This is a genomic window from Amycolatopsis saalfeldensis (assembly GCF_900110575.1).
GTDB lineage: Bacteria > Actinomycetota > Actinomycetes > Mycobacteriales > Pseudonocardiaceae > Amycolatopsis > Amycolatopsis saalfeldensis.
On the sequence record NZ_FOEF01000005.1, the window covers coordinates 393,063 to 439,704 of the forward strand.

49 protein-coding genes and 2 tRNA genes (1 of these 51 running past the window's edge) are annotated in these 46,642 nt (G+C 71.1%); 30 read left to right on the forward strand and 21 right to left on the reverse strand.

Annotated features, from left to right (window positions below):
• Together BMY97_RS15210 and BMY97_RS15215 are read right to left on the reverse strand one after the other, a co-directional pair.
• Positions 1–1,449, reverse strand: the 5' portion of a protein-coding gene (locus tag BMY97_RS15210) for an AfsR/SARP family transcriptional regulator (RefSeq protein ID WP_091617447.1). It extends 1,284 nt beyond the left edge of the window; the window shows 1,449 of its 2,733 coding nt (coding positions 1–1,449); it begins with the start codon at positions 1,447–1,449; its stop codon lies beyond the left edge, outside the window.
• A gap of 122 nt (positions 1,450–1,571) precedes the next feature.
• Positions 1,572–2,183: a TetR/AcrR family transcriptional regulator gene (locus tag BMY97_RS15215; RefSeq protein ID WP_091617448.1), complete on the reverse strand. Its 612-nt coding sequence runs from the start codon at positions 2,181–2,183 to the stop codon at positions 1,572–1,574.
• Between the two features lie 408 nt (positions 2,184–2,591).
• On the opposite strand from BMY97_RS15215, the gene BMY97_RS15220 reads away from it, so the two are divergent.
• The 8 genes from BMY97_RS15220 to BMY97_RS15255 all read left to right on the forward strand — a co-directional run bounded on the left by BMY97_RS15220 (position 2,592) and on the right by BMY97_RS15255 (position 12,065).
• Positions 2,592–4,226 (forward strand): fatty acyl-AMP ligase, encoded by a 1,635-nt coding sequence (locus BMY97_RS15220; protein ID WP_177231360.1) that lies wholly within the window; start codon positions 2,592–2,594, stop codon positions 4,224–4,226.
• Positions 4,219–4,479 carry an acyl carrier protein gene (locus BMY97_RS15225; protein ID WP_091617538.1) on the forward strand — a complete coding sequence of 87 codons (261 nt, stop codon included), beginning with the start codon at positions 4,219–4,221 and terminating at the stop codon, positions 4,477–4,479. Before BMY97_RS15220 ends, BMY97_RS15225 begins: the two co-directional genes overlap by 8 nt.
• Before the next feature lie 14 nt (positions 4,480–4,493).
• Positions 4,494–4,814, forward strand: a complete 321-nt coding sequence (locus BMY97_RS15230; RefSeq protein WP_091617450.1) for a hypothetical protein — start codon at positions 4,494–4,496, stop codon at positions 4,812–4,814.
• Complete coding sequence (locus tag BMY97_RS49120; protein WP_177231349.1) at positions 4,814–8,053, forward strand: chromosomal replication initiator protein DnaA; 3,240 nt, start codon at positions 4,814–4,816, stop codon at positions 8,051–8,053. The genes BMY97_RS15230 and BMY97_RS49120 overlap by 1 nt, the downstream gene beginning before the upstream one ends.
• 7 nt (positions 8,054–8,060) lie before the next feature.
• Complete coding sequence (locus BMY97_RS47035) at positions 8,061–8,543, forward strand: hypothetical protein (RefSeq protein ID WP_091617451.1); 483 nt, start codon at positions 8,061–8,063, stop codon at positions 8,541–8,543.
• A gap of 289 nt (positions 8,544–8,832) precedes the next feature.
• Positions 8,833–10,485 (forward strand): arabinofuranosyltransferase AftB family protein, encoded by a 1,653-nt coding sequence (locus BMY97_RS15245; RefSeq protein ID WP_218156778.1) that lies wholly within the window; start codon positions 8,833–8,835, stop codon positions 10,483–10,485.
• A 181-nt stretch (positions 10,486–10,666) separates the two neighbouring features.
• Entirely contained in the window at positions 10,667–11,626 is a 960-nt protein-coding gene (locus tag BMY97_RS15250) for a helix-turn-helix domain-containing protein (RefSeq protein ID WP_091617452.1), read from the forward strand.
• 4 nt (positions 11,627–11,630) lie between these two features.
• Positions 11,631–12,065 (forward strand): SgcJ/EcaC family oxidoreductase, encoded by a 435-nt coding sequence (locus BMY97_RS15255; protein ID WP_091617453.1) that lies wholly within the window; start codon positions 11,631–11,633, stop codon positions 12,063–12,065.
• 57 nt (positions 12,066–12,122) lie between these two features.
• Here BMY97_RS15255 and BMY97_RS15260 read toward each other — a convergent pair whose 3' ends face one another.
• Positions 12,123–12,374, reverse strand: a complete 252-nt coding sequence (locus BMY97_RS15260; RefSeq protein WP_091617454.1) for a hypothetical protein — start codon at positions 12,372–12,374, stop codon at positions 12,123–12,125.
• A 124-nt stretch (positions 12,375–12,498) separates the two neighbouring features.
• A complete protein-coding gene (locus BMY97_RS15265) occupies positions 12,499–13,887 on the reverse strand; it encodes a hypothetical protein (RefSeq protein WP_143086200.1) in 1,389 nt (462 codons plus the stop codon).
• A 278-nt stretch (positions 13,888–14,165) separates the two neighbouring features.
• Between BMY97_RS15265 and BMY97_RS15270 the strand changes: the two genes are divergently transcribed.
• Positions 14,166–14,771: a GNAT family N-acetyltransferase gene (locus tag BMY97_RS15270; protein ID WP_177231350.1), complete on the forward strand. Its 606-nt coding sequence runs from the start codon at positions 14,166–14,168 to the stop codon at positions 14,769–14,771.
• A 77-nt stretch (positions 14,772–14,848) separates the two neighbouring features.
• On the opposite strand, the gene BMY97_RS49125 is transcribed toward BMY97_RS15270, so the two are convergent.
• Together BMY97_RS49125 and BMY97_RS49130 are read right to left on the reverse strand one after the other, a co-directional pair.
• Positions 14,849–14,971: a hypothetical protein gene (locus BMY97_RS49125; protein WP_281246899.1), complete on the reverse strand. Its 123-nt coding sequence runs from the start codon at positions 14,969–14,971 to the stop codon at positions 14,849–14,851.
• Between the two features lie 53 nt (positions 14,972–15,024).
• Positions 15,025–15,147: a hypothetical protein gene (locus BMY97_RS49130; protein WP_281246900.1), complete on the reverse strand. Its 123-nt coding sequence runs from the start codon at positions 15,145–15,147 to the stop codon at positions 15,025–15,027.
• Positions 15,148–15,367: 220 nt separating this feature from the next.
• On the opposite strand from BMY97_RS49130, the gene BMY97_RS15275 reads away from it, so the two are divergent.
• Complete coding sequence (locus BMY97_RS15275) at positions 15,368–15,931, forward strand: CGNR zinc finger domain-containing protein (protein ID WP_091617457.1); 564 nt, start codon at positions 15,368–15,370, stop codon at positions 15,929–15,931.
• A gap of 36 nt (positions 15,932–15,967) precedes the next feature.
• On the opposite strand, the gene BMY97_RS15280 is transcribed toward BMY97_RS15275, so the two are convergent.
• Positions 15,968–17,563 carry an amidohydrolase gene (locus tag BMY97_RS15280; protein ID WP_177231351.1) on the reverse strand — a complete coding sequence of 532 codons (1,596 nt, stop codon included), beginning with the start codon at positions 17,561–17,563 and terminating at the stop codon, positions 15,968–15,970.
• 11 nt (positions 17,564–17,574) lie between these two features.
• Positions 17,575–18,834, reverse strand: a complete 1,260-nt coding sequence (locus tag BMY97_RS15285) for an amidohydrolase family protein (protein WP_091617459.1) — start codon at positions 18,832–18,834, stop codon at positions 17,575–17,577.
• A 163-nt stretch (positions 18,835–18,997) separates the two neighbouring features.
• Here BMY97_RS15285 and BMY97_RS15290 point away from each other — a divergent pair, with 163 nt between their 5' ends.
• Entirely contained in the window at positions 18,998–19,528 is a 531-nt protein-coding gene (locus tag BMY97_RS15290) for a TetR/AcrR family transcriptional regulator (RefSeq protein WP_177231352.1), read from the forward strand.
• A gap of 365 nt (positions 19,529–19,893) precedes the next feature.
• Here the strand turns inward: BMY97_RS15290 and BMY97_RS15295 are convergent.
• A tRNA-Arg gene (locus tag BMY97_RS15295) sits at positions 19,894–19,969 on the reverse strand.
• A gap of 238 nt (positions 19,970–20,207) precedes the next feature.
• Between BMY97_RS15295 and BMY97_RS15300 the strand changes: the two genes are divergently transcribed.
• The 7 genes from BMY97_RS15300 (at position 20,208) to BMY97_RS15330 (ending at position 27,318) form a co-directional block, all read left to right on the forward strand.
• The gene (locus BMY97_RS15300; protein ID WP_091617461.1) at positions 20,208–20,861 is read left to right on the forward strand and encodes a response regulator; all 654 of its coding nucleotides are present in this window, start codon (positions 20,208–20,210) and stop codon (positions 20,859–20,861) included.
• Positions 20,862–21,485 (forward strand): trimeric intracellular cation channel family protein, encoded by a 624-nt coding sequence (locus BMY97_RS15305; protein ID WP_091617462.1) that lies wholly within the window; start codon positions 20,862–20,864, stop codon positions 21,483–21,485.
• Positions 21,486–21,551: 66 nt separating this feature from the next.
• Positions 21,552–22,244, forward strand: a complete 693-nt coding sequence (locus tag BMY97_RS15310; RefSeq protein WP_091617463.1) for a response regulator transcription factor — start codon at positions 21,552–21,554, stop codon at positions 22,242–22,244.
• Positions 22,241–23,656 carry a HAMP domain-containing sensor histidine kinase gene (locus BMY97_RS15315; protein ID WP_177231353.1) on the forward strand — a complete coding sequence of 472 codons (1,416 nt, stop codon included), beginning with the start codon at positions 22,241–22,243 and terminating at the stop codon, positions 23,654–23,656. The genes BMY97_RS15310 and BMY97_RS15315 overlap by 4 nt, the downstream gene beginning before the upstream one ends.
• Positions 23,657–23,840: 184 nt before the next feature.
• A complete protein-coding gene (locus BMY97_RS15320) occupies positions 23,841–24,641 on the forward strand; it encodes a DeoR/GlpR family DNA-binding transcription regulator (RefSeq protein ID WP_091617464.1) in 801 nt (266 codons plus the stop codon).
• Positions 24,638–25,720, forward strand: a complete 1,083-nt coding sequence (galT, locus tag BMY97_RS15325) for a galactose-1-phosphate uridylyltransferase (RefSeq protein ID WP_091617465.1) — start codon at positions 24,638–24,640, stop codon at positions 25,718–25,720. The genes BMY97_RS15320 and galT overlap by 4 nt, the downstream gene beginning before the upstream one ends.
• A gap of 83 nt (positions 25,721–25,803) precedes the next feature.
• Positions 25,804–27,318: a S1C family serine protease gene (locus BMY97_RS15330; RefSeq protein WP_091617466.1), complete on the forward strand. Its 1,515-nt coding sequence runs from the start codon at positions 25,804–25,806 to the stop codon at positions 27,316–27,318.
• Between the two features lie 209 nt (positions 27,319–27,527).
• Here the strand turns inward: BMY97_RS15330 and BMY97_RS15335 are convergent, their stop codons facing one another.
• The 5 genes from BMY97_RS15335 to BMY97_RS15355 form a co-directional block, all read right to left on the reverse strand.
• A complete protein-coding gene (locus BMY97_RS15335; protein ID WP_245787322.1) occupies positions 27,528–28,007 on the reverse strand; it encodes a hypothetical protein in 480 nt (159 codons plus the stop codon).
• The gene (locus BMY97_RS15340) at positions 28,004–29,134 is read right to left on the reverse strand and encodes a molybdopterin-dependent oxidoreductase (RefSeq protein ID WP_245787329.1); all 1,131 of its coding nucleotides are present in this window, start codon (positions 29,132–29,134) and stop codon (positions 28,004–28,006) included. The genes BMY97_RS15335 and BMY97_RS15340 overlap by 4 nt, the downstream gene beginning before the upstream one ends.
• 545 nt (positions 29,135–29,679) lie before the next feature.
• A complete protein-coding gene (locus tag BMY97_RS15345) occupies positions 29,680–30,315 on the reverse strand; it encodes a methyltransferase domain-containing protein (RefSeq protein ID WP_091617467.1) in 636 nt (211 codons plus the stop codon).
• Positions 30,312–30,998, reverse strand: coding sequence for a TIGR04282 family arsenosugar biosynthesis glycosyltransferase (locus BMY97_RS15350; RefSeq protein ID WP_091617468.1), 687 nt, complete (start codon positions 30,996–30,998; stop codon positions 30,312–30,314). The genes BMY97_RS15345 and BMY97_RS15350 overlap by 4 nt, the downstream gene beginning before the upstream one ends.
• A complete protein-coding gene (locus tag BMY97_RS15355; RefSeq protein WP_091617469.1) occupies positions 30,995–31,654 on the reverse strand; it encodes a glycosyltransferase family 2 protein in 660 nt (219 codons plus the stop codon). The genes BMY97_RS15350 and BMY97_RS15355 overlap by 4 nt, the downstream gene beginning before the upstream one ends.
• Before the next feature lie 154 nt (positions 31,655–31,808).
• On the opposite strand from BMY97_RS15355, the gene BMY97_RS15360 reads away from it, so the two are divergent.
• The 3 genes from BMY97_RS15360 to BMY97_RS15370 are packed head-to-tail and all read left to right on the forward strand — an operon-like array spanning position 31,809 to position 34,977.
• Positions 31,809–33,221, forward strand: coding sequence for a hypothetical protein (locus BMY97_RS15360; protein ID WP_091617470.1), 1,413 nt, complete (start codon positions 31,809–31,811; stop codon positions 33,219–33,221).
• Positions 33,222–33,229: 8 nt separating this feature from the next.
• Positions 33,230–33,928, forward strand: a complete 699-nt coding sequence (locus BMY97_RS15365; protein WP_091617471.1) for a response regulator transcription factor — start codon at positions 33,230–33,232, stop codon at positions 33,926–33,928.
• Positions 33,928–34,977, forward strand: a complete 1,050-nt coding sequence (locus BMY97_RS15370; RefSeq protein WP_091617472.1) for a sensor histidine kinase — start codon at positions 33,928–33,930, stop codon at positions 34,975–34,977. The genes BMY97_RS15365 and BMY97_RS15370 overlap by 1 nt, the downstream gene beginning before the upstream one ends.
• Before the next feature lie 58 nt (positions 34,978–35,035).
• Here the strand turns inward: BMY97_RS15370 and BMY97_RS15375 are convergent, their stop codons facing one another.
• Positions 35,036–35,872 carry an MBL fold metallo-hydrolase gene (locus BMY97_RS15375; RefSeq protein ID WP_091617473.1) on the reverse strand — a complete coding sequence of 279 codons (837 nt, stop codon included), beginning with the start codon at positions 35,870–35,872 and terminating at the stop codon, positions 35,036–35,038.
• Positions 35,873–35,925: 53 nt separating this feature from the next.
• The gene (locus BMY97_RS15380; RefSeq protein ID WP_091617474.1) at positions 35,926–36,987 is read right to left on the reverse strand and encodes an NAD-dependent epimerase/dehydratase family protein; all 1,062 of its coding nucleotides are present in this window, start codon (positions 36,985–36,987) and stop codon (positions 35,926–35,928) included.
• Positions 36,988–37,110: 123 nt separating this feature from the next.
• Here BMY97_RS15380 and BMY97_RS15385 point away from each other — a divergent pair, with 123 nt between their 5' ends.
• The gene (locus tag BMY97_RS15385) at positions 37,111–37,611 is read left to right on the forward strand and encodes a MogA/MoaB family molybdenum cofactor biosynthesis protein (RefSeq protein ID WP_091617475.1); all 501 of its coding nucleotides are present in this window, start codon (positions 37,111–37,113) and stop codon (positions 37,609–37,611) included.
• Between the two features lie 48 nt (positions 37,612–37,659).
• Complete coding sequence (locus BMY97_RS47040) at positions 37,660–37,830, forward strand: hypothetical protein (RefSeq protein ID WP_091617476.1); 171 nt, start codon at positions 37,660–37,662, stop codon at positions 37,828–37,830.
• A 3-nt stretch (positions 37,831–37,833) separates the two neighbouring features.
• Here BMY97_RS47040 and mscL read toward each other — a convergent pair whose 3' ends face one another.
• The 4 genes from mscL to BMY97_RS15410 all read right to left on the reverse strand — a co-directional run bounded on the left by mscL (position 37,834) and on the right by BMY97_RS15410 (position 40,300).
• Entirely contained in the window at positions 37,834–38,244 is a 411-nt protein-coding gene (mscL, locus tag BMY97_RS15395) for a large-conductance mechanosensitive channel protein MscL (RefSeq protein WP_091617477.1), read from the reverse strand.
• A 78-nt stretch (positions 38,245–38,322) separates the two neighbouring features.
• Positions 38,323–38,976 (reverse strand): SAF domain-containing protein, encoded by a 654-nt coding sequence (locus tag BMY97_RS15400; protein ID WP_218156786.1) that lies wholly within the window; start codon positions 38,974–38,976, stop codon positions 38,323–38,325.
• 131 nt (positions 38,977–39,107) lie between these two features.
• Positions 39,108–39,455 carry an FmdB family zinc ribbon protein gene (locus BMY97_RS15405; protein WP_091617478.1) on the reverse strand — a complete coding sequence of 116 codons (348 nt, stop codon included), beginning with the start codon at positions 39,453–39,455 and terminating at the stop codon, positions 39,108–39,110.
• Positions 39,456–39,673: 218 nt separating this feature from the next.
• Positions 39,674–40,300 (reverse strand): 5-formyltetrahydrofolate cyclo-ligase, encoded by a 627-nt coding sequence (locus BMY97_RS15410; RefSeq protein ID WP_091617479.1) that lies wholly within the window; start codon positions 40,298–40,300, stop codon positions 39,674–39,676.
• A 24-nt stretch (positions 40,301–40,324) separates the two neighbouring features.
• On the opposite strand from BMY97_RS15410, the gene BMY97_RS15415 reads away from it, so the two are divergent.
• The 5 genes from BMY97_RS15415 to BMY97_RS15435 all read left to right on the forward strand — a co-directional run bounded on the left by BMY97_RS15415 (position 40,325) and on the right by BMY97_RS15435 (position 44,381).
• Complete coding sequence (locus BMY97_RS15415) at positions 40,325–41,230, forward strand: UTP--glucose-1-phosphate uridylyltransferase (protein ID WP_091617480.1); 906 nt, start codon at positions 40,325–40,327, stop codon at positions 41,228–41,230.
• Positions 41,227–42,516, forward strand: a complete 1,290-nt coding sequence (glp, locus tag BMY97_RS15420) for a molybdotransferase-like divisome protein Glp (RefSeq protein ID WP_091617481.1) — start codon at positions 41,227–41,229, stop codon at positions 42,514–42,516. Before BMY97_RS15415 ends, glp begins: the two co-directional genes overlap by 4 nt.
• A gap of 11 nt (positions 42,517–42,527) precedes the next feature.
• On the forward strand, positions 42,528–43,187 hold the full coding sequence (locus tag BMY97_RS15425) for a GNAT family N-acetyltransferase (protein ID WP_091617482.1): 660 nt from the start codon (positions 42,528–42,530) through the stop codon (positions 43,185–43,187).
• A gap of 174 nt (positions 43,188–43,361) precedes the next feature.
• Entirely contained in the window at positions 43,362–44,237 is an 876-nt protein-coding gene (sepX, locus tag BMY97_RS15430) for a divisome protein SepX/GlpR (protein WP_091617483.1), read from the forward strand.
• Positions 44,238–44,308: 71 nt separating this feature from the next.
• Positions 44,309–44,381 (forward strand) — tRNA-Ala (locus BMY97_RS15435).
• A 134-nt stretch (positions 44,382–44,515) separates the two neighbouring features.
• On the opposite strand, the gene BMY97_RS15440 is transcribed toward BMY97_RS15435, so the two are convergent.
• Positions 44,516–44,827: an EthD family reductase gene (locus BMY97_RS15440; protein ID WP_091617484.1), complete on the reverse strand. Its 312-nt coding sequence runs from the start codon at positions 44,825–44,827 to the stop codon at positions 44,516–44,518.
• A gap of 576 nt (positions 44,828–45,403) precedes the next feature.
• On the opposite strand from BMY97_RS15440, the gene BMY97_RS15445 reads away from it, so the two are divergent.
• Both BMY97_RS15445 and BMY97_RS15450 read left to right on the forward strand, forming a co-directional pair.
• Positions 45,404–45,847, forward strand: coding sequence for a MarR family winged helix-turn-helix transcriptional regulator (locus BMY97_RS15445; protein WP_091617485.1), 444 nt, complete (start codon positions 45,404–45,406; stop codon positions 45,845–45,847).
• A gap of 118 nt (positions 45,848–45,965) precedes the next feature.
• On the forward strand, positions 45,966–46,642 hold a 677-nt coding region (locus BMY97_RS15450), incomplete at its 3' end, for an NAD(P)H-binding protein (RefSeq protein WP_091617486.1).

Sequence of the window (46,642 nt, forward strand, 5' to 3'; positions counted from 1 at the left end):
CTCTTGGCGCAGCTCCTTCGCCAGCACCTCCAGCCGGAAGCGCGGGTTCGCCCCCGCACGGCTCGCGACGATGCTGATGGCCAGCGGAAGCCCGCCGCACCAGCGGATCAGGTGGTCCACCGCCGTCGGCTCGTCCGCCACGCGCGCCGCCCCGAGGTGGCGCACCAGCAGCTCCCGCGCCTCCGTCGACCCGAGCACGTCCAGGTCGAGCAGCCGCGCGCCGCGGACACCGAGGCCGGCGAGCCGGTGCCGGCTGGTGACCAGCACCGTGCACGTTTCGCTGCCCGGCAGCAGCGGCTCGACCTGGGCCAGATCCCGCGCGTTGTCCAGCACGACCAGCAGGCGCCGTCCCGCGGCGAGGCTGCGGTAGAGCGAAAACTGGCCGGTCGTGTCCGCCGGGACCGCCGCGGGGGCCACGCCCAGCGCGTCGAGGAACTGCCGGACCACGGCCTCGGGCGGCAGCGGGCCGTCGGACGGGTCGAAGCCACGCAGGTTCACGTACAGCTGGCCGTCCGGGAAACGCGCGAGATTCCGGTGCGCCCAGCGAAGCGCGAGCGAGGTCTTGCCGATGCCGCCGGGGCCGCCGATCGCGGACAGGGCGAGGGTGCCGCCGCGGCTTTCCATCACGTCGTCGAGCGCGGCCAGCTCGGGGTCGCGGCCGACGAACCAGCGCGGCGGCGCGGGCAGCTGCCGCGGCACGGCCGTCTCCGTCGGCGGCGCCAGCGCCGGGTCCGTGGTGAGGATGCGCTGGTGCAGCTGACGCAGCGCGGGCCCGGGATCGGCGCCGAACTCGTCGGCCAGCCGCCGCCGGATCCGGTCGAACTCCTCGAGCGCGCCCGCCTGCCGCCCGGCGCGATACCGCGCGAGCATCAGCTGGCCCGCCACCCGTTCGTCCAGCGGGTGTGCCGCGGCCCGTTCCGCCGCCTCGGCCAGCACGGCGTTGTGGCCGCCGTCCTCCAACGCGAGGTCCGTGCGGTCGAGCTGGGCCGACAGCAGCTCGGCGGCGAGCGTCTGGCGGGCGGTGTCGGCCCACGGCGTGTCGAGCCCGGTGAACGGGTCGCCGCGCCACAGCGTCAGCGCTTCGTCGTACAGCGCGGTGCTGCGCCGCGCCCGGGCTTCGGCGACGAGCGCGCGGAACCGGTGCACGTCCACCGCCTCGGGCGGGACGCTGAGCACATAGCCGGCCGGCCCGTGGCGGATCGCGACGTCGCAGGCCGCCGCGAGGACGCGACGCAGGCGGGAGAGGTAACTGGCCAGCAGCCGGTGCGCGCGGTAGGGCGGCCGGTCCGCCCACACCCGCTCGGTGAGCCGCTCGGTCGACACGGGCCGGTTGGCGTCGGCGAGCAACGCCGCGAGCACCCAGCGTTGCCGCGCGTGGCCCAGATCGACGGCCTCGGCGCCGACGTGCGCCTCGACGGTCCCGAGCAGTCCGAACCGGACACTGGTCATGCCCCTTGCATACCGCACCCGGTCCCCGCGGTCGATCCGGTAAGCCGGGGCGAACCCGTCCTGGCGGGAAAGTCCTTTGCCCGCCCGCGAAATCGAGCCCGCGCCCGGCCGGACCCCCCGCGTCAGCGCCCGGCCGCGGCGCCGGGCCCGCTGCCGGGGTGGGCCATCCCGTCGGTCAGGACCTTCGCCCACCGCGGTTCCGTGCCGTCGCCGCCGGTGAGGTCGGCGAGGCCGGCGGCGACGATGAGGTGGCAGAGCTGGCCGTACGCGATGAACTGCTGGATCGCGGGGTCGGGCGCGCCGGTGCGTTCCTTGAGGAGGGTGACGGTTCGCTCGAGCCCGCGTCGGGTGGCCGCGGCGATCTCGGGGACGTCCACCGAGCTGAGCGCGTGGACCTGCAGCATCAGCAGGTCGCGGTCGGAGATCAGCTGGGCGTACGCGTCACCCATCGCCGACAGCACCGCGCCGGGTTCCCCGCCGGGCATTTCGTCCGCGACCTTGGTCAGCGTCTCGATCACGCGCTCGTGGCAGTGCTCCAGCGCGGCCAGGAACAGGCCGAGCTTGCCGTCGTAGAGCCGGAACACGTACGCCGGGGAGATGCCGGCCTCCTTGGCCACGTCCGCGACCGGCGTGGCCCGGTAGCCGCTGCGGGCGAACACCTCGACCGCCCGCCGGGTGATGATCGAGCGGCGGGCGTCCGCGGTGGATCGGAACGGTCCGGGCTCGGTCGTCATGAACGGCTCCTCTGCGAGTGCTCGGGCCAGAGTAACTGACCAGTCACAAACTAGGTAACCGCGGGAGTGCGGCTTTGTCAACAGCGCGCTCGGCGGAGACCTTTTCTTCACATTAGCGAATTAACGTTAGCGAATTCGCCGGAAATGGCCGCGGAAATTCACTTATGGAAATGTCGTGAACTGCGGGAAGGCCTTTTATGACGCGTTATGGGGAACCTTCGGGCACATCCGGCTCGAATATCACCGGGGGGACTGAGGCCGCCGGTCCGCGTGTGGTGGAGTGTCTGCTGTGAGCGGTAAGGTGGTTTGCAGGTCGCGGCCGGTCGGGTGCGGGAGCGCCGGCCGGATTCCCTTCGCCGGTGCTCCCGGTGTGTGGTGAAGCCGTTGTCCTCCCCTTCTCCGGTGCCTGTGCGGCAGGCACCGGTTTCCGTGCCCGAGGACGTCTTGGGCGTTTCCCTCGTGGAGCTGTTGTTCTCCCGGGCCGATGATCACCGGCCCGCGTTCACCCACCAGGACCACGCCGCCGGCGTGGACGAGACGCTGACCTGGGCCGAACTGGTCGCGCGCGTCGGCGTGGTGGCGGGGCGGCTGCGGGAGAAAGCGGCGCCGGGGGACCGGGTCGCGGTCATCGCCGCGCAGGAACTCGCCTACCCGGTCGCGTTCTTCGGCGTGCTCGCCGCGGGGATGACGGCCGTGCCGCTGATGGACCCGGCGAGCCCGGGGCTCGGCAAGCGGCTGGCCGGGATCCTCGCCGACTGCTCCGCGTCACTGGTGCTGACTTCGCGGCGAGCCGTGAAACGGGTGCGCGAGTTCGTGCCGGCCGGGCAGCTCGTGATCGTGGAGGACTTGGACGGGCCGCCCGCCGAGCCGGTCCGGCCCGAGCCGGAGGCTCCCGCGTACCTGCAATACACCTCCGGCTCGACCCGCGATCCGGCCGGCGTGGTGATCCCGCACCGGGCGCTGGCCGCCGCCTGCTGGCAGGCCTGCCTCGCGTACTCCGTCGGCCCCGGCACCACCTGCGCGGGCTGGATCCCGTTCTTCCACGACATGGGGCTCGTGCAGTTGCTGTGCGTCCCGGTGCACGCGGGCTGCCGGTCGGTGTTCATGTCGCCGGTCGAGTTCGTGCACCGGCCGGAGCGCTGGCTGCGGCAACTGGCCGAGCATCCGGACGTGTTCACCGCGGCGCCGAACTTCGCGTTCGACCTGGCCGCCGCGGCGCCCGTGCCGGAAGGCCTCGACCTCTCGAGCGTGTCGATCGCGCTGAACGGCAGCGAGCCCGTCCGCCCCGCGACGGTCGCCCGGTTCCAGGAGGTGTTCGGCCCGCTCGGTTTCCGGCGTGAGGCGCACCGTCCTTCGTACGGTTTGGCCGAGGCCACGGTGTACGTGACGAGCGCCGGCCCGGAAGGACCGACGAGCGCCGTCTTCGACCGCGAGGCGCTGGCCGCCGGCGAGGCTGTGGAGGTCGAAGGGGGCCAGGAGCTGGTGTCCGTCGGTCACCCGGTCGGGCAGCAGGTGCGGGTGGTGCGCGACGGCGAAGTGGCCCCGGACGGCAGCGTCGGCGAGGTCTGGGTGCACGGCCCGCACGTCGGCACCGGCTACTGGGGCCGCGAGGACAGCACGTTCGACGCGTGGCTGGAGGGCCACGGCGGCTGGCTGCGCACCGGCGACCTCGGGGTCTGGCACCGGGGCGTGCTGTACCTGACCGGGCGGCTGAAGGACCTGATCGTGGTCGACGGCCGCAATTATCATCCGCAGGATCTGGAAGTGACCGCGGAGCAGGCACATCCGGCCGTCCGGCGCGGCCGGGTCGCGGCCTTCGGGGTCGACGGGGACGAGGGGGAGGGCGCGATGGTCGCGGCCGAGTGGAACGGGGAGGCCGACGAGACCGAAGTCCGCCGGGCCGTGCTCCGCGCGGTGTCCGGCGAATACGGCCTGACGCTGCGGAGGGTCACTTTGGTCGCGCCCGGAGGCCTTCCGCGCACATCAAGCGGCAAAGTCGCACGATCGGCGGCGAGGGGGCGGTACGGTGACGGTCGTGGATGATCTCTGCGCCGAGGTCGCGAAGGTCGTGATCGACACCTTCCGGCTCGACCCGGGACTCGTGTCGCAAGACAGCCCGCTGGAAGAGCTGGGCATCGACTCCAAGGGCCGGGTCCGGCTGCTCGCAGCGCTGGAAGTCCACCACGATGTCACGATCGACCTCGATCAGCTTGACCGGTTCACGGACATCACCGCCGTGGCCGAGGTACTCGCCGAAGCCTTGAACGAACGCACCGGCACCGGCCGGGCCAGCTAGGGAGAGAAGCGCACATGAGCGGCAGCGGGGGCTACACCGCGTCCACCGAGGCGATAGCGACAGCGTCGAAGAAGGTCACCCAACTGGGCAAGGACCTGCTCGACGCCAACCCGGACCTGGCGACCACCGAGGTCACCAAGGAGGGCTTCGGCAGGGCGCACCAGGACCACGCGCAGAAGTACCTGGACGGGGCCAAGGCGTTGTCGGACTCGGTCAACGGCTACAACGGCGCACTCACCACGTTCGGCTCGAGCCTCGAGCAGGCCGGGTCGCAGTACGCCGGCAACGAAGACAATCAGTACGGCCAGATCTATGGTGCTGGGGGGACCCTCTGATGGCCAAGACGTGGGAAGAAATCAAGAAGGTCCTCGACGATCCCGCCGTTCCGAGTGACGACAAGAAAACGTTGCTCGCCAGCGCCATCATGGACGGCGTCTCGATTCCGGACGACGAGTCGGACAAATACCAGAAGGCCTATCTGCCGAACGGCGCCTTCTCCGCCGATTACAAAAAGACCGACGACGCCTACAACGATGCCAAGGGCGCCGGCGATCAGGCTGCATACAACGAAGATATGCAGAAGAAGGCGGTCGACGACGGCAAGAAGGACCTCGACGGCAAGAAGCCGCCCACGTCCGACGGCGGCGGCACGAAGACGTCGGACGAGGTGTTCGACACGGCCGCGCCCGCGCTCAAGCTGTACGAGACCTTCGGCTCGCTGATCGCGAAATTCCCGGACGACTGCCGCGGCAACACCCACGCGATCGACCTGGACAAGGACATCCGCGGCCCGTTCGACGAGCAGCGTGGGATCTCGTTCAAGAACTTCATGGACGACGCCGCGCATTTCCAGACCGGCGCGGACAGCGTCGACAAAACCGCCAAGGACACCACCACGGCCCTGACCACCCTGCAGCAGGACTGGAAGGGCAAGGGCGCCGACGCGGCGTGGGACCACTACAACGACGACATCGGGCCCAAGGCGACCAAGCTCCACACGACGCTCGACGGCGCGGCCAAGGCCACCATCGCCGCGGCGACCACGGTGTTCACGCTCTGCAAGGGCAAGGCCGACAAGGTCAACCAGGATTACACCGAGTACGTGGCCAAGGCCGACTTCACCATGGCCCAGCGGATCGTGAACGTGGCGAACGGCTCGGCCGCCAGCGACGACGACCTCACCGCGATCGCCGGCTTCCTGGACATGAACTTCGGCACGAACCTCGTGGCGACGCTCAACGACCAGGGCTGCTGCGACAAGGGCGACATGAAGGCCGAGGGCGAGAAGCTCGCCAAGCAGTGGATCACCAACTACTTCATCCCGGACATGTGGGACCGGCTGTTCCAGGGATTCGTCAAGAATTGCAAGGACACCAAGGACCTGGTCGACCAGGCCTATGACGAGCTCGACAAGGTCATGGGCAAGGTCAAGAACGAGTTCGGCACGGGGACCGACGGCTCGGGCTCCGGTTCCGGCGGCTCCGGTTCCGGCTCGGGCGGCTCCGGTTCCGGTGGCTCGGGCGGCGGCTCCGGTTCTGGTGGTGGCTCGGGTTCCGGTGGTGGCTCGGGTTCGGGTGGTGGTTCCGGTTCCGGTGGCGGTTCCGGTTCGGGTGGTGGCTCTGGTTCCGGTGGCGGTTCCGGTTCCGGCGGGGGCTCTGGCACGGGCGGTGGTTCCGGTGGCGGTTCGGGCTCGGGCGGTGGCGGCGGGAACGTGCCGCCGGTCCCGAACACGGATGTGCCCCAGGGCGCACCCGGCGGCGGTTCCGGTTCTGGCGGCGGCTCCGGCAGCGGCGGCGGCACGCCGAAGGTCCCGGACGTGAACCTGCCCCCGGGCGGCGGCTCGGGCGGTGGCTCGGGCTCCGGTGGCGGTCCGGGCTCCGGTGGTGGCGGGAGCATTCCGCCGATTCCGGACCCGACCATGCCGCAGGGCGACACCGGCGGCGGTTCCGGTGGTGGCTCGGGCAGTGGCGGTGGCACCCCGAAGGTGCCGGACCTGAACCTGCCTCCCGGCGGCACCGGTGGCGGCTCGGGCTCAGGCGGCGGTTCCGGCTCCGGTCCGGGTTCCGGTGGTGGCGGAAGCATTCCGCCGATTCCGGACCCGACCATGCCGCAGGGCGACACCGGCGGCGGTTCCGGTGGTGGCTCGGGCAGCGGTGGCGGCACCCCGAAGGTGCCGGACCTGAACCTGCCTCCCGGCGACACCGGCGGCGGCTCGGGCGGCGGCTCCGGTTCGGGTGGCGGTCCGGGCGGCAGCGTGCCGAAGATGCCGGACCTGAACCTGCCCCCGGGCGACACCGGCGGCGGCTCCGGCCACGGTGACACCGGCGGCTCGAACGACCCGAATTCGCCCGACGGCAAGGGTGACCACGGCGGCGGTGGCTCGGGTTCGGGCGGCAGCGGCGGCTCGGACCCGAACGCGCCCGGCGGCGACGGGAAGGACGGCCACCAGGAGACGCTGAAGGTCGAGCAGAACGGCAAGACCTTCGAGATGACCGAGCCGGGCAAAGACGGCCAGATGGACATCAAGGTCGGCGAAGGCCACGGCGACCCGAAGGACTTCAAGCTCGACTGGTCCGACGACGGCAAGGGCGGCGCCGGGCACCACACCGGCACCGGCCCGGACGGCGGCGGCGACGGCGGTGGCTCGGGTTCCGGGCACGCCTACCACCCGGGTCCGGACGGCAAGATCCACATCCAGGACGGTGACGTCAAGATCACCGCGGAGCGCCCGGACGGTCCGGACGGCCCGACCAAGGTGACCGTCGACGACGGCACGGGCCACCCGTCCACCTACACCCTCGGTGAAAAGGACACGCCCGGCAGCAGCGGGCACCCGTCGATCAGCGATCACGGCCCGCAGATGCCCAACGGCATCCCGGGCAAGCCCGATGGGCCGGGTTTCGTCGATCACGGCCCGCAGATGCCCAACGGCACCCCGGACAAGCCCGACCTGTCGCCGATCAGCGACCACGGGCCGCAGATGCCGAACGGCACCACCGGCCAGCCCCTGCAGCCGTTCGACGGCACGCAGATGCCGGCCGGGGACCACCCCGATTCGGCCCCGCTGCACGCGGTCGACGGCACGCAGATGCCGGTCGACGGCACCTCGGTTCCCGCGCAGCACGTGGGCGACTCCGGCTCGGCCGTCCCGGCGGGCATGCCGGACGGCGGCACACCGCCCATCCACGCCGGCGGGGCGGGTGCTCCGGGCGTTCCGGCGCACCTGACCGACGCGGCTTCCGGGCAGTCGCTGGGCTCGGCCCCGATGACCGGGGTGAGCCACGAAGGGGTGCCGCAGCACAGCGGCGCGGACACCTACCCGGCGCAGCAGGGCCAGCCCGCGACGCCGGCCGGGGCCCCTGGCCAGTCCGGTGGCGGCATGATGGGCGGCGGCATGATGGGTGGCGGTGGCGCCGGCGGCGGTGGTGGCGGTGGCGACCACGAACGCGGTTCCCGGGCCTACAATGTGGACGGCGGCGTCCTGTTCGACGCGGGTCCCGAGCCGTCCCAGCGGATCACCGGCTCGCTCGACGACGACGAGGATCTGTCGCCGACGTTCCGGACGAGGAGGTAGGCCAGCGATGGACGACTTGAACGCGATGCAGGCCCGGATGGACGCCCTCGTCCGGGAGCAGAGCGATCGCCGGACGCTGACCGAGCAACGCGGCGAGGAGATCAAGGCCAGCGCGCACGAGTTCATGACCAAGCAGGCGAAAGCCGCCGAACGCTACGTCATGCACCGTCGCGAGCTGGGCAAGCGGCAGGACGAGAAGGGCCGCCCCAAGCCGCAGGGGGTGTCGGAATTCGACTTCGAGCCCGAGGGGCACCAGGCGGAGAACGGCTCTCAGGGCATCGAGGACATCGTCCCCACCGGCCCGAGGACGGGCGGTCGTCACGCGGAGCCGGTTCCGCCGACGCCACCGGCCCCGACCCCGGCTCCGCCCCCGCCGCCGCTTCCCCCGGTCCCGTCGGCGCGGCCCGCGCCGGGCAACCGGCGCCGGATGAGCACGGAGGAAATCGACGACGAGGACGATGCTTTCCTGAACAACCGCTGGCGCGGTTGAGCTGAAGGCGCGAAAAGCGGGTACGGCCGGTGGCCGTGCCCGCTTTTTGTTTGCGCGGAACCGTTTTCGCCGCTGAGCCGGGCACCCGCGTTTTGTCACAGAACCCGGACACGATCATGACGGGACCTGGAACCCCGCTTGCCACGATGGAACTCATTCGCCACACAATTGCGCGAGGACGAGTTTTCTCATGGCTCTTTACCTACCCCCGGCGCCGGTCGTCGAAGTTCCGTCTCCCTGGACGGATTCGGCGAGACCGCACTGGAATCGGGCGATCACCGTGACCGCGGTGGTGCTCATCGCGATCCTCGGCTACCTGACGCGCTGGATCTGTGACGACGGCCTGATCTTCACCCGCGCCGTCGAACAGATCCTCGCGGGCAACGGCCCGGTCTACAACCTCGGCGAGCGCGCGGAGACCTCGACCAGCGCGCTCTGGCAATGGCTGCTCGCGCTGGCCGGATTCGTCTTCCGGCAGCCGGACACCTCGACGATCTCCTGGATCCTCGGGCTGGCGCTCACCGCGGGCGGGTTCGGCCTCGCGGTCGACGGCGCGCGGCGGTTGCACAGCGGGCGTTCCGGCGCGCTGCTGCTGCCGTTCGGCATCCTGGTGCTGCTGGGCCTGCGCCCGGTCTGGGAGTACGCGACGTCGGGCCTGGAGACCGGGCTCAACACGTTCTGGATGGCCGTCTGCTGGTGGCTTCTGGTGCGGCTGCGCGAAAACGGGTCGTCGAGGGCGGTGGTCTGCACGGCGTTCACGATCGGCCTCGGCCCGCTGGTCCGGCCGGATCAGGCGCTGGTCGCCGCGGTGTTCCTCGTCGCGTTGTGGCTGACCGTCCGGCCGGCGTGGCGCCTGACCCTGGCGGCGGCCGGCGCCGCGGCCGCGCTGCCGGTCGGGTACGAGATCTTCCGCATGGGCTTCTACGGCATTCTGGTGCCGATGCCCGCGCTCACGAAAAACGCAGGAGAATCGTTGTGGGGCCGTGGTTTCGCTTATCTCGCGGACTTCGCCGATCCCTATTTCCTGTGGCTGCCGCTGGCGCTGGCCACAGTTCTGCCGGTCGTCCTGTTCCGGCGCCTGCCCGCTCGGCGCGACCTGGTGGTGGCCTTCGCCCCGGTGGCGGCCGGGCTCCTGCACCTGGTTTACGTGGTCAAGGTCGGCGGGGACTACATGCACGCGCGCATGCTGCTACCCGCCCTGTTCCTGCTTCTCCTGCCGATTCTCGTGATCCCGCGGTCGAGGCGCCTGGGTGCGGTCACGATGGTGATCGCGCTGTGGGCCGCACTTTCCGCGGGCTTCCTCCGGTATCCGGCCCCGGACGGCTCTGTCCGCCCCATCGACGACGAGCGCGCCTACTACGCCGCGTGGACCGGCCGGCCGAATCCCACGGACTCCGGCGATTACGTACCGAAACTCCAGGGGCTGGGTAATGCCGTCCGGGCCGCGTCCGGGCAGCGATCCCTGATCTACCAGGGGGTGGACAACAGGATCCTCACCACGCCGTTGCGCGCGGGCTTGCCGGAGCAAGTGATGGTGGTCGGCGTTTACCTCGGTACGGCCGGGATGCTGGCGCCCGAGCAGGTGGGGATCGTCGACTTCTGGGGCCTGGCCAACCCCATCGGCGCGCGGCTCGACTTCCCCACCCGCAAACCGGGGCACTCGAAACCACTGAGCAACGCCTGGCTGCTCGCCGACTACGCGGATCCGGCGGCGCCGGTCCTGCCCCCGGGCAATTTCGCGATCAAGAGCGACGTGACGCCGGCCGAGGTGGCCGCGGCGCGGCACGCACTGTCCTGCGGGGACCTCGCCGAGATCCAGCGGTCGGCCCGGGAGCCCATGTCGTTCGGGCGGTTCTGGCGGAACCTGACCGGCGCGTGGCACCGGACCCAGGTCACCGTGCCGCCGGATCCCTTCGAGGCGGAGCGGAAGTTCTGCGGCTAGCCGGCGACCACGGTGTTGTCCGCGCCGGCAGGGCGTCGGGGGCGAGCAGCTTCTCCAACGTGGTGGGCACCGTCCGGTGCGAGCGGGGGTAACGCCTCGTCGAGGCTGGGACCACCATCGCGCGACCAGGGGAGTCGCCGCGTCCGTGAGAATTACGCAGACCTGCGGGTAACGTCGGGTCATGACCGGTGCCGAAGCATTCCTGGAGGCGTTCGCGGCGAGTGGCCTGCCGCCCCTGCGCGGCCGCCGGCAGGTCGGCGACGGCTTCCGCGCCGGCGTGGTGGCCGGTGATCTGGGGCCGTTACGGCTGGCCGAGCTGGTCTCCCCGGAGGGCGAGTGCTTCCGGGACGCGCGGTCCGCGCGCGAGGCCGACAGCGGGTCGTGGCAGATCGAGCTGGTGACGCGGGGACGGGTGCGCGCCGAGCAGGGCGGCCACATCGCCGTGCTCGAACCCGGCGACCTGGTCCTGATCGACCCGGTGCGGCCGGTGCGGTTCGCCAGCTCCGAGACCACCAGCGTGACCATGCTGGTGCCCCGGCAGGCGTTGCGGCTCGGGCCGGACGACGCGGCGAGGCTCGCCGGGGTGCGCATTCGCGGCGACCGCGGGCCCGGTGCGCTGGTGTCCTCGCTCGCGCGGGAGCTGGCGCGGTCGCTGGCCGGGTTCCGCGCCGACGAGGCGGACCGGTCGGCGGCCGCGGTGATCGAGCTGATCGCGGTGGCGCTGTCGGCTCAGCTGGGCGAGGTGCCCCCGGCCCCCGACGAGGCGCTGCGCCACCGGATCGTCGGCTTCATCGAAGCGAGACTGTCCGATCGGGACCTGACGCCGGCGAAAGTCGCCGCGGCGCACCACCTTTCCGTGCGCCGCCTGCACAAGCTCTTCGAGGACGAGCCGCTGACGGTGGCGGCGCTGATCCGCCGTCGCCGCCTGGAGCGGTGCCGGGCGGACCTGGCCGGGAGCGGGCGCACCGTCGCGGCCGTCGCCGCCCGATGGGGGTTCGCCGATCCGGCGCACTTCAGCCGGCTGTTCAAGGCGACCTACGGGTACAACGCCGCGGCGCTGACGTCCAGCAACCGTGCGCGGATGATCAAGGCGATCGGCGCGATGCCCGGCGAGAATGGCGGTCACAGCACAGAAAGGTGATCGCATGCAGCAGTCGGTCGAGGCGATGAGCGCCATTCCGGGCCGGATGAACGAGGGCTGGAACGCCGGTGACGCCGCCGCGTTCCTGGCCGATTTCGCGGACGACGCCGAGCTGGTGGACTTCGAGGGAACCATCCACAAAGGACGCGACGAGATGATCGCGTTCCACCGGCCCCTGTTCGACACGGTGCTGAAGGGCACTCGGCTGGTGCGCGGCGACGTGAAGTTCGCGCGGATCGTCCGGCCGGGCTGGGGCGTGGTGCACCACCGCATGGCGATGGTGCTGCCGGGTGAGCAGGAGCCGCCCGCGCACCGGTTCTTCCTGCAGCTGTTCGCCGTGGTGTGGCAGGACGGCCGCTGGGAGGTCGCGGCGCTGCAGAACTCGCGCCTGGTCTCGCTGGAGACCGCGACGACCCTGGAATCCTTGGCGGCCGGATAAAACACTGCTCCGTCCGGAACTCGCGGCACGTTCCGGACGGAGCAGCCGGTCCGTCGATCAGAAGTCGATGATCAGCTTCCACTGCGTGGACGGGACGCCGACCGGGGCCGCGCCGACGTCCACACAGTGGAAGCCGTGCGCCTCGCCCTGCTGCGCCAGCGCGTTGCCCGCCGCCATGCACTCGCCGTACGAGCCGTAGATCCGCGGCGGGCTGGCGCCGGCACTGGCGGTGCCGGCCGCCGCGATCGCGACCGCCGTGGACACGGCGACGAGCAGACCGGCCGCCCCCGCCTTGCGCAAGATACTCATTCGTGGACGCTCCTTGGGTGAATTCCGTGCCGTCCGGTGCGGACGGCCGCTGGGGCTGATCCGACGCTGCCATCGCCGGTCACGGGAGTTCAACAGCTGCGGCGATCTCTGCCCGAACGTCTTCTCAGCGGCCCTGGGTGAGGATGGCCAGCGGGTCGCCCTGGCAGGACAGGAGCGCCTGACGCAGGGCGCTGAGCCGCCGTTGTTGTTCGGCGGCCGGGAGCGCGTGCAGCACGGGCCAGAGCGGGGCCGTCTCGGCGTCGAAGGTCACCGCCGGCTTCCCGAGCAGCATCGAGGCCGACAGTTCGCGCGCCGAGAACTCGCGGTCCAGCCGCTCCATGGCCTCCCGGTTCCGCTGTTCCTCTGGGGGCAGGACGGTGCACCAGGTCGTCCCGGCGCCCTCCAGCATCCGGGTCTCCAGCTGGTCCGCGGACACCGTCGGCTGGGACTTTTCGTTCAGGTCGGCGGAATACAGGTCGAACGTGACCACTCCGGACGGCTGGGGCTTCGCGCCGTTGTCGTCGGGGCTCAGCGTGCTTTCCGCGACCGAGGCCGGCGCGGAGGCCAGCGGTGCCAGCCGGCGCAGGGCGTCGCGGGCGGGGCCGGTGACGTCGTCGAGCGCCTCGGCGTGGGCCTTGGTGACGCAGACGCGGGGCGCGTCCGTGGTGCAGACCGGTTCGGCCGCGCCGGCGTCGATGGCGTAGGCCGCGTTCCGGGTGGCCGGGAACAGCGGCAAGGCCACCGCGAGCCCGACGCCGATCGCCAGCAGCGCCAGGTAACGGCGCCGTCCGGTGGCCATGACCAGCACCAGGCCGCCCACGGCCAGCCCGGTGAACCAGCACGCCTGGCCGAGGGTGACCTCCGGGGTGAAGGTCAGCAGCTGGCTGCGCAAGTGCAGGCCAGGGCCGAGCAGCGACGTCGTCCCGGTGACCGCGAACGCCAGTACCCGCAGGAGGGCCAAGCTGACCACGATCAGGATCGGCGTGGTGTACACCGAGGGCAGCACAGTGCCGATGCCCAGGCCGAGCCACACCGCCGCGAGCAGCGCAAGCTCGCCGACGAGCAGCAGCGGGAGCCAGCCGAGGTCCTGGTAGGAGGTGTTGCCCGCGACCTGGACCGCGCCGAAGGCGAACACCAGCAGGTACGCCACCGTCAGCGTGATCGCGAGCGCCCCGGCGACGGGCAGCGCGCGCCGCCAAGCGGGCCGCGCGGTGGTCGTGATCAGCTCGGCCACCTCGGGTCGGCCCTCCCGCCGCCCCTGCCAGGCCCCGGCGCCGAGGGCCACCGGGCAGAGGAACTCGAGGGCGTCTCGCAACAGGCCGGTGAAGGTGGTCCACTGGCCGAACGCCGGCTCCATCCCGACCAGCAGGTACAACACCGAGACGAGCCCCAGCACCAGCGCCAAGGCCCCGGCCGCCAGCGCGGTCGACCGGCGCAACTCGATGCCGAGCACCCGCGCGTTCCCCTGTGGCTGATGTTCCACGCGTTCCGTGCCGAGTACCCGTGTCGTCACCGGTCTCCCCTGCCTGTCGCTCGACTGCCTGATTGCCCGAGCCCCCGCTCGGTCATCCGGGAAGACGCCGGCACCGGCCGACCGGTTCTCTGATTACTGTGTCCTGCGTCACTCGGAGGCGATGGTTGGATGTGACCATGTCCCGGTGCGGCGAAATTCGACTGAACGCCGAAGGCACTCCAGCGCTTTCCTACGATCGGCGGGAATTCGCGGGCAAGCCGTGGGCGGATCGGGTGGCAGTCCTCGGTCCCGATGCCGCCGCTGTCATGCTCCGCGAAATGCCGGGCTGGACGGCGACCACTCCCGCAACCCTCGCCGGGCAGCTGATCGAAGGCGGTGCCCGGCTGGTGCGGGCCTCCCATCGCATGACCCGCGACCTGTCGGCGAACCGCCCGCCGAGCGAGTGGGCGGACCTGCAGCCGTCACCTCCGCTGCGGCCCGAACCGCTGGACCACCCGATCGAGGACCTGCTGCCCGCCTGGCGCGCCGCGTACCCACCCGAACATCCCGACTACCGGCCGGAATACGACGAGACCGACGGGCTGTACAACCGATTCCGCTCGATCCTGGCCACCCCGACGTTCGGCTCGCCCTCCCCGCTCAGCGCCGTGATCAGCGACAACGGCCAAGTGGTGGCCGGTCTGCTGGTCAACCTGGTCGAAGGCCCACCACCCTGGGGCGGCCCACTGATCACCGACCTGTTCCGGCACCCGTCCCACCCGGGAACCGGCGCCGTCCTGCTCCGCCGGACACTGGCGCGCGCCGCCGCCGATGGCTACCCCGCGATCGGACTCGTGGTCACAGACGCCAACCCGGCACGCCGCCTCTACGAACGGCACGGCTTCGAGATCTTCGACAGCCCGGTGACCGTCCGCATCCCCTGAAGCGAGGTCGACGCCTTCCCGCCCGGATACCACCGGCGCGGTTCCGGTACGGATCGAGCCTAGCCAGTCCTCGACCATCAAGCGGTGCTGTCGTAGTAGCTCTCGTTGCCCGTCCGCTTGATCTCCGCCGGGGTCCAGACGCGGCAGCCGCCCTCACCGGTGTCGTAGTCGACGAAGCCCTCTGCCGGGTGGCGATGCACGGCGACACCGGACGTACCGCAGCGGCCTGATTCACCGAAGCCGCAAGGGTTCGCTACCAGCCGGCTTCACCGGGATCATCCGCAAGCAACCGCTCGGTCGCCAGGGAGCCACGGTCGATGATGATCCCGTCCTTGATCACGTCGCGGATCTTGCGGTAGTTCTCCGGGGCGGCCAACGGGTCCCCATCGAGTATCACCAGGTCGGCGGCTTTGCCGGGGTCACGGTGCCGTAGCGGTCGCTCGTGCCGTACGCCTCCGCGGTGTAGGAGCTCGCGGAGCGCAAGACCTCCATCGGTTCCATACCTCGCTCCCAAGCGGCCTGGATCCACCGGAAGTGGGCCGACCCGAGGTGAGTCGCATGTCCGGCACGGAGTCGTGCCCTGGAGCAGGAGTCAAATGTCTTTTGAACCTTACGGCGAGCGCGCCGTTAACACCGCCGTGGCGCTGGTCAACAGCCTCGTCCTCAGCGACGGGATCGACGGCCTGCCGGATCTCGACGCCTGCGCTGAGCTCCTTGGCGAGCACGGTTGGATCGTCGACGATCTGACTTCAGCCGACTTGAAGTTTCTTCGGGCGCTGCGGCCCCGGCTGCGCTTTGCGTTCGAGGCTCAGGACGAGCGGAAGGTGGTGGCGCACCTCAATCGGCTGTTGTCCGAATGCGAGGTGCTTCCCCAGCTCACCGATCATGACGGCGCTTGGCACTTCCATTACGCCCGTCCCGGCGCGACGCTGGCGCAGCGAGTCTTTGTGACGAGCCTGATGGCGCTCTTGCTCGTGGTTCGGGACCGCGGATCGGACCGGCTCAGAATCTGTGCCACCGACGGCTGCGCAAACGCGCTCTTCGACACGACCAAGAACCACTCTCGTCGTTTCTGTGATGCACGAACGTGCGCGAACCGTGCCCATACAGCGGCGTATCGCCGTCGGCAACGTGTGAAAGCCATCGCGTCGGATGGCTGACCGTGACCTCACCGGCGCGGCGTCAGCCCCCTTGCGCTATTTCTCGAAAACGACGCGGCCGTCGACAACGGTGCGGATCACCTCGATGTCCTTGATGTGCTCCTCGGCGGTCCTCAGGTAGTCGGCGGAGAGCACGGCGAAATCCGCGAGCTTGCCCGGCGTGATCGTGCCTTTGACTGTTTCGTCGCGCGTCGCGAACGCCCCCGACGCTGTGTATGACCGCAGTGCTTCCTCTCTTGTAACGGCTTCGCCGGGTCCGTATGCGACACCGCGCAGGTCCTTGCGGGTGACCGCGAGCTGTAAGCCGAGGAACGGGTTCAGGTCGTTGACGGGGAAATCGGTGCCCATCGAGACGCTGTCGATGCCGAGCACGTCGAGCGCGGAGCGCATCGGGATCGCGCGGCTCGCGGTCGCGGTACCGAGGGCCTTCTCGATCGTCGCCGCCTTGCCCCACAGGAACGCGGGCTGCAGTTCGAGACGCACACCAAGCGCACGGGCGCGTTCGAGCTGCTCGCGCCGGGCGAGGCTGCCGTGGATCAGGGCGAAGCGCCGATCTGCGATCGGCCCGACGCGGTTGGCCGCTTCGAACGCGTCGAGGACATGGTCCACGGCCCGGTCGCCGACGCAGTGCACGCCAAGGCGCCAGCCGAGTTCATGCGCGATGACCACCAGGCCCGTCAGATGTTCGGGCGACATCGTGGCCATGCCGTGGTCGTGCCCGTCGCCGGGGTATTCGTCGTGCATCAGCGCCGTGCGCAGGGTCATGCCGCCGTCGAGGAAGATCTTGATGCCGACGAGCTTGAGCCATTCGTTGCCGAACCAGGACGACACGCCACTGGCCTCGACCGTGCGGCGCCACTCGTCCAGTGACACCGACGGGTCCGGTTTCCACATGGCCCCGACGCGGGCAGTCAGCCTGCGGTCGAGCCACAATCGTTGCAGGGCCTGGATTCCGCGCGGGTCCAGCCAGGGCTGCAGCACGCTCGTGATGCCGAAGCTGTTGGCGCGCGCCAGTCCGGCGGCGAACTGGACCTCCAGTTCCTCGATCGTCCAGCCCGGTTTCACGGCTGTGACGAGGTCGATGGCGTTCTCATAGAGCACGCCCGTGGCCCGGCCCGCGGCGTCGCGGTCAATGGTTCCGCCGGACGGGTCGGGGGTGCTGTCATCGATGCCGGCCCGCTCCAGGCCACTCGAGTTCGTCATCGCCACGTGCCCGACCGTCGGGAGGAAAACCGGGTTGTGCGGCGCTGCGTCGTCGAGGTCGGCCCTGGTGAGGTAGCGCGCTTCGACCAGCTGCGCCGGCGGGTGCCAGCCGCTGCCCGTCACCCACTCGCCCCCGGCGCGACCGGCGACGAACTCGCGGATCGCGGCGAGCGCTTCCGCGACCGTGCGCACACCGGAGAGGTCGATGACGAGCTCATCCTGTCCGGCGAACTCGATGTGGCAGTGGCTGTCGTTGAAGCCGGGCACCACAGTCGCTCCCGCGAGATCGACGACCTCGGTGTCCGGTCCGGCGAGGGCGCGCACGTCCGCGTCGGCACCAACGGCGACGAAGCGGCCGGCTCGGATCGCCACGGCCGACGCGGCGGGCACGTCGGGATCCAGGGTGATGAGGTTCCCGTTCAGGTACACGGTGTCGACAGTCATGATCGTTCCTCGGGGATTGTCGAGTCGATGCCGGCCAGGCTCTTGCCGGCGAGCCACACCTGCTTGATGTCCTGGGTCGCGGAAATGTCGTCGTACGGGTTTCCCCGGACGACGAAGAACGACGCCGGCGCACCCGGCACGATGTCGGTGAGCGCCGTGGCGAAGATCCTCTGAGCGACGTCGAGACCGGCCCTGAGGCAGAACTCCGTGCTCAGGCCGGCCTGACCCAGCAGTTCGAGCTCGCGATGCTCGGCGAAGCCCAGGAGCTTGGCGCGGAATCCGGCGTCCGTTCCGAGTCCCACGGCGATTCCGCGCCCTTGGGCGCGAGCGACGTTCTCCAGAGCGATCTCCAGGCGGTGCCCGGGGTCGGCCGGATCGAACTCCAGACGCAGGGAGCCGAGGCGCGCCAGGCGTGCCGGGCCGGCGACGGTTCGGAAGAGGGGAACTTTTGGATACGGGTTCTCGGGCAAGGAGAATGACAGCTCGGCGTCCTCGCGCGACAGAGTCGGCACAAGCGTCGTTCCGCTCCGCGCCATCGCGTCGAGCAGGTCCTCGCTCAGGAGCCGATCCCGAACCGAGTGAGCCAGGACGTCGATGCCGAGTTCGACCAGTGCCTCCGCGTCGACGTGGTTCTTCACGTGCGCGAACGTGGTGATGCCCGACTCTCGGGCCTCCTCGACGATCGGCTCCGCGATGGCGACAGGAGTTTTCGGCACCGACCCGCCAAGATCGTCGATCCAGATCTTGAGCGTCCGGACGCCCAGGCCCGCCATGTCTCGCACCAGCCGGCGAGCATCGCCGGCCTCCACCGGGCGGAACCGCGGTTCGGGAGACGTCAGCTCAGGCGGCCATCCGCCGACAGCTCCGAAGCCGATGCCGGCGCTGTAGCCGTAGGCCCTTCCTCCTGGTTCGCCGGCGCGGAGACGCCGGATCAGCCGGGTCGTCAGCCAGCGCTGGTCGGTGCCGAGCGAGTGCACGTGTCCGATCCCGAACCGCGCGGCTTCGCCAAGTTGGCGGTCGATGTGGTCGAGCGTGTGGAAGTCGCCGCTCTCTTCGACACCGTCCGAGAGCCCGAGGTGGGCGTGGGCGTCGGCCAAGAGCGGAATCGCCGTCCGTACCTCGCCGCCCGGCGAGGCCGCTGCCCGGTCCGAGACCGACGCGATCTCGCCCGAGGAATCGATCCGGATGACCGCAGGACCGCGATCCCGCCCGTCGAGGCCGACCCGATGGTCGACGGTGATGTCCGTGAGGGTCATGCCTGGCACCTCTCGATGTAAGTACCGATCGGTACCTAGTTGAGAAAGTACCGATCGGTACTATGATTGTCAATCACACGACCCGACGGATGGGGACAATGCGATGCCGGTCAAAATCGGAGAGCCGATCGACCCCGCGGCGACGAAGCGCCGCATTCTCACGGTGTCCGAGCGGATCTTCTACAACCGCGGCATCTCCTTGGTCGGCGTGGCCGAGATCGCCGACGCGGCCGGCGCGTCGAAGGCGACCCTGTACAAGAACTTCGGCTCGAAGGAAGGTCTCGTCGAGGCCGCTCTCCTCGATCGCAGTGAACGCATTCACCGGTGGTTGCGCAACGGAGTGGCGGATCTGGCGCCGGGCAGGGCGCGCGTCCTGGGCGTGTTCGACCTGCTGCTCGACTGGTTCTCCGGCGACGACTTCCACGGGTGCGGCCTCGTGAGCGCCGCGGCCGAGCAACGCGCTTCCGATCCTGTCGTCACCGGCCTTGCTCGTCGACACCTGCAGGCGTACCGCGACCTGCTCACGGAACTGCTTGCGGAAATGCCCGAGACGAGCGCGGCCAGGCAGGATCCCGACCTCTTCGCCGGCCGGCTCCTCCTGCTGATCGAAGGCGCGACCGTGATCAGCTCCGTCGACGGAAACCCCGAAGCCGGTCTCACCGCACGCGCCTGGGCCGAGTCACTACTCGACTGACCGCAGGCCTCTCGAATGCCGCGACGCACCGGTTAGCCGTTCGCCGCCATGCGGTTCAGCAGAAAGACGGTCGTCGTCACCGGCGGTGGCGCGTTCAACCTGGCCGGGGACTCGCTGTCGAGCCCCAGGTGTGTCGCCACCTGATCTGGACACGACGCGCCTTGCAACCCTGACCGGGCGGCCCCGGTCGCCGGGGCCGAGCCGGTGGCCTCTGCACCACGATCCACTCGGCGGTGCCGGGCGGCTCTTCTGATGTCGTTCGCTGTTCAGCGCGGTCGGTAGCGCAGAGGCATTCGGCAGTGCCTTCGACGGCGGAATACGTGCAAGGCAGTCCAGGAGCGGACCTCCGAGAAGGACCGTCTGCGTGGTGCCCCCGGCAGGATTCGAACCTGCGACACCGGCTTTAGGAGAGCCGTGCTCTATCCCCTGAGCTACGAGGGCAGATGTAGCCACCCGAAGGTTACCGGGTGCGGCCCCCGTGTAGGGCAGGTGGGCACACGACCCAAGTAGTCGCCCATGTGGGGGACATCCGGAGGGCTGGACCTGGCTACGGAGGCGCCCATGCGGACCAGTCCCATCACCTGGTCGTGTCTGGTTTCGAAACCCTGAACAACAGTAGGTAATCTTCCTTAACGGGATGCGGGGAGCCGCCTCCACCACCGGCTGCCGGAGGGCTTCGTTGATCAAGCTCATGTTCGCCGACGACGAGGAACTGGTTCGTTCGGGGCTGCGCGCCATGATGTCCGGAGCTGCGGACATCGAGATCGTGGGCGAGGCGAGCGACGGCAGATCCGCGGTGGAGGTCGCGCGCCGGTATCACCCGGACGTGGCCCTGCTGGACATCAAGATGCGGGCGCCCGACGACGGCATCCGGGCGCTGCGGGCCATCCTCGCGCTGCCCGACCCGCCGACCGTCGCGATGCTGACCACGTTCGACATCGACGAGTACGTCAGCCTCGCGCTGCGGCTCGGCGCCAACGGGTTCCTGCTCAAGGACATCGACCCCGCCGCGTTGCTGCGCGCCGTGCGTGACCTGGCCAAAGGCGGCGCCGTCCTCGATCCGGGGGTGGCCGCGCGGATGGTGCAGACCCACCGCGACGAGCAGCGCGCCGCCCAGCCCGCGCGGAAGCTGCTCGCCTCGCTTTCGGAACGCGAGCGGGAGGTCGTCGCGCTGATCGGGCAGGGGCTGTCCAACGCGGAGATCGGCGGGCGGCTGCACCTGTCCGAGGCCACGGTCAAGGGGTACGTCTCTGCGGTGCTCTCCAAGATCGGCGCCGCCAACCGCGTGCAGGCCGCGCTCCTGGCCTACCGCGGCGGGCTGCTCGACCAGTAGATGGCGCTCACCGCGCTCGAGTTCCTCGGGCTCGTGGCCTTCGCGGCCTCGGGCGCGCTCGCGGCGGTGCGGGCCCGGCTCGACGTGTTCGGCGTGGTCGTCGTCGGGCTCACCACGGCGCTGGGCGGCGGCGTCATCCGCGACGTGCTGCTGGGCATCCACCCGCCGACCACGCTGCGCAACTGGCCGTACCTCGCGGTGTGCGCGGCCACGGCGCTGGTCGTGTTCGCGTTCCACCCGCAGGTCGCCCGGCTGCGGCGCGCCGTGCTGCTCGCCGACGCGCTGGGGCTGGGCGTCTTCGCCACCAGCGGGACGACGATCGCGCTCAACTCCGGCGCCACCGTGTACGCCGCGTGCCTGATCGGCATGACGACCGGCATCGGCGGCGGCGCCGTGCGCGACCTGCTGCTGCGCGAGATCCCGCTGGTCCTGCGCAAGGAGATCTACGCGGTCGCCGCGCTGGCCGGGGCGGTGCTCGTCGCCATCGGCCACGAGCTGCGCTGGCCGGCCGGACCGGTCACGATCGTCGCGGCCGCCGCCGTGGTCGCCGTCCGCATGCTCGCGCTTTGGCGCCACTGGAACGCGCCGGTGGCCAGGCCGCCCGGTCCGGAACTCCGAACGTGACTAATCCTTTGTGTGTTCTGAGTGTGTTCTTAGGCGAGTCTCAGCACGCTGCGTAAGACTGACGCCATGCGCATCCTTGTGGTGGACGACGACCGCGCCGTCCGTGAATCGCTCAGGCGATCCCTGGAGTTCAACGGCTACCAGGTGGAACTCGCCGGCGACGGTGCGCAGGCCCTGGAAGCGATCATCGCGAACCGGCCGGACGCGATGGTGCTCGACGTGATGATGCCGCGCCTCGACGGGCTCGAGGTGGCGCGCCGCCTGCGCAGCACCGGCGACGACCTGCCGATCCTCGTGCTGACCGCCCGCGACACCGTCTCCGACCGGGTCTCCGGCCTCGACGCCGGCGCCGACGACTACCTGCCCAAGCCGTTCGCGCTCGAAGAACTGCTGGCCCGGCTACGGGCGCTGCTGCGCCGCGCCGTGCCGGACACGGAGCCGGGCGAGACGTCGGAAGTGCTGTCGTTCGCCGACCTGACGCTGGACCCGGGCACCCGTGAGGTCCGCCGCGGCGGCCGCGAGATCAGCCTCACCCGGACCGAGTTCGCGCTGCTCGAACTGTTTCTCTCGTACCCCAAGCACGTGCTGACGCGGGGAAGGATTCTGGAGGAAGTATGGGGTTACGACTTCCCGACGTCGGGCAACGCGCTGGAGGTCTACGTCGGTTACTTGCGCCGCAAGACGGAGGCGGACGGGGAGCCGAGGCTGATCCACACGGTGCGGGGCGTGGGGTACGTCCTGCGCGAAACCCCGCCGTGACCGGCGCCGTGCCGGTGGTCGACGTCACCGACCCGCGCGGCGACCGCTGGAGCACCCGCCGGTTCTCGCTGCGCGGCCGGGTGACGCTGCTGGCCGCGGCCTGCGTGGCCGGCGCCGTCGCGCTCGTCTCGCTCGGCGCGTACATGATCGTCTCCAGCAACCTCTACCAGCAGCTCGACGACAACCTGCTGGCCCGCGCGCAGGCGGCGGTCGACTCGCCGCCGGTGCAGGCGCAGCTGAAGCAGGTCCCCGGCGCTTTCCTGGCGAGCGCGGACCTGCAGATCGGCCAGCTCAACGCGTTGACGAACGAGCTGACGTACCCGCAGGCCGGCTCGCCGCCGCCGTACGGGTCGCCCGAGCTGGCCGTGGCCGCGGGGCAGTCGCCGCAGTCGCTGCGCACGGACGTCGCGACGGACACGCGGGTGGTCGCGCTCCCGTCCGGGCACGGCGAGGCCATGGTGCTCGCGCAGTCCATGGAGCCGACCAAGCGGACGCTGAACGAGCTCGCCGTGGTGCTGTTCCTCGTCGGCGGCGCCGGGATCGTGGTGGCCGCTGGCGCGGGCACGGCCGTCGCGCGCGCCGGTCTGCGGCCGGTGGACCGCCTGACCTCGGCCGCCGAGCGCGTCGCCGCCACCGGCGACCTGCGCCCCATCCCGGTCAGCGGCGACGACGAGCTGGCGCGGCTCACGCAGAGCTTCAACACGATGCTCGGCACGGTCGCCGACTCGCAGGAACGGCAGCGCCAGCTCGTCGCCGACGCCGGCCACGAGCTGCGCACCCCGCTGACTTCCTTGCGCACCAACCTGGAGCTGCTGCTCTCGGCCGGACGGCCGGGCGCGCGCACGCTGCCGGCGGAGGACCGCGCCGACATCGAGGCCGACATCCGCGGCCAGATCGACGAGCTCACCCAGCTCATCGGCGACCTCGTGGAGCTGGCCCGGCAGGACGAGCCGCGCGAGCACACCGAACGCGTCGAGCTGGTCGAGGTCGTCGAGCGCGCGCTGGACCGCGCCCGCCGCCGCGCCGGGGAGATCGAGTTCGACGTGGCGCTGGAGCCGTGGGTGCTCACCGGCGACAACAGCGGGCTGGAACGCGCGGTGCTCAACCTCCTGGACAACGCGGTCAAATTCTCGCCGCCGGGCTCACACGTGCGGGTCTCGCTGCGCGCGCTGGGCGACGGCACGGCGGTGGTCGAGGTCGCCGACGCCGGCCCCGGCATCGCCGACGAGGACCTGCCCAAGGTGTTCGACCGCTTCTACCGCTCGTCGGAGGCCCGCACGCTGCCCGGCTCCGGGCTGGGGCTGGCGATCGTCAAGCACGCCGCCGAACGCCACGGCGGCAATGTCTACGCGATGCGCGCTCCCGAGGGCGGGGCTCTGCTCACCATCCGGCTGCCTGGCGCGCCGGGCTGAGCCATCGCGTTGAACGGCCGTCGACGCCGCCCGGAACCTTCGGCTCCGGGCGGCGTCCCAGGTAGTGGGGCCCCGAGCATGGGCTCGCCCGCGCGGGTGGCGCGTCCCGCGCGGGACATGTTGAATCGTGTAGGATTTTGTGTAGTTGATGGTTTCGGTTGACGCCTTGTATTGAGGAGTGGCGGTGCTCGCGCGGCAGCGACAGGCGGTGATCCTCGAAGAGGCACGCCGGACCGGTGCGGTCCGGGTCAGTGACCTCGTGACGAGGCTGGGCGTGTCCGACATGACGGTGCGCCGCGACCTCGATGTGCTCGCCGGCCGCGGCCTCGTCGAGAAGGTCTACGGCGGCGCGACCTCCGTGGTCGGCAAGAGCACCGACGAGCCCGGCTTCGAAGCGAAGTCCGTGCGCCAGCGCGCGCAGAAGGAGGCCATCGCCACGGTCGCCGCCGGCCTGGTCAAGCCCGGCACCGCGATCGGCCTCTCCGCCGGCACCACCACGTGGACGCTCGCCCGCGCGCTCGACGCCATCCCGGGCCTCACCATCGTCACGAACTCGATCCAGGTCGCCGACGTGCTGCGCGCGTCGACCCAGCCCGAGCGCACGGTGGTGCTCACCGGCGGCGTGCGGACGCCGTCGGACGCGCTCGTCGGCCCCGTCGCCGTGCACAGCCTGCGCTCGCTGCACCTCGACCTGGTCTTCCTCGGGGTGCACGGCATGGCCGAGGGCGCGGGCTTCACCACGCCGAACCTCACCGAGAGCGAGACCGACCGCGCGCTGGTCGAAGCCGGCCGCAAGCTCGTGGTGCTCGCCGACCACACCAAGTGGGGCACCGTCGGCATCTCGACCATCGCCGACCTCGACGAGGCGCACGTGGTGGTCACCGACGACGGCCTTTCCGATTCCGCGAGGGAGACCCTCGCCGAACGCGCAGGAGAAGTCATGATCGCCGAGACGGCGGAGAGTTTCGAGGCTGAAGAAGCGTGAAGCGCACTTTGCGACACCTGGCCGACGGCCGGGAGATCATCTACTTCGACCAGCCCGGCGCGCCCGAGCGCGTCGCCGAGGACACCCGGGACCTCCCGCCGGTGGCCGCCGCGTCGGAGATCCGCCTCGACCCGCTGACCCGCGAGTGGGTCGCGATGGCGGCGCACCGCCAGACCCGCACGTACAAGCCGCCCGCCGACCTCTGCCCGCTGTGCCCGACGCGGCCCGGCAAGCCGAGCGAGGTCCCCGAGGCCGACTACGACGTGGTCGTCTTCGAGAACCGCTTCCCGTCGTTCTCCCAGAACGTCTCCGGCGAGCCGTCCAGTGTGGACGGTCTGGGCCTGGTGCCGACGGCGCCCGGCCGCGGCCGCTGCGAGGTCGTCTGCTTCACCAGCAACCACGACGGCGCGTTCTCGAGGCTGAGCCCCGAACAGGTGCGCCTGGTCGTCGACGCGTGGGCCGACCGCACCACGGCGCTGGGCGAGACCCCGGGCGTCGAGCAGGTCTTCCCGTTCGAGAACCGCGGCGAGGAGATCGGCGTGACGCTCTCCCACCCGCACGGCCAGATCTACGGCTACCCGTTCGTCACGCCGAAGACCGAGCGGATGCTGGACGTCGCGCGCGCGTACGCCCAGGAGCACGGCCGCCCGGTGATGGGCGACGTGCTGGCGGCGGAGCAGAAGTCCGGCGCCCGGGTGATCGCCTCCGGTGAGCACTGGACCGCGTTCGTGCCGCCCGCCGCGCGCTGGCCGGTGCACATCCAGATCGTGGCGCACCGGCAGGTGCCCGACATCCCTTCGCTGACCGCCGAGGAGCGTGACGACTTCTCGCGCGTGTACCTCGACGTGCTCCGCCGCTGCGAAGCCCTTTACGGCCGCCCGTTGCCCTACATCGCGGGCTGGCACCAGGCGCCGGTGCACCGCGACCGCGACCTGGGCTGGCTGCACCTCGAGCTGTTCTCCGTGCTGCGCTCGAAGGACAAGCTGAAGTACCTGGCCGGCTCGGAGTCGGGCATGGCCGTGTGGATCAACGACGCGACGCCGGAGCAGATCGCGGAACGGCTGCGCGCGGCGGGCTGAGCGGGCACCGGGGTGGCAGACTCATCTCCGAAACACAGGTTCGGCTCAGGAACCTCTCAGGCCCACCCGCTTAGGTGAAGGACATGACCGAGAACGACCCCCACGCGCCGGACTCCGCGGCGGGTCGCCAGAACCCGGGTGCCCAGCCGGGCACCGAGGGCCAGGCGGCCTGGAGCCAGTCACCCGGTACCCCGCCCGCTTCGGGCGAACCCAACCCGTACCAGGCTCCGGCCGAGCCGACCTACCCCGCGCCCACTGGTGGCGACGCGGTGTACGGCGCGCCGAGCCCGTGGTCACCCCAAGGCGCGCAGGCCGGTCCCCAGGTCCAGCCGGGGCAGCCGGCCCAGCCCCAGGTTCCGCCGGGCCAGCCCCAGACCGGTCAGACGCAGGCCCAGTACAACCCGTACCCGCCGACCGGTGGCACGGCGCAGCCCACGAACCCGTACGCGGCTTCGGGCGCCCAGCCGCCGAACACCTCGATCTACGCCGCGGCCCCGGCGCAGCCCAAGAAGTCCGGCCCCGGCCGGCTGCTGGCCGGTGTCGCCGCGATCGCGCTGGTGATCGGCGGCGTGGCGGGCGGCACCGTCGGATACCTGACGGGCGGCTCTTCCGGCCCCACGGTGAACGCGCTCGACCAGCCGAAACCGGCCCAGCAGACCGGAAACGCGCCGGCCGGGTCAATCGAGTCGGTGGCGCAGAAGCTCTCGCCGAGCGTGGTCGAGCTGCAGGTCTCCGGCCGCACCGCCGCGGGTGAGGGCTCCGGCTTCATCCTCAGCACCGACGGCTACATCCTGACCAACAACCACGTGGTCGAGGTCGCCGCGAACGGCGGCCAGATCCAGGCCGTGTTCCAGGACGGCAAGAAGGCGACCGCCCAGGTGGTGGGCCGCGACCCGACCACGGACATCGCCGTGGTGAAGGTCGGCGGGGTCAACGGGCTCACCCCGGTCGAGCTCGGCCGCTCGGACGACCTCAAGGTCGGCCAGCCGGTGGTGGCCATCGGCTCGCCGTTCGAGCTGGCCGGCACCGTCACGTCCGGCATCGTGAGCTCGCTGCACCGGCCGGTGCAGGCGGGCGGCGACCAGACCGACCAGACCACGGTGATGGACGCCGTCCAGACCGACGCGGCGATCAACCCGGGCAACTCCGGCGGCCCGCTGGCGAACATGAACGGCCAGGTCATCGGGATCAACTCGGCGATCTACAGCCCGCAGTCCGGCCAGGGCGGCCAGGGCGGCAGCCAGCAGGGCGGCAACGTCGGCATCGGCTTCGCCATCCCGATCGACCAGGCCCGCCGCACCGCCGACGACATCATCAAGACCGGCCACGCCACCCAGACCTACATCGGCGCCAAGGTGCAGGACGCCCAGAACGGCGGCGCCCAGCTGGGCGACATCACCCCGGGCAGCCCCGCCGAGAAGGCCGGCCTCAAGTCCGGTGACGTGGTCACCAAGATCGAGGACCGCACCATCGACAGCGCCAACACGCTGATCGCGGCCATCCGCACCCGCGCCCCGGACGAGAAGGTGACCTTCACCCTCTCCGACGGCCGCACGGTGCCGGTGACCCTGGGCGGCCAGCCCGTGCCGTCCAACTAGATCGCTCGGCCGCCGAGCCGCGGCCGAGACCAGCCAGGCTCGACCCCCTGGACAGGGGCCGAACCTTTGCAGGCCACGCGCGACCGAGCTTTCGACGCCGGTCGCGCGTGGCCGTTTTTCCGCCCTGGTGAAGTCGCTGACCAGCGGTTTCTTTCGCCCCGGAAGATTTGTGGGCATTTCACGTTTGGGGCTGGTGGGGCGTGGGCACCTCACGCCCCACGGAGGTCTTTCCGTACCGAGTCGGAGGCGGTACGGGAAGGCCTCCGGTTTTTGCCCCCGCCCCCGGCGATGGTGCGGACGACACCGGTCAGCACCACCAGGGCCCAGACCACCGCGAGCGTGACGAGCAGGCCCCGCCAGGTGTTCCCGTCGTGCAGACCCGGTTCCGGCGCCGTGCCGTAGGTCCGCCAGAGCAGCGGGAACGCGAGGATGCCGAGCACGGCGGTCAGGACGGTCCCGGCCATCACGGGGGCCTTCCACACGACGGGCACCACCCGGCTGAGCAACAGCCCGCCGACGCCGACCACGGGCGCGATCACGGCGTCGTGGAACACCGGCGCCCCGACGAGCCAGACGAGCGTCTTGAAGACGTCCGGCCGCAACGGCAGCGCGTAGTCCAGGAACAGCGACACCCCGAAGCCCAGCGCGGCGAGCCCGCCCAGCGCGAGCAGGATCCGGATCGCTTTCACAGCACCTCCAGCTTCGAGACCCACTTGGTCTGCAGCACCCCGGGCCGGCTGGGCGCGATGATCCGGCAGGGGAACCCGTGGTCGATGTCGAGCACCTCGCCGTTCAGCTCCAGGGCCAGCAGCGTGTCGTTGTCACTGGTGTGCTCGCCGGGAAGCATGCTGACGTTGTAGAGCCCGTTCTTCTCGAGCGAGGACACCCGCAGGTCCACCCCCGGCCGGCTGCCCACGGCCTGCAGCAGCGAGGGCACGGTGATGCCCCGCCAGACCGCGGACTGGCTCCACCCTTCGACACAGGCGATCGGCAGCATGACGGTCGTTTGCGGCAGCGCGCGAAGCTCCTCGAGGGAGAACTTCTTCGTGCCCGCGGCCGTGACGACAGACAGCCGCCACGCCGCGTCCCGAGCCGTCCGCGTCACGCCGGCCGCGACGGCGGTGCGGTTCACCGGGAGGCCCTGCGTGCCTTTGCCCGTCTTCCAGGACAGGCCGGAGACGTTGCGCAGCAACGGAACGGTGGCCCCCGCCGTCGCGACCACAGCCACCCCGGTCGCGATCCAGGTGGTGCGCAGGAAACCACGGCGGGACAGGCCATCCGGCCGGCCGGCGGTCTCCAGGCGGTCGGCGGTCTCCGGCCGGTCGGTGGTCTCGGAGTGGTCGGCGGTTTCGGGGTGGCTGGTCGTTCCCGCTCCGGCCGGCAGCTCCCGGGTCAGCGCCCGCCGCACGACCGGCAGCTTCACCGCGATGTGCACCAGGATCGACCCGATCGCCAGCCACGCCACCGCGTAGTGCACCTGGGGAAAGTAGAAGCCCCACGGGTAGTTCTGCGCGACGTTCAGCAGCCCCGTGCTCAGCTCGAAGAACGCGGACCCGGACAGCACCAGGATCGAGAGCCGCTCCAGCGCGTGCGGCAACGACCGCACGACGGGCCGCCCGAACAGCTTCGGGAACACACTCCACAACTTCGCCAGCAGCAACGGAATCGACGCGACGCCCGAGATCACGTGCGCGCCCTGCGTCACCCGGTACAGCCAGATCGGCCGGCTGGGCCAGAAGAACCACTCCGGCGGATGCTGGATGAGATGGCTGAGCAGGCCGGTGATGAAGCAGACGGTGAACGTGACGGCCAGCATCAGCCCGATCCGCGCCGTCACCCGCTCGTTGTGCGCCGCGGCCTTGAACTGCTTCTCCTCGGGAATCGGCAGCTTCTCGATCCGCTCGTCCAGCCGCGCCCGAACCTCGGCGATCCGATCGCGCGCCCGCGGCTTGGCCAGCACGGCGACCGACCCGGGCGCACTGCTCGATTCCGGTGCCGCACCTGATTCCGCGGCCGGCCCCGATGTGGCACTCGGCGCCGTCGAGGCAGCCGATTCCACCGTTGCGGCTGGCAGTGGCACAGCGGCGGTTTCGGCTGTGGTCGGGGGCTCCGCTGTGGGGACCGGCTCTGGCCTGGCTGTTTCGGCTGCTGTAGCCGGATTCTCCGGTGCAACAGTCGATTCGGCGGTGGCCTCGGTTTCCGAGGTGGCGGTCGATTCAGCCGGCTCCAGTTCGCTGCCCGGCGTTGGTGCGCCGCCCTTCGACGTGTCCTCGGAGACTGGGGCGGTGTCGGCCGCGGTTGGCTCGGCATCCACCGTCGAGTCCGGTGCCTGCGGTTGAGAGTCGGGGGTGTCTTCGTTGTTCACGACCGCTCCAGCCGCGCGAACCAGCGGTGACCTCGGCTCGTCGTCCAGGCCACCCGGAAGCCGGCCCGGGCGGCGACCTCCGCGATCGCGTCCGCGCCGACCCAGGCCCAGGTGAACCAGGTTCCGGCGGGGTTCGGGTGGAGCCGGACGCGGTCGTGTCGCAGGCCCTGTCCGGGCGGGTCCAGTTCGACCATCGCGTCGCCGCCGGGGGCGAGCAGGTCGCCGATCCGGCGCAGCAGCGCGACGGGGTCACCGCCGATGCCGATGTTGCCGTCCGCCAGCAGCGCGTGGTGCCAACGGCCCTCGCCCGGAAGCCGGTCGAAGACGTTGCGCAGCAACGCTATGCCGCCGCGCTGGTGCGTCAACCGGACGGCCGTCGGCGAGCTGTCCACGCCCAGCGCCGCGACGCCGCGCTCGGCCAGAGCCGTGGTGAGCCGTCCCGGGCCGCAGCCGATGTCGAGTGTCGGGCCGGCACACCCGTCGAGCAGCACGGTGTCGCCCTGCACGCAGCCGTCCGTCCAGCGCTCGACCGGCAGCTCGATGCGGTCGCCGTTCTTCAGCTCCAGCCAGCACTGCCTGCCGAGCAGCCCCTGGTCGAACTCCTGGCCGAGAGGCGCCAACTGCGCGGTCATCGGACGGTCACCGCCTCCGCCACGGCCCCGACCGCCCGGGCGAACCGGCTGCCCGGCCGCACCGCCGCGACTCGCCCGGCATCGGCCATTGTGTCCACATCGGACAGTACGGCCACCGTTCCCGGCTTCAGCCCCGCGGAGGTCAGGGCGCGGCGCGTCAGCTCGCCGGTGTCGTCCTGCGACATCGGCACCTGCGCCAGCACCTCCGCGTGGCGCGGATCCCGGAGCCCGAGCGCCCACCAGCCCCCGTCCTCGGCCCCGCCCAGCACGGCGTCGTGCGTGCCGGCCAGGACGGGTTCGATGGCCGACGCCAGCAGGTCCGGCGTGACCTGCGGGGTGTCCATGCCGATCTGCAGCACGGGCAGGCCGGCGTGCACCGCGGCCGTGTCCGCGTGCGCGTTCGCGAGCCGGGCGCCGAAATCCCAGCCGCGCTGGGCGATCACGGTCGCCCCGCGCAACGCCTGGCCGATCTCCGCGCCGCGGGTGGCCGCGCCGAGGTCGCCGGTCATCGCGACCACCGGAACCGCGCCGGGAGTGGCGGACACGGCATCAAGCGTGTCGAGCAACGCCGCCGCCGCGATCTCCGCCGCCTGCTCCGGCGTAGCGGGCGGGCACAGTCGGGTCTTCGCGAATCCCGGGACCGGCGCCTTCGCCACCACCAGCAGGCAGAACCGCGCGCTCATCGGGCCAGCACCTTCCCGAAGTCGCGGATCGCGCGCAGCGTGCCCCGCAGCGAACCCGACACCTTCGACTTGGTGCCCTTCGCCCGTTCGCCGTAACTGACATCGGACTCCCACACCTGCCAGTCCGCCCGCTGTGCCTTGATCAGCAGTTCGAGCGGATAGCCGAAGGCGCGATCGGTGACGTCGAGGTCGAGCAGCGCCCGGCGTCGCACCGCACGCAGCGGCGCGATGTCGCGCACCGGCAGCCCACGGCTGCGCAGCAACAGCGACAGCACCGCGTTCCCCGCCCTCGCATGCCACGGCCAGACGCCGCGGTGCGTCGGCACCCGGCGGCCGACGGCCAGATCGGCGCCTTCGCGGACCGCGGCCACCAGCCGTGGCAGGTCGGCCAGGTCGAGCGAGCCGTCCGCGTCGGCGAAGCAGACGATGTCGGTGGTGGCGGCTTCGAGACCGGTGTGCACCGCGGCGCCGTAGCCACGCCTCGGCTCGTTGACGACCTTCGCGCCGAGACCGGCGGCCACCTCGGGGGAGCCGTCGCTCGAGCCGTTGTCGACCACGATCGCGCGGTATCCGGGCGGCAAGGCGGCCAGCACACCCGGCAGGGCCCCCGCCTCGTCGAGGCAGGGGAGTACGACGTCTACCTGAAGATCGATCACAAGGTGTACCGTAAGTCCGCAGTGGATGGTCCAGAAGCCTTACGCTGCTTACGGATTCCTGACACTAACCCAACAGGTGACGAGTTCTTACCGAGTTCTCACGGCTGGCCGCCAGACTGCGCGCGCCGGGCCCCGCGGCGTTACCCTTCCGGCGATGAGCGAGTCGACTCCAGCCGCTCGGCTCGCTGAGCCGCGCGCGCCCGAACCCCCCGCCCGCACCAGTCGCGGCCTGCGCCCCGACCTGGTCGCGGTCGGGGCGGCCGTGGTGCTCGTCGCCGCGGCCGCGGCAGTCGGCTTGTACTACAACCGCCCGAACTCCGGGGTGGTGATCTACGCGTCGACCCCGCCCCTGTTCGCCCTCTGGCTGCCGCACGTCGGCCCGGGCTCGGTGTTCGCCGTGCTGATCGCCGCCGCGACCGTGCTCTGGGGCCCGACCGTGGTGACGCGCCTGTCCTGGCGGCGCGCCCTGGTCGCCGGGTACGCGACGGCACTCGCCTGGATCTTCGCCCTAGCGATGGTCGACGGCTGGTCCCGCGGCTTCACCGAACGGCTCACCACGCCGCAGGAGTACCTGCACGAGGTCCCCGGCATCACCGACATCCCGCGGTTCCTGCACGAGTTCTCCTCCCGGATCCTCGACTTCCAGCCGAACTCCTGGACCACCCACGTGTCCGGGCACCCGCCGGGCGCCACCCTCGTGTTCGTCTGGCTCGACCGCCTCGGGCTGCCCGGCGGGGCGTGGGCGGCGACGGCCGTCGTGCTGATCGGTGCGCTGACCGCGGTCGCGGTGCCGGCCACGGTCGCGCTGCTGGGCCGGCCGGACGCCGCGCGTGTGGTGCTGCCGTTCGCCATCCTCTTTCCCGGCGCGGTGTGGATCGGCGTCTCCGGAGACGGGATGTTCGCGGGCGTCACGGCCTCCGGCATCGCTCTGCTCGCCTTGTCCGCCAAGGCTTTCGAGCACCGCCGCGGCTACGCGGTGGCCGTCGGGCTCGGCGCCGGGGTGCTGCTCGGCTTCGGCATCTTCCTGTCCTACGGCCTGGTGCTGCTGGGCCTGGTCGCGCTCGCCGTCGCGTTCGTCGGCCGGCAGTGGCGGGCCGCCGCACTGGCCATCGTCGGAGCCCTCGCGGTGGTCGCCGTCTTCGCGCTGGCCGGCTTCTGGTGGCTGGACGGCTACCACCTCGTGGTCGAGCGCTACTACCAGGGCGTCGCGCTGGTCCGCCCGTACTCGTACTGGGTCTGGGCCGACCTCGCCGCGGTCGCCGTCGCGGCCGGGCCCGCCGTGATCGCCGCCGCCCGCCGCGGCGTGGCCGGCGCGTTCCTGACCAAGCCCCGCCGCGAGCTGCTGCGTGATCCGCTGCTGCTGATCGGCGTCGCGGCGCTGGTCACCATCCTGTTCGCGGATCTCTCCGGCCTGTCCAAGGCCGAGACCGAGCGGATCTGGCTACCGTTCGCTGTGTGGTTGCTGCCGATGACCGCGCTGCTGCCGGTCCGGGGCCGCCGCTGGTGGCTCGCCGCGCAGGCCGTGACCGCGCTCGCGGTGAACCACATCCTGCTGACGAACTGGTGAGGTGAGGGATGGAGGACCAGGCCGGCCGCGTTCTGGTGGTCGACGACGACGAGACGGTGCGCGACGTCGTGCGCCGTTATCTCGAGGTCGCCGGCTTCACCGTCGACGTGGCGGGTGACGGTGCCGCGGGCTTGGCGCTGTTCGCCCGGCGCGAGCCCGACCTCGTGGTGCTCGACGTGATGATGCCGGGCATCAACGGCCTCGAGGTGTGCCGCCGGCTGCGGCAGGTCAGCCAGGTGCCGATCGTGATGCTGACCGCGTTGGGCGAGGAGGAGAACCGGATCGCCGGACTCCAGCTCGGCGCCGACGACTACGTCACGAAACCCTTCAGCCCCAAGGAACTCGCGCTGCGCGTCGCCTCCGTGCTGCGCCGCGCCCGGATGCCGCGGCCCGTGCCGCCCGCGGCGGAACTGGTGGACGGCGACCTGCGCCTGCAGATGACCGCCCGCCAGGCGACGCTGGCCGGCGCCGAGCTCCCGCTCACCACCCGGGAGTTCGACCTGCTCGCGTTTTTCCTCGCTCACCCCGGCGTCGCGTTCTCCCGTGCCGACCTGCTGGAGAAGGTGTGGGGCTGGGACTTCGGCGACCAGTCCACGGTGACCGTCCACGTGCGACGGTTGCGCGAGAAGATCGAACGCGATCCGGCCAAGCCGGCCAGGGTCGCCACCGTCTGGGGCGTCGGCTACCGCTATGACCGAGGTCAGTGATGATCGAATCCAGTGAGTCGTTCCGGGAAATGCTCGACCATGTCCTGCACATCCTCCCGTTCGCGCTGTTGTTCGCGCTTCCCGTCGCGGCGCTCGGCGGGCTGGCGCTGTATCTGCTGCGCCGGCGCTCGCTCGCCAGCACCATGACGGTGCTCGTGCTGACCCCGGTGGTCACCACGCTCGCCGGGGTGCTCGGCATCAGCGGGTTCATGTTCACCCCGGCCCTGACGACGATGCTGCTCGTCTGCCTGCTGGTCGCCCTGGTCACCGTGCCCGCGGCGATCGTCCTCGGCCGCGCGATCGCGCGCCGCAGCGTCTGGGAGCGTGAGGCCCGGGAACGCGAGCGCGCGGCCGAGCAGTCGCGGCGCGAGCTGGTCGCCTGGATCAGCCACGACCTGCGCAGCCCGCTGGCCGGGATCCAGGCCATGGCCGAAGCCCTCGCGGACGGCGTGGTCTGCGAACGCAGCGAGGTCGCGGACTACGCGCAGCGCATCAGCGGCGAGAGCACCCGGCTCTCGGGCATGGTCGGCGACCTCTTCGAGCTGTCCCGCATCACCGCCGGCGCGTTGCGGCTGACCATGTCGGCCGTGCCGCTGCGAGACGTGGTGAGCGACGCCGTCGCCGCGCAGTCGCCGGTGGCCGAGCGCAAGCGCGTGCGGGTGCTGGAGAACGGCGAGGCCTGGCCCGTGGTCTCCGGCAGCGACCCGGAACTCGCGCGGATCGTGCGCAACCTCGTCTCCAACGCCATCCGCCACACCCCGCCCGACGGCACGGTCGCCGTCCAGATCGACATCGACGGGGACCAGGCCCTGCTCGCCGTGGACGACTCCTGCGGCGGCATCCCGGACGACGAGATCGGCCGGGTCTTCGACGTCGCCTTCCGCGGCACCCAGGCCCGCACCCCCGAACGCAGCGGCACCACCTCCGGCGGCGGGCTCGGACTGGCGATCGCGAAGGGCCTCGTGGAGGCTCACCGCGGCCACATCGGCGTGCACAACCACGGTCCCGGCTGCCGGTTCGAGGTCCGGCTGCCGCTGGCCGTCTCCTGAATCCGTCCACTGAGGACGGTTGTTCGGCGGCCCCCGACCGGCCGCCGGCGAACCGTCCTCAGCCGGCGGAGACCGCGGACACCGGCTGGGCCACCCGATCGGCGCTCACCCGGAAGAACTGCATGCCGGGGAAGTGCGCCGGCGCGATGACCGTTTCGGTGCCCTCGACCTCGCGAAGCCACCGCTGGCGCGTGAAGTGCGCGAGCGAAGGGTCGGTGTCGGCGCTGGAGCGGATGCCGGAATCGGCCAGCTGGGCCGGCGTGTGCAGGACGTCGCCCAGCAGCACCGCGCGACGCCCCTCGGAGACGATGTCCAGCACGTAGTGGCCCGGCGTGTGCCCGGGAGCGTGGCGGGCGGTGATGCCCGGCGCGAGCTCCACGTCGCCGCGCAACGGGCGCAGCTTTCCGTTGGCGCGCACGGCTTCCAGGCCGATTCGCGCCCAGTCGTGCCGCCCGGCCGGCTCGACCACCTCCGCCCAGTCGGCCTCGCCGTAGCGCACCTCGGCGTTCGGGAAGTACGGCACCCCGTGCGGGGCTACCCAGCCGACGTGGTCGGAGTGCAGGTGCGTCAGCAGGAGGGTGTCGACGTCCGCGGGGCTGACCCCGGCCTCGTTCAGGGCCAGCGGCAGCCCGCCGCCCGCGCCCATGTCGCCGTCGTCGGGCTGAACGCCTTCGGCGAAGCCGATTTCCCGCGGGCCGAGCCCGGCGTCGACCAGGATCGTCCGCCCGCCGCCGCGGACCAGGTACGCGCCCGTGGGCACGTGGACCGTGCCGTCCGGCGCGACGACGTCGGGGTGCCGCCCGACGTCGAGTCCCGGGAAGAAGGTCGTCGGCAGCCGGATCCGGCCGTCGGCCAGCGCATGGATCTCGATGTTCCCCATCTCGATGGACCGCATGCCCTGCACCAAGACCCGCGCGCCCGATTTGATTCCGGGAAGTGACCTTCGTCTCAACCGCCGACGGGCGCGCGCAGCTCCGCGGTCGCGAAGGCGGTTATGCCTTCCTCGAACGAGGTTTCGGCCGTGAAGCCCAGCAGTTCGCGCGCCAGGGCCGGGTCGGCGACCACGTGCCGGACGTCCGCCGGCCGCGCTCCGCCGGCGATCCGCGGCGCCGGTCCGGCACAGGCGCGGGCCAGTTCCGCCGCCAGTTCACCGACGGTGTGCGGCTGTCCGGAACAGACATTCAGCGGCGTGATTTCGCCTTCCGCGCCTTCGGTGCGCAACGCGAGGACATTCGCCCGGGCCACGTCGTGGACGTGCACGAAGTCCCGCTGCTGCCTTCCGTCCTCGAGCACGGTCGGCGCCTCACCTCGGACCAGCGACGAGCGGAACAGCGAAGCCACCCCGGCGTACGGCGTGTTCTGCGGCATCCGCGGGCCGTAGACGTTGTGGTAGCGCATCGCCCAGACCGTGCCGCCGGTCTGGCGCGCCCACGCGCCCGCGAGGTGCTCCTGCGCCAGTTTCGTTGCCGCGTAAGTACTCCTGGGCATCAGCGGCGCGTCTTCCGGCACCAGCCGCCAGCCGAGTTCCGCGCCGCATTCCCCGCAGGCCGGCTCGAACCGGCCTGCGTCCACATCGGACTGACGACGGGGCGACGGCGGCACGATCCCGTGCTCCGGGCACTCGTACCGGCCCTCGCCGTAGACCACCATCGACGACGCGAGCACGAGCTTGCGCACCCCGGCCGCGTGCATGCCGGCCAGCAGCACCGCCGTGCCGTAGTCGTTGTTCAACGCGTACGACGGCGCGTCGGACGGGTCGATGCCGTGCCCGACCACCGCGGCCTGGTGACAGACCGCGTCGACGCCGTCGAGGAGCTCGGCCACCAGCTCCGGGTCGGTGACGTCACCGCGCAGGAACCGGTGCCGCCCGGTGTAGCCCGGTGGCACGGTGGAGCCGTGGGCGGTGGGCAGCAGGCTGTCCAGCACCACGACCTCGTCGCCCGAATCGGCCAGCTGGTCGGCGATGTGGGAGCCGATGAACCCGGCCCCGCCGGTGATCAGTACGCGCACCCGCCTGACGTTAGGGCGAACCACCGGCCTCGCGCGCGGCCGAACCGGACCACGTCACCGAATCGTCAGAAATGACCGGCCCCGCGGCGGCGGAGAGGTGCCTTCACCGGATACGGTGTCGGCATGGAACGGAGCGCACAGCGGCTGGGCCGAGCCCTCGTGGTGATCGTGGACGACCGGGTCGCCCACGGGGAGCACGAGGACAACACCGGACCGCTCGTCACGGAGCTGCTCGAAGAGGCCGGCTTCATCGTCGACGGCGTGGTGGTGGTCGAAGCCGAGACCGCCGGCATCCGCAACGCGCTCAACACGGCCGTGATCGGTGGCGCCGACCTGGTGATCACCGTCGGCGGCACCGGCGTTTCGCCGCGCGACCGCACCCCCGACGCCACCTCCGGCGTGCTCGACCGGCCGATCCCCGGCATCGGCGAGGCGCTGCGCGCGTCCGGCCTCGCTGCGGGCGCGGTCGACGCCGGGATCTCCCGCGGCCTCGCCGGCGTGTCCGGCAGCACGCTCGTGGTCAACCTGGCCGGCTCGCGCGCCGCGGTGCGCGACGGCATGGCCACGCTCTCCTCGCTCGTGCCGCACGTGATCGACGAGCTCTCCGGCCTCGAAGAGGTCTAGAGCCGTATCTCTCTGCAGTTGTCAAACAGCGGGTGGGACGATGGACCCATGCCGCGTGACGATCGACGGGACGCCGAGGCCGCCCGCCGCCGGATCGACGAGATCTTCGGCGACGTGCTGCCCGAGACGACCTCCGACGAGCGGGACGAGGGAGGCCAGGCCCGGGAAACCCCGGACTCCTGGTACCTCGAGAACCGGCCGCCGCATCACGACCGGTGACCCTCAGCTGCCGTTCTTGCCGGTCGCCTGTGCCCGCAGCAGGTCGCGGATCTCGATCAGCAGCTCCACGTCGGTCGGCTCGGCCGGGCCGGGCTCCTGGCCGCGCTTGCGCCGCTCCTGCAGGTGCTTGACCGGCAGCACGATCAGGAAGTAGACGACCGCCGCCACGATCACGAAGTTGATCGCCGCGTTGATCACGCCGCCGAAGTCCATGAACGTGGACGGGTTCGCGCCCAGGATCTTGAAGCCGAGGCCCTGCGCCGCGTCACTGCCGCCGATGGCGTTGATCAGCGGTTTGATCAGGCCGGTCGTGAACGCCGTGACGATCGAGGTGAACGCGGCGCCGATGACCACCGCGACCGCGAGGTCCACGACGTTGCCGCGCATCAGGAAGTCCTTGAAGCCTTTCAGCACTGTCACTCCTCAAGCTGGGGGCGGGATCCGGCCGCTCACTTCGGTGGGGACGGCGTCGCCCGCTGGAACCGAAACGGGTTAGCGGAGAGTAACCGTAACGGGTCGCTCCAGCGAAGTAGCAGCCACCTGTGTCGCCACGCTCACGGGGAGTGAGAGCAGGACCAGCGGGCCCTTGTCGGACGGCCCCAGCACTCGCCCGCCGCCGGCCTCCGGGCGGCTGACGGTGACCACGCTTACGTCCTCGGCCAGCACAGATGCCGGATGCAGAGCGTCTGGCGCCGCGACGACGTCGACGTGCTGGCCGGGCCGGAGCAGGTCCGCGACGCCCGCGTCGGCGAGCCGGACGGGCACGGCCGCCCGGCCGGACTCACCCGTGCCGGGGATGCCGAGGACTCGGGCGTCGGTGAGGGGTTCCCCGGCTCGCGCGGCGCCGGACAGCAGCCGGCCGGCGGCCTCGTCGATGCGGCCGAGCGCTCCGGTGGGCCGGATCCGGTCCGGCAGGTCGGCGAGCCGGAGGTCGGCGGCGCGCAGGGTGGCGCCCGCGGGCAGATCGCGGGCGGAGACGACCGTGGCGGTGCCGGGTGCGCCACGGGCGGAGGCGGGGTGGATCAAGAGGAGCGAGCCGGCCAGCAGCAGGGCCGCGGCGAGCCAGCGGCGCACGAGCCGGGCCCGGCGGCCGCGCAGCCGGCTCAGATCGGGCAGCGCGGGAAGGCGGCTGAGCAAGGTGTCCACGGTCGTCCCCTCGTCGGTTCCTCGTGCGGCGTGGTGCTGCACGAAACCGACGTTAGGGACGCTGGACGGCCTGCCGAAAGGGGCGGATCCGCGATCTGTGGACAACTACCCCCGTGTGGACAAACCGGGGATCAGGAAGCGGCGGCAGCCGTTTTCGTCGTACCCGAGGAGGACGATGGGGAGGAGCTGCCGCTGTCCGAAGACGACTTGGCCGACGGCTTCGACTCGGACTTCGATTCGGACTTGGTCTCCGACTTGCCCTCGCTCTTCGTCGGCGTGGCCGAGGTGCTCGACTTGGCGGCCTCGCGGGAGTCGGTGCGGTAGAAGCCGCTGCCCTTGAAGACGACGCCCACCGAGCTGAAGACCTTGCGCAGCGGGCCGGAGCACTGGGGGCAGACCGTCAGGCTCGCATCGGAAAAGGACTGCACTGCTTCGAACCGGTGGTCGCATTCCTTGCAGGCGTACTGATACGTGGGCACTGGTGCTCCTCCATGCGCTGGCACTCGTCCGACGAGAGTGCTAGCAATAAACGGTACCGGCGTATTCCCGCGCTGGTCAAACGTGGTATCGACCCGTCGTGCGGACCGTTCGCGCGGGTTGGCGCTCCGTGCCTGTTCCGCGCCCGGATGCCCCGGGCGGCGCAGCGAGGACGTGACGAAGGTAACGCCGGCCGCCGTGAGGCGTTCCCCTCTCTATTTTAAAGGTCTGGACCTGGCTCGACGCTGTCCGGCGCCTCACACCGGGGCAGCCGGATCAGGCCGGCCGGGGTCAGCGCCCCGTGCATCGGCACGTCGTGCGCCTGGCCAGGGAGGCGTTCCACCAGCTCAGCGGCTCGGACGACGGCCAGCAGCGACGCGCTCGGGGCCGCGAAGACCAGCGAACGGTCGTAGTAGCCGGCGCCGCGGCCCAGCCGGACGCCCCGGTGGTCCACGCCGAGCGCGGGCACGAGGGTGACTTCCGCCGCTCCCACCGCCTCGACGCCGAGCCGGGCTCCGGACGGTTCGCGAACGCCGCGAAGCCGCCCCGGGACCAGCTCCCCGGCACCGGTGTAGACCGCCCAATCGAGGGGGCCGGGGGCGTTGGGGATCACCGGCAGCAGCACGCGAGAACCGGCTCTGACCAGGGCATCCAGCAGTGAGACGGAGCCCGGTTCGGTGCCGAAGGGCAGGTACGCGCAGACGGTCGCAGTGGCCACCGAGGACGCCGCCTCGGCCAGCGCGGCCGCCTCCTCGGCGTGCTCCGAATGGCTCAGCGAAGCGCGCGCCCGGAGAATCCGCTTGCGCCACTCCGCCTTGCTCAGGTGCTCATTGCCCGGCGCCCGCATGCGACCAGGTTAGGCTTTGCGCCCATGACGGGCGCCGCATCCACCCAGACGTTCAGAACCGCCATCGTGCCTGCCGCCGGACTCGGCACGCGATTCCTGCCGACCACCAAGGCCGTGCCGAAAGAGCTGCTGCCCGTGGTGGACACCCCGGGGATCGAGCTCGTCGCTTCGGAGGCCGCCGCGGCCGGGGCGAAACGGCTGGTGATCGTCACCTCGCCGGGCAAGGACGCCGTGGTCAGGTACTTCGAGCCGCAGCCCGAGCTGGAGAAGACGCTCGAGGACAAGGGCAAGACCGAGCTGCTGGAGAAGGTCCGCCGCGCCACGGAGCTGCTCGACGTCGAGGTGGCCATCCAGGAGCAGGCGCTGGGGCTGGGCCACGCCGTCGCGCAGGCCGAGGCGAACCTGACGGACGAGGACACCGCCGTCGCCGTGCTGCTGCCGGACGACCTGGTGCTGCCCGTCGGGGTGCTGGACCGCATGTCCGCCGTGCGCGCGAAGCACGGCGGCAGCGTCCTCTGCGCGTTCGACATCCCCAAGGAGCAGATCTCGCCGTACGGCGTCTTCGACGTCTCCGACACCGACGATCCCGACGTCAAACAGGTGCACGGGATGGTCGAGAAGCCGAAGCCGGAGGACGCGCCGTCGACGTACGCCGCGGCCGGCCGCTACCTGCTGGACCGGGCGATCTTCGACGCGATCCGGCGGATCGAGCCGGGTGCCGGCGGTGAGCTGCAGCTGACCGACGCCGTGGCCCTGCTGATCGCCGAGGGGCACCCCGTGCACATCGTGGTGCACCGCGGCGGCCGGCACGACCTGGGGAATCCGGGTGGTTTCCTGCGCGCCGCCGTCGATTTCGCGCTGGAAACGCCCGAGTACGGGCCATCGTTACGGGCGTGGCTGACCGAACGGATCGGGACCGAACGCCCATGACGGATTCCCTCGACGCGGCCAAGGCCGACGAGAGCGCCGAGCCGGCCGAGGCTTCGGCGGAGTTTCGCTCCGTCGACGCGCAGATCGCGCTGACGCTGGACGCGGCCGTGCGCCCGCGTCCCGTGCGCGTGGCGATCTCCGAGGCGCAGGGCTTGCTCTGCGCGGAAGAGGTCGTCGCGGAGCACGCGCTGCCCGGGTTCGACCAGGCCGCGGTGGACGGCTACGCGGTCCGCAGCGTCGACGTCCGCACCGCCGGGGACGAGCCGGTGCAGCTGCCCGTGGTCGGGGAGATCCCGGCCGGCTCGCGGCAGCCGCGACGGCTCCAGCCCGGCCAGGCGGTGCGCGTCGACACCGGCGCGCCGCTGCCCACACTCGCCGACGCTGTCGTGCCCACCGCTTACACCGACGGCCACCAGGCCAAGGTCAGCGTGCACCGTTCCGTGCCGTCGGCGGGTTACGTGCGCCGCGCCGGCGAGGACGTGCAGATCGGCGACGTCGCCGTGCGCAAGGGCGACACGATCGGTTCCGCGCAGGTCGGCCTGCTCGCGGCGGTCGGCCGGGCGAAAGTGCTGGTCTACCCGCGGCCGCGGGTGTCGATCGTGTCCGTGGGCGACGAGCTGGTGGACGTCGACCGCACGCCTTCGGTCGGGCAGGTCTACGACGTCAACTCGTACGCGCTCGCCGCGGCCGCCCGCGACGCCGGGGCCGAGGTGAGCCGCGTCGGCATCGTGTCGAGCGACCCGAAGCGGCTGCGCGAGATCGTCGAAGGCCGGCTGCTGATGTCGGAGATCGTGGTGGTCGCGGGCGGTGCCGGCGGCATGAGCGGTGACGAGGTGCACGGCGCGCTGTCCGAGCTCGGCCGCATCGACATGACGCGCGTCGCCATGCACCCGGGCTCGGTGCAGGGCTTCGGCCGGCTCGGCCCGGACTCGGTGCCGACGTTCCTCATCCCGGGCAACCCGATGAGCGCGTTGGTGGTGTTCGAGGTGCTCGTGCGGCCGCTGATCCGCGCCGCGCGCGGCACCCGCAACCCGCACCGGCGGATCGTCGGCGCGCGCCTGCTTTCGCCGATCACGTCGACCAAGGGCCGGCGCGGCTACCTGCGCGGGCAGCTTCTGCGCGACGAGGCGAACGGTGAGTACCTGGTCCAGCCGCTCGGCACGTCCGGGGCGCACCTGCTGGCGTCGCTCGCCGAGGCGAACTGCCTGATCAACGTCGACGAGGACCTCACCGAGGTCGCGGCGGGCGAGCAGGTCAAGGTCACCTTCCTCGCGCAGCGGGCGTAACGGGCTCATCGGTGGCTGCCGTGACCTACCCGGTGGAGAGCCGGCATCCCGGCTGGCCGGGCAAGCCCGGACGGCTCCGGGTGCCGGCCGGGATCGTCGAGGTGCGCCCGGTGCGCCTGCGCGACGCGGGCGAGTGGAGCCGCATCCGGCTGCGCGACCGCGCGCACCTGGAGCAGTGGGAGCCGACGGGCATCGGGCCGTGGCCGGACCGCAACGCGTTCTGGTCGTGGCCCTCGCAGTGGGCGGCGCTTCGGGGGCTCGCGCGGCGCGGGCAGTGTCTGCCGTTCACGATCACGGTCGACGGAAGGTTCGCCGGCCAGATCACGGTGGGTAACGTCATCCGCGCGTCACTGCGCTCGGCCTGGATCGGGTACTGGGTTTCGTCCGAAATCGTGCGTGGCGGAGTGGCCACGGCGGCCGTCGCGCTCGTGACGGATCACGCCTTCGAAGCCGCCGGGCTGCACCGTCTCGAGGCCACTGTGCGACCCGAGAACAACGCCAGCTTGCGCGTGCTGATCAAGGCCGGTTACCGGCAGGAGGGCCTCTTCGAGCGCTACCTCGACGTGGCCGGCGCGTGGCGTGACCACCTCTGCTTCGCCGTGACGAAAGAGGAGACCGGCGACGGCCTCGTGCCCCGCCTCGTGTCGGCGGGCCGCGCGGGCTACCCCTGACCGTCACCCTTCGTGGTGACTAGGGGTCGGGGTCCGATCACGCGTTACCACATACTGTGAGATTCACCTAATCCGGTGGCGGTTTTTCGTGATCGAAGTCGGCGAGTCTGCGCCTCCTGTGTGACTGTTGTGGCTAGCGTGACTACAGCAGAGGATCGGGGGAGGTGACGGGGGATGCCCAGTTCGGTGATCATCGTCGCGCTCGCCGCGGCATGGCTCGTCGTTCTCGTGCCCATGGTGGCCCGGAAGCGCCAGCAGGTCGCGCGAACGCCTACCTCCGCGCTGGCCGCGCGGGTCGTGCGCAGCGGGAGCTCTCGCAACGAGGGACAGGAGGAGTTCGCCATGTCCGAAAGTGCGAAGCCTTCGGTGGAGGAAGACCTCGCCGAACTCGAGGCGGAGCTCGACGCCGACCTCGACGAGGACGAGGAGCTCGAGCCCGATCCACTGCCGCAGCCCTCGCGGGCGGTCCGGGACGAGCCCGTGCGCGAGCGCCGGGCGAGCTACCGGCCAGGCCGAGGCGGGTTCGATCCCGAAGCCGCGGACATCGCCGCGCGGGCCAAGTACGCCTTCCGCCAGCGGATCGTGGTGATCCTGCTGGTGGTCGCCGCCGGTTCGGCCGCCTTCGCGGGCTTCGTGCTGCCCATCGTCTGGTGGGGGCACGCTGTTGTGGACGTGGTCCTCGTCGGCTACCTCGGCTACCTGCGCCGCCAGGTCCGCATCGAGGACGAGATCCGGCAGCGTCGGATGGCGCGTTACAGCAGCACTCGGGCCCCGCGCCGCGCCGGCGAGCGCCCGATCGCCGACGAGGAGCCGGCCGCACGCCCGGCCGCCCCGCGTCCCGCTGCCTCGCGCCCCGCCGCCGAGCGCGACGAGCCGGACGACGTCGAGGTCGTCGCCCCGCAACGCCGCGAGATCGTGGAGCGCAAGCCGTCCCCGATGTCCCGCATCCGCCGCCAGGCCGTCGTGGTCGACCTGGATGACGAGGACCCGGCCTTCGAGGAACTCGACGAGCCCGGGACCGGCCCGTACCGCCGCGCCGTCGGGGAGTGACCCCCGACGCGAGGTGCTCGTAGCGCGCTGATAAGCTCTACGAGCACCAAGTAAGGGCTCAAGTTTTACCAGGGGCTGTAGCGCAGTTGGTAGCGCGTCTCGTTCGCATCGAGAAGGTCAGGGGTTCGATTCCCCTCAGCTCCACCGCACGTCAAAGGCCGTCCACTGTGGAGTGGACGGCCTTTTCGTCGTCGTGACAGCTGCGAAGTAAAGCAGCGCTAGTCGCCAAGGCGCTTGAGTGCGTTCCGGGTCTTCTTCGAGGACGTCCGGATCCTGGCTCAGACGATGCCGTCCTGTACCGGATAGTCGATGACTACCGCGCCACCGGTGGCGTAGTTGGCGACGTCGGCGGACACCTGGCGGCCTTGCGGAGACGACCTCGCCGCGGTCATCGCCGTGGCGTCAGCGAACTCGGCTTCGAAGATTGCGAAGTACGGCGGCTGTCCCTGCGTTGTTGTCACGTCGAAGCTGTAGCGCCACGCGAGCAGGCCGGGCATCTGCGTGACCAGGGGGAGGTGGTTGGTCACGTAGTAGTCGCGGAAGTGGTCGGGATCGGCGGGCTTGGGGTACAGGACCACGAGCTTGTGCATGAGAACCTCCGTTCAGCGGCGAGCGACCATAACACCCCAAGAAGTCGCCATACGGGCGCCGCGGCAACGGCTCTGTTGGTTCACTCGCGGGCAATCGGACTGGTCACAATGCCGGCGCCACTCGAGGTCGAAGAGGCCATCCACTTGCAGGGGAGAAGGGGTAAGCGATCACTGCCCGGCGGATGACGACTGCTCGCCCTCTTTTGCGCAGCTCGCCCGGCCGTGAAAGTCCGGGGCTGGGTGGTGTGGGAACGGTGGGGAATCTGCATCCCGAGCGGCATGCCGTGGCGCCGATGTTGTTGCGCGGCGAAGTCCGGTGTCTGATCCAGCTTCGACGAATGCCCTGCGACGGTCCTCGGTGCCCGCGATAGTCGACCGCGACCGTGCCCATATAGTCAGATAAACTTACTACATTGGCAACGGGGTGGCGCCGGCCGCAACCACGACAGGTGCGTCGAGGGGCGGACGGTGCGTGGGTCGCTGTGAGGCGCGCGGTCAAGACGGAGTCCGTGGCAATCGGCGGCGTTGACATAGGGTGTAAGCCCGCGGGATCAGAGTGTGATGGAACTGGGCGGTATGGACGACGAGCAGCGGATTGATCTGGGGATGTCGTTGTTCATCCCGTATCGGTATATGGAGGACCGGATTTTCCGGGCTCTGCAGGATGCGGGGTTTGATGACTGGACCCTTGCGCAGTGCCGGGTGTTTCAGCGTGTGGCCGCGGAGGGTTCGCGTTTGACGGATCTGGCTGATCAGGCGCAGATGAGTAAGCAAAGTGCTGGTGTGCTGGTTGATCAGCTGGAGCGGCTTGGTTATGTCCGCCGGGTTCCGGATCCGGTGGATGGTCGTGCGCGGTTGATTGTGATCGAGCAGCGTGGCCGGCGGGCGGTCGAGGTGGTCGGGGCGACCCTGGGCGAGATCCTGTCGGAGTGGGAGGCCTATCTGGGTACCCGTAATTTCGCGTTGCTGCAGCAGATTCTGGAGCAGTTGCGCGAGATCGCCGACCCGTACGCGCGGTAAGCCTGCCCGGTCGTCTCGGGGTGGGGTGCGGCACGGCCTTGACGTGGTCAGCTTCATTGACTATATTGTCAATGAAGCTGACGATGTTCGGTCGTCGGGCCGTCTTGGAGGGAACCTCATGTCCACTGTCATCACCGGAGCCTCGGGCCATCTCGGCGGGCTCGTTGTCGAGCAGCTCCTGGCCGCCGGGACATCGCCGGCGCAGCTCGTGGCCACGGGCCGGGACGTCGGCGCCCTCGCCGGCCTCGCGCAGCGCGGGGTCACGGTGCGGCGCGGGGATTTCGCCGACCCGGGCACGCTGGATGCGGCGTTCGCGGGCGCGGAGGCGGTGTTGCTGGTGTCGACGACGACGGTCGGGGAGCGGTTCGCGAATGCCCGCACCGCGATCGACGCGGCGGTGCGGGCGGGGGTGTCCCGGGTCGTGTACACCAGCCTGGTCAACGCCTCGACCGCGCGGATGACCCTCGCGGGCGAGCATCACCGCACCGAGGACTATCTGCGGGGCAGCGGGGTGCCGTTCGTGATCCTGCGCAATGGCTGGTATCTGGAGAACTACACCGACCAGCTGCCGATGATCACCCGGTACCGGGCGTTGCTGGGCAGTGGGCGCGAGGGTCGGGTCAGCGGGGCCGGGCGGGCGGATCTGGCCGCGGCGGCGGTGGCGGTGCTGACGCAGGAGGGGCACCTGGGGGCGACCTATGAGCTCGGTGGGGCACCGTTCACGCTGACCGAGCTGGCGGCGACGTTCAGCGAGGTCCTGGGGACCCCGATCGTCTACCGGGATGTGTCGGTCGC

Coding starts and splice junctions, on each gene's coding strand:
- BMY97_RS15215 (WP_091617448.1), bottom strand. CDS start 2,183: ATGACGACCGAGCCCGGACCGTTCCGATCCACCGCGGACGCCCGCCGC.
- BMY97_RS15230 (WP_091617450.1), top strand. CDS start 4,494: ATGAGCGGCAGCGGGGGCTACACCGCGTCCACCGAGGCGATAGCGACA.
- BMY97_RS49120 (WP_177231349.1), top strand. CDS start 4,814: ATGGCCAAGACGTGGGAAGAAATCAAGAAGGTCCTCGACGATCCCGCC.
- BMY97_RS47035 (WP_091617451.1), top strand. CDS start 8,061: ATGGACGACTTGAACGCGATGCAGGCCCGGATGGACGCCCTCGTCCGG.
- BMY97_RS15250 (WP_091617452.1), top strand. CDS start 10,667: ATGACCGGTGCCGAAGCATTCCTGGAGGCGTTCGCGGCGAGTGGCCTG.
- BMY97_RS15255 (WP_091617453.1), top strand. CDS start 11,631: ATGCAGCAGTCGGTCGAGGCGATGAGCGCCATTCCGGGCCGGATGAAC.
- BMY97_RS15260 (WP_091617454.1), bottom strand. CDS start 12,374: ATGAGTATCTTGCGCAAGGCGGGGGCGGCCGGTCTGCTCGTCGCCGTG.
- BMY97_RS15270 (WP_177231350.1), top strand. CDS start 14,166: ATGCCGGGCTGGACGGCGACCACTCCCGCAACCCTCGCCGGGCAGCTG.
- BMY97_RS15275 (WP_091617457.1), top strand. CDS start 15,368: ATGTCTTTTGAACCTTACGGCGAGCGCGCCGTTAACACCGCCGTGGCG.
- BMY97_RS15285 (WP_091617459.1), bottom strand. CDS start 18,834: ATGACCCTCACGGACATCACCGTCGACCATCGGGTCGGCCTCGACGGG.
- BMY97_RS15305 (WP_091617462.1), top strand. CDS start 20,862: ATGGCGCTCACCGCGCTCGAGTTCCTCGGGCTCGTGGCCTTCGCGGCC.
- BMY97_RS15310 (WP_091617463.1), top strand. CDS start 21,552: ATGCGCATCCTTGTGGTGGACGACGACCGCGCCGTCCGTGAATCGCTC.
- BMY97_RS15330 (WP_091617466.1), top strand. CDS start 25,804: ATGACCGAGAACGACCCCCACGCGCCGGACTCCGCGGCGGGTCGCCAG.
- BMY97_RS15340 (WP_245787329.1), bottom strand. CDS start 29,134: ATGCTGGCCGTCACGTTCACCGTCTGCTTCATCACCGGCCTGCTCAGC.
- BMY97_RS15345 (WP_091617467.1), bottom strand. CDS start 30,315: ATGACCGCGCAGTTGGCGCCTCTCGGCCAGGAGTTCGACCAGGGGCTG.
- BMY97_RS15350 (WP_091617468.1), bottom strand. CDS start 30,998: ATGAGCGCGCGGTTCTGCCTGCTGGTGGTGGCGAAGGCGCCGGTCCCG.
- BMY97_RS15360 (WP_091617470.1), top strand. CDS start 31,809: ATGAGCGAGTCGACTCCAGCCGCTCGGCTCGCTGAGCCGCGCGCGCCC.
- BMY97_RS15365 (WP_091617471.1), top strand. CDS start 33,230: ATGGAGGACCAGGCCGGCCGCGTTCTGGTGGTCGACGACGACGAGACG.
- BMY97_RS15370 (WP_091617472.1), top strand. CDS start 33,928: ATGATCGAATCCAGTGAGTCGTTCCGGGAAATGCTCGACCATGTCCTG.
- BMY97_RS15375 (WP_091617473.1), bottom strand. CDS start 35,872: ATGCGGTCCATCGAGATGGGGAACATCGAGATCCATGCGCTGGCCGAC.
- BMY97_RS15385 (WP_091617475.1), top strand. CDS start 37,111: ATGGAACGGAGCGCACAGCGGCTGGGCCGAGCCCTCGTGGTGATCGTG.
- BMY97_RS47040 (WP_091617476.1), top strand. CDS start 37,660: ATGCCGCGTGACGATCGACGGGACGCCGAGGCCGCCCGCCGCCGGATC.
- BMY97_RS15410 (WP_091617479.1), bottom strand. CDS start 40,300: ATGCGGGCGCCGGGCAATGAGCACCTGAGCAAGGCGGAGTGGCGCAAG.
- BMY97_RS15415 (WP_091617480.1), top strand. CDS start 40,325: ATGACGGGCGCCGCATCCACCCAGACGTTCAGAACCGCCATCGTGCCT.
- glp (WP_091617481.1), top strand. CDS start 41,227: ATGACGGATTCCCTCGACGCGGCCAAGGCCGACGAGAGCGCCGAGCCG.
- sepX (WP_091617483.1), top strand. CDS start 43,362: ATGCCCAGTTCGGTGATCATCGTCGCGCTCGCCGCGGCATGGCTCGTC.
- BMY97_RS15440 (WP_091617484.1), bottom strand. CDS start 44,827: ATGCACAAGCTCGTGGTCCTGTACCCCAAGCCCGCCGATCCCGACCAC.
- BMY97_RS15445 (WP_091617485.1), top strand. CDS start 45,404: ATGGACGACGAGCAGCGGATTGATCTGGGGATGTCGTTGTTCATCCCG.